Below are 56291 nucleotides of genomic sequence, written 5' to 3' on the forward strand. Positions count from 1 at the left end.
CTGATCATCCTCTCAGACCAGCTAGGGATCGTCGCCTTGGTGAGCCTTTACCTCACCAACCAGCTAATCCCACCTGGGCATATCCTGACGCGAGAGGCCCGAAGGTCCCCCTCTTTGGCCCGAAGGCATTATGCGGTATTAGCTATCGTTTCCAATAGTTATCCCCCACATCAGGGCAATTTCCCAGGCATTACTCACCCGTCCGCCGCTCGCCGCCCATAAACGCACCCGAAGGATTGTTTATGTCGCTGCCGCTCGACTTGCATGTGTTAGGCCTGCCGCCAGCGTTCAATCTGAGCCATGATCAAACTCTTCAATTTAAGATTTTGTCGGCTCAATGAATACTGAACATTACATATAGTAATGTTTGAATTGACTGTGCTGAGTCCGGAGACTCAATGGTCACTTCGTATCATTGAAACCATTTTGAAACCGAAGTTTCATATTGATTATCATCAACGAGTGCCCACACAGATTGATAGATCTATATTTTTAAAGAGCGTTGCCTTTCGGCTTGCTTTGATACTTCTCAAAGCGGAGGTGAATTCTAGCGGAACATTTCGTAGTGTCAAACACTTTTTATGTTTTATTTCGATTTATTTTCGAAACTCAACCAGTTCTGCTATTTCACCTTACTTTCTCAGCCGAGCCCTTGTGGGCCTTGCCGTGTCAGCGAGGTGGCATTATAGAGATCGCCATCACATTGGCAAGCACTTTTTTAGAAAACATGCGAAAAAAGACACCAAACGGTGACTTTATCTCCAAAGCCTTATTTATTCCAACTTTCACCCAGAAACAACACAAGTTATCCACAGAGTTACTCCGGAGAGCGCGAATTTTAAGCATAGACCATAGCAGAAAGGCTGCAAATGCAATCGCAAATGCAGCCCTCTTCTGTACTGTTGGTCAATCTGTTTGACTTCTATATGCCTGAGCCGTGTTGTTCCCCGTCATCTTCATGCAGTCCACACTCACGCTTAAGGCCAAAAAAGCGCGTGTCTTCTTCTGCCATACCCGGCTCCCACTTACGGGTGGTATGGGTATCTCCCACAGAGAGATAGCCCTGCTCCCAAAGCGGGTGATATGACAGGCCATGTTCCTCCAGGTAGTAGTGAACATCTTTATTACTCCAGTCGATAACCGGAAGAAACTTGAATACCCCATTTTGGATCGCCAGTATCGGCAGGCTGGCCCGGGAGGAAGACTGCTCTCTCCTTAAACCTGAGAACCAGGTACCGGCCCCCAAAGTATCGAGTGCACGTTTCATCGGTTCGACTTTATTCAGGCGGTTGTACTTTTCGATACCCTCTACACCCTGCTCCCACAATTTGCCATAACGGGCTTCCTGCCAGGCCGGGCTTGTTTCAGCACGAAAAATCTGAAGATTCAGATCCAGTTGTTCTGTCAGATGGTCAATGAACTGGTAGGTTTCCTCAAACAGATAACCGGTATCGGTCAGAATAACCGGAACGTCCGGCTTAACTCTGGACACCAGGTGAAGCATCAACGCCGCCTGAATACCAAAACTGGAAGAGACAACATGCTCACCCTGAAGATATTCAAATGCCCAGGCAACTCTCTGCTGAGCAGAGAGCGTTTCAAGGTAAGCGTTAATTTCTGCCAGCTCGATACTCTGCTGCGCTTTGGTCAGCGTCAGCAGTTTCTGAAGGTCTGGTTTATCAATGACACTATCAGGCATAGAAATCCCTCTTTGATACTTTTACCTCAGCAATGACACCTGCACGGATAACAAAGTCACCAAACGACTCATCCACTTCACGCTCATCTGCCCAGCGCCCTACAAGCTGATCGATCTCTTCCAGGATCTGCTTATCTGTGATGTTCTCTTTATACATCTTAGGAACCCGGGTACCGGCACGGTTACCACCAAGATGGAGGTTATAGCGGCCAGGCGCTTTACCGACCAGACCGATCTCCGCCAGCATGGCGCGACCACACCCGTTCGGACAGCCGGTCACCCGCAGGATGATATTCTCCTGCTCTGGCAAGCCATGCTTCTCCAGTATGCCTTCCACATCAGTAACAAACTTAGGCAGGAAACGTTCGGCTTCTGCCATCGCGAGCGGACAGGTAGGAAACGCCACACACGCCATGGAGTTTTTGCGCTGCTCACTGACTCCGTCATCAATCAGGCCATACTGACGGGCGATACTCTCTATCTGCTCTTTGTCTTCTTTATTTACACCAGCAACGATAAGGTTCTGGTTCGCGGTCATGCGAAAATCCCCTTTATGGATCCTGGCTATCTCTGCTACGCCGGTTTTCAGCGGTTTGCCCGGGAAGTCGAGCAAACGGCCATTCTCTATAAAGAGGGCAAGGTGATGCTTACCATCGATGCCTTCTGCCCAGCCGATACGGTCACCGCGGCCGGTAAACTCATAAGGACGGCTTTGTTCAAATGTCACTCCGGCACGTTTCTCTACTTCTGCTTTAAAGACATCGATACCCACGCGGTCCAGGGTGTATTTGGTTTTGGCGTTTTTCCGGTTAGAACGGTTACCCCAGTCACGCTGAGTCGTCACTACCGCAGCGGCGACTTCGAGGGTTTTATCCAGAGGAACAAAACCAAAGTCATCCGCCCGGCGCGGGTAAGTGGAAGTATCCCCATGAGTCATAGCCAGACCGCCACCGACCAGGACATTGAAACCCACCAGCTTTCCTTTCTCAGCAATCGCGACGAAGTTAAGATCATTGGCGTGCACGTCTACGTCGTTTTGCGGCGGGATCACCACCGTGGTTTTAAACTTACGCGGCAGGTAGTTGCTGCCGAGGATCGGCTCTTCATCGGTGGTTTCTACTTTTTCTCCATCCAGCCAGATCTCTGCGTAGGCCCGGGTTTTGGGAAGCAGATGTTCACTGATCTTCGCGGCCCACTCATACGCTTCCTGATGAAGTTCTGATTCAACCGGGTTGGTCGTACACAGCACGTTACGGTTTACATCCCCCGCAGTCGCGATGGAGTCGATACCAATACTGTTGAGCGTCTGGTGCATCAGTTTGATATTGGGCTTGAGTACGCCATGGAACTGAAAAGTCTGACGGGTGGTCAGGCGTATGCTGCCGTACAGCGAATGCTCTGTTGCAAACTTGTCGATCGCCAGCCACTGTTTGGGGGTAATAACTCCGCCAGGCATGCGGGCACGCAGCATCACGTTGTGCAGCGGCTCAAGTTTCTGTTTGGCACGCTCATTACGGATATCCCGGTCATCCTGCTGGTACATACCGTGAAAACGGATCAGCTGAAAGTTATCTGCGGTAAATCCACCGGTGATCTTATCCTGCAGGTCGGCTTCTATAGTGCCGCGCAGAAAGTTACTCTCTTTTTTCAGACGCTCGTTATCGGAAAGCGGTCCAAGCGTCTGACCTAATACTGTTTGTTGCTCACTCATTAGTACACATCCCTTTGGTAGCGCTTCGCTTTGCGTAAGTCATTAATAAAGGTGGTGGCTTCCTGCTCTGACAGTTGCCCCTGCTGAATCGCTATCTGCACAAGTGCGTCATTCACATCCTTTGCCATTCGGGTGGCATCACCACACACGTAAATGAAGGCGCCGTCCTGAATCCATTGCCATACCTGCTGCGCATGCTCAAGCAGACGATGCTGCACATAGACTTTCTCTGCCTGATCGCGGCTGAATGCCACATCCAGCTGAGTCAGCAGACCGGACTTAAGGTACTTCTGCCACTCCACCTGATAGAGAAAGTCCTGGGTAAAGGTACGGTCACCGAACAGCAGCCAGTTTTTGCCTTTCGCGCCGCGGTTATCACGCTCCTGAACAAAGGCACGGAATGGGGCAATACCTGTACCCGGACCAATCATGATCAGCGGAGTATTGTCGTCTTCCGGCAACTTGAAGTTATTGTTGTTTTCAACAAACACCTTCACTTCACCGCCCTCTTCCAGGCGATTTGCCAGAAATCCGGATGCACCGCCAAAACGGGTTTGGTCGCCTTTCTCATACTCAACCAGCCCAACGGTCAGGTGTACTTCTTCATCGACTTCACTTTGGCTGGATGCAATAGAGTAGAGACGCGGGGTCAGGCGGCGAAGCAACCCGGTCAGCTCTTCTGCACTCAGTTTGGTTTTCTTCTCTGCCAGTACATCAACCACCTGAGTATTAGCGGCGTACTCACGCAACCTGTCTTTATCCGCCACCAGCTTCTCCAGCTTTTTGCTGCCGGAAAGCTCTGCAAATTTGGTGACCAGTTGTGGATTGGAAGCGGTGATCTCATATTTGCTGAGCAGGGCGTTATGCAGTGACAGACTCTCCCCGTCGACTTCCACACTCTCAACACCAGACAGCCCCACTCTTTCTAAAATGGCATTGACCAGCTCTGCGCTGTTTTCAAACCATACTCCCAGCGCATCGCCCGGCTGATAACTGATGCCGGAACCTTCCAGGTCAATTTCGATATGACGGACATCTTTACCCGAATCCCGCCCGGTGATCTTCTGGTTGGTCAGCAGGGTCGCGGTAAACGGGTTGAGTTTGGTGTAGTGAACGGCGCTCTGGCTTTGCTGGCCAACCGGCAGTTGTACGACCTCGGCCTGCGCTCCGCCAGCCAGGGCTTCTTTTACTTTGTCCAGTGCCTGCTTACGCCACTCGGCAGCTGGCGCATCGTAATCCACATCACAGTCAATCCGGTCGATAAACGGCGTCGCACCCAGTTTTGACAGGTAGCTGTCGAAGTCTTTGCCCGTCTGGCAGAAAAACTCATAGCTTGAGTCGCCAAGACCAATCACAGCGTATTGCAGCTCAGGTAGCTTCGGCGCCTTTTTAGACTGGAGATACTCATGCAGCTCAATGGCATTATCCGGGGCTTCCCCTTCACCATTGGTTGAAGCCACGATGATCACATGGGTCTCTTTTGCCAGAGATTTGCCTTTGTAATCACCTGCATCAAACAACTGAGCTTCAATGCCCACCGCTTCCGCTTCCTGATGAAGTGCTTCCGCGACCCCTTTGGCGTTACCGGTCTGGGAGGCATAAATGATCGTCAGTTTGCCCGCGGGTTTGGCGGCGACTGCCGCGGCGGCCTGGCTGAGTGGTGCAGCAGCACCGGCTGGCTGAGTTTGACTGATTCCCCAGAAGTAACCACTGACCCAGGCCAGCTGCTGCGGGGAGAGTTCGGCAATCGCTTGTTGTAATTGACCAATCTGTTGATCGTTTAATGGACTGGCGAGTGCGGAGAGTTCCTTGAGTAACATGTCACGACATCCCTATTCATTGCGTGACGATAGATTAACCACTCCTCCTAATAATAAAAAAGAATAGAAATGTATGTTTTATAACTTTTTGGATTATAAGAGCGCTGAAGGACTCAGCGCTCTTCTATCCGGACCTGGTGGAAACCCACGGCCAGCGCTGACTTGGAAGCCGTATCGATATCCATATACTGGCACTCCTCACCATGACTGTCCGTCAGCAGAATAAATCCGCCCCGGGTGTGGCGAAACTCCACAATCCAGCCCTCTTCCTGAATGGATGGCTCGATGATAGCTTCGAGCAACTGATTCTTTTGATACAAATTTCTTAGTTCAGAGATAGTCATACCAGCCTCCGGGCAACTGTGACGATCAATTTAAGGATGGCCCATAAGCGGCAGGATGTAAAATTCTGGTTAACAGACGCCAATAAAAAACGCCCCGGCTCTGCAGTCGGGGCGTCATATAAACAGGGATAAATCAGAGCTCTATCTGACCGCCGATAAACCAGCCGTGGGTCAGGTAGAAATCATTTTCATTCATATAGTCGAAACGGTACTCCATTGCGCGGTAACCGGCACGGATTGCCATATCAGTCTCATTCAGCTTAAAGCGGTAGCGGACGCCACCGGTCAGGTCGGCGGTTTTGTTCCCACTGCGCTGGGCAAAATCAAACTCACCAATCACATCGAAGTTGGTATCCGGCACAGTCAGAGACGCATTGGCGTACCAGCTGAAGATACGCTGGGTGAAATCGCGCTCTGGCTGACCTGGTTTATGGTAGTCACCATTTGCATAGGTGGACCAGGTAGCCCCAAGGTCAAAGTGCATCAGTTCATGATCGATCACACCGTAGTACAGGGTGTAATCAAACTTATCAAACTCAATGTACTTGCCTTTTACCGGGGTATAGCGAACGCGAAAATCAGGCAGATACGGCAGGTTATGCTCTACCGCTGCTGAAAATGGCAACCGTGATGCAGACGGGTCGGTATGAATGGTCTCTTTACTCTCCTGCACCGTGGTTTTCGGTGCCCAGTAATCCGCCGTCAGGCGAAACTGAAACTCAGTATCATCCCCGGCTGCTGCCGGAGCCGCTGTAAACACAGAACCGGTTAATACCGCCAGAGCCAGCATACGTTTTGCCATTGTGTGTATCCACCTCAAATACATAATTTAAAATGGATACTAGCACAGATATTAGCAGGGGAAACATCACTGACAAAAATCTAACGCGGGCAGTAAACAAAGTTACGGAAGAACCACCAGCCCAGCGCGATCACGATAATCCACGGCAGGATCTTAAACACCAGCCCCAACATGCCCAGCAGCATCATTACCACAAAGGTGACCGCTGCCGCAGCAAAGACCGTCATCATAGTGACGCCGGTGAAGATCAGGATTCCCATAAACATCAGAACAAACAGTAACTCGAACATCTTGTGCTCCTTTTTAAGAACTTATCAGTTTGATTACTTAAGGGACTGCACAATGCAGGCCAACTTTCCACCACAACACAATGCTTTGATTTTATTGAGATAATAAAAAACCACTCTGCAAAAGAGTGGTTTTAAAGATCTGACAGTGGTGAATTTCACCACCCTGCCTGGTGAGATTTACACGTTCAGTTCAGCCGGGATCTTCGCCAGCGCGGCTTCCAGCACTTCCAGACCTGAGCCTGGCTTGTGAGCATTCTCACTGATATGACGACGCCACTGACGCGCGCCCGGCATATTCTGGAACAGACCCAGCATGTGACGGGTGATGTGCCCGAGGTAAGCACCGTTTGACAACTGCTGCTCGATATACGGGTACATGGCTTTAACCACATCGCTGCGTTTTACCACCGGCTTATCGATACCGAAGATCTGCTGGTCCACTTCCGCCAGGATGTATGGATTCTGATAAGCTTCACGGCCGATCATCACACCATCCAGGTGCTTCAGGTGCTCTTTGGTCTCTTCCAGGGTTTTCACACCACCGTTGACTGCAATAGTCAGGTGCGGGAAGTCTTTCTTGACCTGGTATGCACGCGGGTAATCCAGCGGTGGGATCTCTCGGTTCTCTTTCGGACTCAGGCCACTCAGCCACGCTTTACGGGCGTGAATGGTGAACTGATCACAGCCGCCTTTCTCGTGTACCAGAGAAACGAAGCGGGTCAGAAACTCGTACGAGTCCTGATCATCGATACCAATACGGGTTTTCACTGTTACCGGCACATCGGTTACATCGCGCATCGCGGCAACACATTCAGCCACCAGCTCAGGTTCCCCCATCAGGCAGGCACCGAAACGACCGTTCTGAACACGGTCTGACGGACAACCCACATTAAGATTGATCTCGTCATAGCCACGCTCTGTTGCCAGTTTGGCACAGGTCGCCAGATCCTGAGGGTTGGAGCCACCTAACTGCAGCGCAACCGGGTGCTCTTCTTCGTTATAAGCAAGAAAGTCCCCTTTACCATGAATAATCGCCCCGGTCGTCACCATCTCGGTGTACAGCAGCGTCTGCTGAGACAGCAGGCGATGGAAGTAACGGCAGTGACGGTCAGTCCAGTCGAGCATCGGGGCCACCGAAAGGCGCTGCATAGGGTAATTGCTGGTGTTGTCTGCCTTAGACACTGATATACCTCATATTTTGATCTTGTGAATTTGCCCTGAATCGCCTGTATTTTCCGCTAATTTCCTACTATAGTACCCCTGAGAGTACCCCTCAAGGAGTAGGACAAATGGCCTCATTCACCATCGAGAAGCGCCAGCTAAAGAGTGGCGAGCTGCGATTCAAAGCAACAATATTCGTGAAAAAAAACTCGAAGATTATACACCGAGAATCCAAAACATTCAGGAAAAAGGAACTCGCCCGAACCTATGGCCGTAACCGGGTGCAGGAGATCGAAGCTCAAGGGGTACTTAAAAACAAATCAGTCCCCCTGGGGGTACTGCTGGATAAGTACATGGGTGAGCGTGATTTGTGGGACCAGACCGGGCGCACCAAACAGTACGTTATCAGCATGCTTCGGGATTGCGATATTGCCACTGTGCGAAGTAATGAACTCAGAACCAGTGATCTGATTGAGCACTGCAAAAACCGCAAAGCAGCAGGAGCCAAGCCCGCCACGATTTACCATGATGTTGCTTACCTGCGCTCAGTGATGAAAAAGGCCAAACCTGTTTTCAATATCGACGCCAACTTTCAGATCTTTGAGGAAGCCGTTCCGGTATTAATAGATATGGAGTTGGTTGGTAAGAGTCAGAAGCGCACCCGCCGCCCTACTGGTGAAGAAATAGGGCGCCTAAAAGCAGAGCTGATTAAAAGACAAGAGAAGACCACCGCTAAGATCCCTTACACCGACATTCTGGATTTCAGTATTCTTACCTGTATGCGAATTGGGGAGATTTGTAAGCTGCGTTGGGAAGACCTGAACGAAGCACACAAAACTATCCTGGTACGCGATCGTAAAGACCCACGAAAAAAATCGGGGAACCATATGATCGTCCCACTTCTGGGAGAGTCATTTGATATAGCAGTTAAACAGCCAAAAGCCGGAGAGCTGATTTTTCCCTATAGAGCTACGAGTGTAACCGCCGGATTTCAGCGAGTGCGCAATAAATTGGAGATCAGTGACTTACGCTACCATGACTTGCGCAGGGAAGGAGCTAGTCGCTTGTTTGAAAAGGGGTACTCTATTGAAGAGGTTGCGCAGGTTACAGGACATCGAAATCTAAATATCCTGTGGCAGGTTTACACTCAATTGAATCCTCATAACCTACACGAACGCAGCAAATAACAAGATTATAAGTAATTTGATAAAGCAAGGGAAATACACTCAATTTTTACATTACTCGATCAGTATCACAGAAATCAAGTGAATACAGGGAGTACTTTGTATTGTCCAAAGTTATCGGACTTTCAATCGTACTTAATTTAAGGAGTAATAAAATGAGTACCCCTAAACCTTACTACTATTACAAAGATGGCAGCGACACCTACCATTGGGAAACTTCATGCACCAAAAACCACTACAATAAGCCTGGTTGGCATAGATCTATGGAAAAGCCTTCCAATAGGGAGCAATGCGACGAATGTAAAGCAAAGTAGCTTAGCTCTCTACATATGGCTATCTTTAACATCAGCTATGACCTTAACGCACCAGGAAAAAACTATGATGCACTCTATGAAGCAATTAAAAGCTTCAATGGATGGATTCATTTAATGGATTCAACCTGGCTTGTATCAAGCGATCTCACCGCAGAGCAGGTCTTCGATAAGCTACACCCTTTCATTGACAAAAACGATAGAGCCTTTGTTTCTAAAGTTCATGCTAATGAGTACTCAGGGTGGCTACTGCCAGACCAATGGAGCTGGCTAAGAAAGCATACTTAGAAGATGAAGCCTCACTTGGTGAGGCTTTTTTGCTCTAGAACTAGTAAACGGTGGTCCATCTTTTCCATCATAATTCGTAGCCACTTCACATCCGTTTTGAGGGTTACGCCCACCCCAATCCCGCTGAACAATGCACTGATGGCCGCAACCACCAGTGTTTGATACTCGGCCATCATTTCCACTCATTCCGAACTGTCTCATACAAACCAATCACCACAGGTGCCAGTGCACCAATCAGGCCGCCGTATTGCACACCCTCAGCAGTTACGCTGGCGGTGATAAGCTCCGGGTGTCCGGTCACCAGTGCAACACCTGCACCCAGAAGCGCTACGCCTTTCTTGGTAGATGGTTGGTTAAGGTCGATGCCGATTTTTGCCAGTAAGTCTTTCATAGTAGTTTTGCCTTTTTCAGATATTTAATGGTGTAGGCAGCGAGCACCCCGCCCGCTACCGTCAGTAGTACGTTTTTCAGGTCTTGCTTGGTCATGCCAGCGCTACCCCCTGCCGGGCATCATTCAGTGTGTAGTGGTGCCCCACTTCCATCTGTGACATGGCGTGAAGTACCCGCGCTAACAGCTCATCATCGGACAGGTCAATGGCCGCATCCGGCGTGGTGCCGACCTTACGCGCCACAAAGCCTGCGTAGTTGTGGGTCTTGTTTTCGTTTGGCGGTGCAAAGCGGTGGATGATTTCGCCAAGCGTGTAGAGGCCATAGTTGCGCTGGTAATTACGCAGCAACTTGGCCCCGGCCCGGAACCCGTATTTGTGGTGCTTGAACGTCTCAAATGAGGTGTCACGGCTGATTGCCGCTTCACCCTCCCAGTCATTGCCCTTTCGGATGTTGAGCGGGTTGTTATTGCGTATCCCGCGAACGCTTGATTGTGTCTGTGCCATATACAGCCCTATGAGAATTACCGTCAGTAGTACAAAGCGCGTTTTCATGGCTTACACCGGTAAGGGTGACTGGTAACCATAGTTCGGCGTTGCGTCGACAGGCGTCACCACTTCACCAATCACCATGATGGTGCCAGAGCCTGATGAGAGTCCGTTTGGATCCCACTGCATCGTGGTCTGGTGTTTCAGCTCTGGGTGCGGGTTGGTTTTGTCGCCGGTTGGCGTCAGTCGCACCGACATAAAGCCGGTTACCTTATGACGTGAATCGTCCTGAAAGGTTGGGGCGAACTTTGGCATTTGCGCCGCGCAGGAACCGCCATTCATACTCGGGCTGTATCCGTTAGCGTTGGCCGGGTTACCCTGCACAAATACATCAAAATCCACGTAAAGCATCATAGTGACGACTTCGCCCAGCTTGGCCTGCCGGTAAAGTTTGGAGAGCGCAGCAACGGAAATCTTGCTGTAATCGCCACGCCAGCCAAGTGAAGTGCGCTCAACTTCGCAGTCATACCCCAAGGCGTCATAGAGCTTGGATTCCATCATCAGGCCCTTATCGCCGATCTTACGGCCAAATTCCACCGGGATAACCACCGCCCCGGTCATGTTGCTGACATGGTGCGCCAGAGCCTGAACCTTGTTCTCTGTGCTGCCAGTCCCTAGTTCCACAGTCATTGGACTACCTCGATAAATTCAATGTGATCAGTTTCCCCGCCGGTCATGGCGAGTGCTGCGCAGGTATTTAAGGTCAGTGTCTCGCCTGCTTCGAGACTGAATGCGCCGACTTTCACAGCTTCGGTGTTGGCTTTGCTGGCTTTAAGCGTGACGCTCTGCCGCTGGGTGTTTTCTTCCAGCGTGTATGGCAGTGCCTCAGTGCCGGTATTGATGCCTGTTGCCACCTCAAGGCCAACCGTCTGGCCGGGCGCAATTTGAGCTTTTGGCATACTGGTAACCGAAAGCGCCTGACCCTGCTCAAGGGCCACTTTCGGCAGGCTGGTCACCGCCAGTTGCTGACCGTCTGCAATCTCTACCGCTGGCAGGTTGGTAATACCCACCATTTGCCCTTTCTTGATGCCTACCGCTGGCAGGCGCTCAACCTCAAGGCTCTGCCCGTCAGCAATACGCATGGCAGGCATAGCGATAACCGCGATTTCCTGACCATCGGCAAGGCGCACCCTTGGCAGGTCGGTAATGGCAAGCTCCTGACCGCTGGCAATCTCTACCGGGGGCTGTCGCTCAACCGTGACTTTCTGGCCGTCAGCCGGTGGTACATAACGGCCCATCCCGGTAATGACCTCAACCATGCCTGCCCCGCCAAGGTTCTCCACGGTCACCAGCCCTGACAGCTTGTCATCGAGTACCTGAGCGCCCGGCCTGAGCCGGTACTCACCGCGCTCGGTCTGAATACGCAGCTCTGACGGGCAGGACTCGATATAAATAAACTCACCGACCACCTGAAACTGTGCCCGCGCCCTTGGCTGCATCAGCTGTTTCATGCTCATGAGGTCACCGCCTTAGCCACGGCCACAATGGCCGCTGCGCCTGCGATTACCCCCACAACCTTGGTCACCGTGGCGTTGGTATCCGCGCTGCCGCCGTTGGAGTTGGTACTTGCCAGTTGCGTCATGGCTTTGAGGTTGTCTGAGTTTTGCTTGGCCTGACTGCCCGCCAGCCCCGCAATGTATTGCAGGTTCTCACTGTGGGCGTTTGCCATGACTTCGCTGTTTTCCCGGCTGAGGTTAATGGCGTCTTCGGCAAGGTTTTCCCCCATGCTGAGCGCCGATTGCGTCACCTCGGTATTACTGTCCAAAGCCGCTTCACTCATCCGGGCGGTCTTATCAATTGCCGAACTGGCAATGTCTTTGGTGTTGTTGAGCGCCAACTCGCCCATTTCCTTAGCGGCCTCAATCGCTCCGTGGTCGCTCATACTCACGTTGATTTGAGAGTCCGAAACACCGGATAGCGCCACCCCAAGGTTGTCCCCCTGAATGGCATTTTGTCCGGTGGTGTTTTTGGTGTTGGTTGTTGTGTTACTGGAACTGCTGCCACCGCCGCCCATCAGCACACCTCCATATCGAGTGACAGCACGGAGTCATGCTCACCGCTTGCCACTTGTTGAAATCCAAAGGGGCGCAGAATGCGGCGCATTCCCGGACGCACCGTGTGATACTTAATGGTGCGGTAACCCCTTGCCCGGACTTTAGCGATAATGGCCGGGGCGGCTTTCACCATCCCCGTACCCGTCATGGCTAAAATCAAATACTCGTTGTCATCAGTGACGATGCCGACAAAGCGCACATTCACGCCCTGTCCTTTGATGTGGTAGAGACTGGCGCGCCCGGCCCTGACCGACTCACAGCAGAAATCAAACTCCTGCTTAGCGCCGTAAACGCCATTAAAGGCCGGGCGCAGCAGGTGAAACTGCGCGTTAATATCGGCGCGGCCTACGCGCATTACTCCCCACTTCATTTGCGCATCACCCACCAGATAAACAGTCCGGTCACGCCCGCCACCGCGAGCGTTTTCCACGGCGTCTGACCGAAAGTCACATTGCCGTTTCGGGCACCGCCAATGGTGTTGTGAGAGCTGGCCCCACTTGGCCCGGCTGCGCCGCCTCCGGCATTAATCGGCATAGAGCCGCTGTTTGATAAACTGCCCAAATTCGGAAACATCACTTCACCCCTTTTGTCAGTACGTGGTAAGCGGCGTACGCGCCGCCCCCAATCAGGCCAAGTTTGACCGCCTTACTGGCTCCCGAACCTGTCCAAGAGCCAAGGCCAAAGCCCACGCCACCTGCGACCAGCGGCAGCAATACAATCAATGGCATGGCTTACCCCTTTTTCGCGATCAGATAGACCAGCGCGCACAAAAGCCCGGTGCCGACCAGCATGGTGGTGGTATTCAGGCGCGGCGCATATCCGGTCTGGACTGGCTGACCGTTTGGCTGACGGGCAGGCTCACTGGTTGGGCGCTGCTCTTCCGGCGCAGCCTGACGGACCCGCTCTGACTCACTGTCAAACCACGAATCCACAAAGCGCTGACTGCCTGACACCACAGAGTCAGAAAGCCCGCTCAGGGTTTCCCCCCAATCGTCAAACATGCCACCCCCTTACGCGCTGGCGGTAGGCAGTGCGTTTACCTGCTCAACGGCTTCAACAATCACCGGCACAGAGCCAATGGCCGATTTATCCAGCTCAAAGGTCAGCTGTGAGCGGGCGGCTGTGTTCAGCATGCCGTCAGCACCAAAGCCGTAGCGGATAAAGTCCAGACTGAACCAGCCCTTGTTTTGCTCTTTCTTGGCCTGCGCAAGGTCAAAGGCGTTGTCTTCCTTGGTGACGTTGATTTCTTCATAGGTATCACGCACCACGCGCACCCGGTTGATGCTGTCGTCAATGAAGTGAATACGCTTGAGGTTCAGCGCCGGACTGCGCTCAGCAAAGTCAAACGGGGTGCGGCCAGAAGCGGCAGCAAACCACGTCAGCTCATACAGGCGCGGCAGGTAGTAGCGCTGGCTTTGCGCTGGCAGCATATGACCACGAGCGCGAATGGTTGGCGCGGCTGTGCCCGGGTCTTTGGCTTTAAGCTGGATATGCACAAACCAGATTTCACCCGGCAGCGTCACAAGGTCGGTCTGACGCACACCGATTTTGGTGCGCAGAGTCGGATCGCCAAAGGCGATAATGTAACGACCATCTTCAGCGTAGTTTTTACGGTGCGCCTGCAGCGCCACCAGTGCTTCGCCCGATACGCTGTATTTGGCAGAACCATTAAGCGAGACTTCCACGCGCTCAATGTCTTTCGGGTTGGTGATGTTGGTCACCAGCTCGATAGAGTGATAAGTCGGGCCGGACACCAGACGCAAAGATGCGCGGTTACCCCAGCCAACACCCTCAAGCGGATCCAGCTCTTTAGGACGTGGCGCGAATTTGGTGTTAATGAGTTCCATGGCGCCGCCCCTTAACCAATTACGTCTTCGACTGCATCCACGTTATTGGATGCCCAAACCACTACGCCGGATACCAGCGCGGCAATGGTCGCCACAATGGCGATGTTTTTACCTGTCAGTTTCATCTGTTTTCCTTTTTGAAAATAAAAAAGCCGCTCCACGCAGAGCGGGGAACGGCTTCTATTTAAGAAAAGGATTGGGTTTCTATACCTAATGGTTTTTGGGTATCCATGCCTGATAAATGGGCTCTAAAGCCCAATTACCAGCGGATTTTACCTTTGACGACCTCTGTACCCTGCTGCATGAAGTATTCAAAGCGCGCCAGCCCGGTCTGCTCACTGACCGGGATACCGGTTAAATCTTCCAGATACTTGCGGCTTTTTGGGGTCTTGGTCAGCATGATGTAGCCATATTCGCAGTTATCAATGATGGTTTTGGATACCTCCTGACCACGCTGAAACAGGTTAATGGTGTGGATACCGTAGGAGCGCCCCAGACGCAGCAGCTTGCCATGATAGCCGGTAGCTTTACCGGCACTGGTCGAGTTCTCCGCGACCTCTTCACACACCACTTTGAGCGGCTTTTGATGCTTACCGTTGCCCATGCTCCAGATAACCCGGCAGAAGCGGTCAAAGTCTGCGGGGCTTGGCTCATCCGGGCGATAGGCGATTTTAAAGCCCTGTGTGGTCTTGCGCCCGGCCATCATGGCGCGGGCAAACTCGCGCAGGCTGCCATACACCCGGATTGCCCGGCCCCTGAGCTTGCCGTCATACTCACGTTTCGGGTCATAAATGGCGACCTGATCCGTCTCCCTGATGAGTTTCTTTTTGGCAAGTGAGGACTTGCCCGAACCGGACATGCCCACCACATAGGCGTGGAAGTTATCGAGCTTGTTATTGTTGTTGATGGGCTGCATCGGTGTTGTCCTCCTGAGCCACTTCCTTGGCCGCTTCCACGGCGGCATCTTCGGCCTTGAGCTGGCGCACCTGCTGCACAGAGCCAAAGGTCAGCGCCCCCGCAGCCATGACAAACGCCAGTTCTTCCTTGTAAGCTGCCAGCCACGGCGGCATTTCACCGCCGTATTTGACCAGCAGGGGCGCAGCAGACTTGGCAAAGTTCTCGGCCTTGTCCGGGTCAAAGGCAAACTTAGAATGACCAAACTGTTTGATGCCCTGCTCGGTCATCATCAGCACCGCCATGGCACTCTGCTCACCCGCTGCCAGTGCCAGCTTTTGTGCCTGGCTCTGCTCACTCACGGCTGTGGGGTCAAAATCCGGCTCATCCCCCTCAAACTCACTGAGAAACGCCTTTTCTTCTTCGCTGCTGTGCGCTTCGGTCAGCTCTTCCACGTCAATTTGGTTTTCTTCCAATACTTCACTCATGCTACTGCCCTCATGGTTTTGATGATGCCGCCGAAAATCAGCCCGGCGATTGCGCCAAGACCAACACAGGAAGCGGTACTGATACCGTCAGTTTTTGGTTCCGGTTTCGGTTCCGGTGCCACTGGTTTCGGCTCTGTTTTGGGTTCGGTGATGGTTGGCTCTGGTTCCACCAGCTCTGCTACAGGCTCCGATACCACCATTTGTGGTTCCGGTTGTGGTTCAGCTTTGGGGTTACTCAGGGCATCAAGCTCAGCCTGCACCTGCTCAAGCGGTTTAAACGCTTTCAGTTCGGCCTGCGCGGCCTTGCCACAACGCTGGTCAGCGCCGCACTCACAGTTACCCATCACAAAGTTTGAGCGCTTGCCCTTGCACTGCTTAATCGCTTTGGGGGTCATGCAGGTATGGCAGGCGACATACCCCAAAATATCGTTAATGTTATCCATTTATTTGGTCTCCAGTTCGGCCAGTCGCTGGTTGGTGGCTTTGACATAGCCAATCAGGGACTGAATAAGTGGTTTGAATGCTTTGCCCATCAGGCTCTGGGAAAAATCCTGACCCGCATTGATTAGGGTCTGGGTGTGCTGTTCGGCTTGTTGCTTCGCAGTCATGGTCTGGGTGTCCTCCGGTGTTGAAAAATTCAATGTGGTCCCGGTCTAACTCCATGTGGAGGAAGAAGTTCGAGATAAGTTGTTGCTGTCTGGTTGGCTTCACTGCTTGCGTACAGTTATTGCCACTAGTCCAAGGGCGCAGGCTCCCGCCTGCTTGAGAAGCCTCCGGCAAGCCGGACGGCTTTTTGATGAGTTTCCATTCGATATCACGGGTGATCACGGTCAGGCCACTACCCTGCAAACCGACAGTTTTGGTGACCGTCTCGCCGTACTTGTTTTCGGATAGCTCCACATAGGGTTTGATTGGGCGCAGAGCCTGCGGCAGGCGGTGACCGCCCATGTAATCGAAGTAGGCAGAGAAAAAGCCGCTGTCAGCCGCCCGGCGCGCTTTCTCGAACTGACAAAACTCCTGCTCGTCAGCAATACGGCGCAGCTCACGCCAGACGGTCACGCTCGGAGTTTTCTGAAACTGGAACTGGCGAAAGCCAAAGGTACGTGACCATGCTGTAACGTTGGCAATGGTTTCTTGTAACTTCACCTGCTTGGCATTGAGGTCAGACAAACCGTCCAGACCGAACCCGTCCACGTTTTTGGAAATGTACTTGGCGATATAAGAAACGGCATCGCCTTTATCCCGGTCAATAACGTCCACGCTTACCCGCGCTTTCATCGCTTTGGCGTTTGACTGTCCGTCTTCGGTGTATAGCTCGTCTTGGTCACGCTGCCACTGGTAGTGCTGCAGGAGCGAGATAAACGCGCCCACATGCTCAAGCGGCAGGAAAAACACGCCATGCCAGTGCGGGGTGCCGTCCGTGTGTGGCTCCACTACCCGCATGCCGTAGTAAGTCAATTCAGCGCGGTCTGCTGCCGCCCGAAAGCGCTGCCAAGACAGTGACAGCCACTGGTGCGCATGTTGCGGGGCTGCGCCGTTCCAGTGCGGATTTTCCACCCAATACTTACCGCGCATTTTCAGGCGGTGGTATTTGCCCGGAGCGGTCATGGTGACGAACACCGCGACATGGTTGTTTGAATCGGCGTATTCCTGACAGCCTGCAATGCGGGTCATCAACTCATGGCGGCGGTTCTCCGGGTTAGCGACAGAACTTTTGTACACGTCACCCATATCCAGCACATCGCCCTTTTCGGACTCAATCGCCATAAGCTCTAACCACTCACGCTGACGGTCTTGGCGGATTTTGAGCCACTCACAGGCAGAAAATGACGCATAAGGGGAAACGTGGGGCGATACCATGCCTACAGCGCGGCGGGCATTCTCAAACGCTGCCGCAACCTGTTTCTCAATGGCTTTTTTCCACACCGACTCATCCATCAGGCGCACCAGCATCGAGTAACACAGATCATCATCTGAACCGACTTTGCCATCCGGCACTAAATGCGGCATCCAGAGGCCGGAACCAACATGCTGATCAATCATCAACAGCGTATCTTTGACAGAAAGGCCGCTGCCGTAGCGCTCACTGGTAGCGTTTTCCAAGTGCATGCGGGCGCGCCCTGCCAATTCCGTGGCAAGACGTGCGCGCTTGAACTCGTTATCAACTTTCCACCACGGCTCTGGCAGTACCGACAACGCAGAGAACGCAGCCGGGGCGCGGGACTCGATAAAGGCCAGTGCCCGCTTAAAGCCATACTTACGCAGACGGACTGCAGAGGCTTTATCCAGATAGTTTTTAATATCGCCCGGCAGTTTGAACTGATTGGCAACCTGCGCAGCAAACGCAAACACCCGCTCGCGTGGCGCTTGACCACCAGAGCGGGAACCGGACACCATAGCCAGTGCCGGCGCTGTGGCCTGATTTTTCACAACGAACGTGGCCAGCTCCTGACGCAGGGCGTCCGGGAGCTTGGTCAGCGGGTTATTGGTAGGTTTGGTGTAGGTTTTCATGAGTCACCAGTGACTGAGGTTATAAACGCTCCAAAGAGACATACTTGCCGCTTTGGGTATCGCGTAGCGAATTGAAGCTCAGGTGACGATAATCACAGCAGGCCTGCGCCAGCAGCTTGAACTCTGCTTTGCGGTCAGCAGGTATCCACAGCGTGACTTTCTCCAAGCCCTGCTCTTTAAGCCTGGCTTCATACTTCGAGTTACGGCTCATGTGTTCCCCCTCTGGCGGAAACGGGCAGGAATATGGGATTTGCGGGCTGGCTTCTTCTGACGGCGAACGTCAGACAATAAGCGCGATACCCACTCAAGGGATTTTTGGGTTAGCTCAGGGTTGGGGTTCACCGTGCCCGCCATATCCGGGCAAGGTTTATGGATAGGGTCAAGAAAACTCATTCGAGCTACCTCAGGCATTAACTGAAAGCCATTCGGCTTTAGCTGCTGCATGACGTTTGTCGATATACGCGGCAAGGTCTTCAACCTTGATCAGGGACGGACTACGCTCAGATTCGCGTAGCTTGAAGGTAGGAACAGGGAAATCACACGCTTTAACTTTCTGCTCAGCCGTTTTCGGTGTGATACCAAAAAACTCCTGACAAACAGCTTTTAGCTCAATAGTGGGACTTTCAAAACGTGCTAATAGTGCAAATGTTGTATTCATGGGTCACCTGTGCAATTCTGGACAACTCAAAGAGGTTCAAATGTGGTTCAATTACTTCGCGAACCAATATAGAACCACTTTTAGTGACTTGCAACACCTTTGACCCACAACGACCCACAAAGGAACCAGCTATGACCACCATTAGTGAACAAATTGATGAGCTGAAACAGCTAACCAATACAGCGAAGAACACAGATTTGGCAAAGGCTCTTGGCGTTTCACCATCAACCATTCAAACCTGGAAGAAGCGTGAAAAAATTCCAGAAGACATCTTTATAAAAGCGAGACATATATCACAGAATGGCGCACTGGTGCCTCGCGGGTATATTGAGCTGAAATTCTATGATGTTGAGGTAAGTGCGGGGCATGGTGCTTTAGTGGAGAAAGAGGAAGAATCGCACGCAATGGTATTCAGCGAGCAGTTCATTCGTAATGAGCTGGGCTTCAACCCCAACAACATTTTCCTTATGCCCGTACGTGGTGACAGCATGAGCCCTACTTTGAAAAATCAAAGCATTGTAATGGTAAACAGAGTTGATGGTTTTTCGACGGACGGGATCTATGTGTTTAGGTATGATGGACGCTTAATGGTTAAGCGCCTGCAGTTCCTGCCAGATGGCATCAAGGTAGTGAGCGACAACCCAGCTTATGAGCCTTGGGCTTTGGATAAGAAAGATATTGAAAGTGAAGACTTTGAGATCATTGGTGAGGTTGTTTGGTCTGGACAAAGGATCTAAAAAAGGGAGCTTAGGCTCCCTTTCACTATAAACAAGTATTACTTGTGTCCTTGCTGCACGAAAGCATCTACTCGTCGTCTCAAGCCGGACATGAATTCTTTGTTAAACTTCTGCCCAGTTCCTTGAGCCCCAAACATATTATCATGATCAAGAATAAATCGTAGCGAAGCTACTGTAACAGCCTTGCCGTCTTCTTCACGCTCCTCAAAAAACAATACAACTAGTGGATCGTTTTTTCCATCAACTAAGCGCACATGAAACAAATTGAGATACCAAGGTACTGCACCTGGTGCTTGAGATGAGTCCTTTGCGCGACCATACTGCCTGTCTTCATCTTGCTGATAAATCTCTACAAAGCCTTGCTCTTCCCAGAGCTCGATCAAATCAGCAACATCTCCTGCATAATCTTCGGCTTCAAAGCCAAATTCCTGACTGATGTCAACAAAAAGCTCATGGACTTCAGCCCATGATATTTCCCGCCTCTGAACGTTTCCTGGCATTGGCAAAAACTCTTCTTATGTTTTCTCTGGTTTCAGCTCTCGTGTTACCACGGACTCGATGACCTTTCACACCATCACCGATCTCAACCAATTGTTTAACGATTTCTTTGTTAGTTCTCATAATATCAACCCCGCTTAACAGTGGAGTAAATGGAGCGTCACACTCTTTCGAGGATGACGTAAAAGCTGAGTGCTTTCTCTCTTGTTCGAGATCTTACTCAGCATGAGGTTTAATATGATTATATAATTCAGAGCCACTCACGGCAATTAAAAAGTAAACAAAAGCGTACATTCTGTGGCATAACCTCATAAACAAGGGAGACTGAAAAAAGGCACCACAGTCCCCCTATAGTCCCCCTTCATCACCACAAAGCCTTTTACCACTTAGAAATGAGTCCAGTCGAGCATGGGAGCCACAGACAGGCGCTGCATAGGAAAATTGTTTTGTTCCGGATTCGACACGGTAAACCTCATTTCATCTTAACTAAAGGATGGCCAGCTTCCATCGGGCCGATCGGTATGAAGAGGCAGGATTATACACGTGCAGACGAAGATGTTCAGCCCTGGCTTACCCGAACATCGGCAATAATGGTGACTTCATGTTGATTCGGTAACGGAATTTGCATACGGTAGGGAAAAAATTGACCATAGCTGCCGAATTGACAGCTTTAATGGTATATTATTAGTCATGTGCACCAAAAGGTGAGCAACTTGAAGCAGTCGTTGATTAAACGGGCAGAGGAAATTTGCCAAAGCCGTGGTGTTCGTATGACACCACAAAGAAAGCGGGTATTTGAGCTGATTTGTGAAAGCAAGTGTGCCTCAACAGCGTATGAGCTGCTGGACCGGCTGAAACAAACCGAACCTCAGGCGAAACCACCCACTGTATACCGGGCTTTGGATTTTCTTCTTGAACAAGGCTTTATCCACCGTGTAGAGTCAACGAACAGCTTTATATCCTGTTGCTCCTGTGGCGATCATGAACATTTTTCGCATCTGATAATTTGTGATAAATGTGGGGATGTGACCGAATTGCAGGATGAAGCTTTGGTAGCATTACTAGCGAAAAATGCAGAGAAACTGGGCTTTCATCTTACTAACCATGTGATTGAAACCCATGGAACTTGCCAGGCCTGTTTCTCTGAAGAGACCAATAACTAGAAAGTAAGAACGATATGCGCGCTGAGTTTGTAAACCCGTTTTTAGCCTCTCTGATGAATGTGCTGAAAACCATGGCCTCTTTGGATCTCAAACCCCAGAAGCCACGAATTAAAAAAGACGAAATCGCCCGCGGCGATGTCTCCGGCCTGATTGGTATGGTGGGCAGCCAGACCAGGGGCTCAATGTCGATCACCTTTGATGAAGGTCTGGCTCTGGAGATCATGCAGAACATGCTGGGTGAACGTCCAAACGGCCTGAACGAAGAAGTGACCGATATGGTGGGTGAGATCACCAACATGGTAACTGGTGGTGCCAAACGTATCCTGGCAGAAAGCGGCTTTGACTTCGATATGGCAACCCCTATAGTGGTATCCGGTAAAGGCCACACCATTCGTCACAAGTGTGAAGGCGCGATCATTATCATGCCATTCAGCTCTGAATGGGGTAATGCATTTATCGAAATTTGTTTCGAATAAGAGCTGGTTCGAGGTTCGAGATTCGGGAAAAAGAAGAAAAGCTGGTGATGTAAGTTACCAGCTTTTTTAGTGCCCTCAGAAAAGCAAAAAGGCCAGCGAATGCTGGCCTTTGTTATTTCTGAGCGGGTCTTAAGCTTTGAACGCCTTGAATGCGTTGATCAGACCATTGGTTGAGCTGTCGTGAGAGGTCACTTCAGAACCGTCTGCCAGCTCTGGCAGGATCTGGTTAGCCAGCTGCTTACCAAGCTCTACGCCCCACTGGTCGAAGCTGAAGATGTTCCAGATGATGCCCTGTACGAAGATCTTGTGCTCGTACATCGCGATCAGGTTACCCAGAGTGCGCGGGGTGATCTGCTTAACCAAAATGGAGTTGGTCGGACGGTTACCTTCAAATACTTTGAAAGAAACCAGAGACGCGATCTCTTCTTCGCTCTTGCCTGCTTTGGCAAACTCAGCGCGTACTGTCTCTTCAGACTTACCAAATGCCAGTGCTTCAGTCTGTGCAAAGAAGTTAGACATCAGTTTCTGATGGTGGTCGCCCGCCGGGTTGTGGCTCAGCGCAGGTGCGATAAAGTCACATGGGATCAGTTTAGTGCCCTGGTGGATCAGCTGGTAGAACGCGTGCTGACCGTTAGTGCCAGGTTCACCCCAGATGATTGGGCCAGTCTGGTAATCCACAGCTTCGCCGTTACGGTCAACGTACTTACCGTTAGACTCCATGTTGCCCTGCTGGAAGTACGCCGCAAAGCGGTGCAGGTACTGGTCGTATGGCAGGATAGCTTCTGATTCTGCACCGTGGAAGTTGTTGTACCAGATACCGATCAGCGCCAGGATCACCGGCAGGTTATCTTCAAATGGCGTTTCTGCGAAGTGCTTGTCCATCTCGTGCGCGCCCGCCAGCAGTTCAACAAAATTGTCGTAACCTACTGCAAGAGCGATAGACAGGCCGATTGCAGACCACAGAGAGTAACGGCCGCCAACCCAGTCCCAGAACTCAAACATGTTGTCAGTGTCGATACCGAACTCAGATACGGATTTCGCGTTGGTAGACAGAGCCGCGAAATGCTTGGCTACGTGCGCCTGATCGCCTGCAGCTTCCAGGAACCAGTCACGCGCAGTGTGAGCATTGGTCATGGTTTCCTGAGTGGTGAACGTCTTGGACGCGATCAGGAACAGAGTCGTTTCCGGGTTCACTTTCTTCAGCGTCTCAACCACGTGAGTACCATCAACGTTAGAAACGAAGTGCAGGTTCAGGTGGTTTTTGTATGCTGCCAGAGCTTCGGTCACCATGTAAGGACCCAGGTCAGAACCGCCGATACCGATGTTTACCACATCAGTGATCGCTTTGCCTGTGTAGCCTTTCCACTCACCAGAAATCACGCGCTCAGTGAAGCCTTTCATTTTCTCCAGTACAGCGTTTACTGCTGGCATAACGTCTTCACCGCCAACCATTACCGGGGTGTTGCTGCGGTTACGCAGTGCAGTATGCAGAACAGCACGGCCTTCAGTCTGGTTGATCGCTTCACCGCCGAACATAGCGTCGATAGCCGCTTTCAGTTCAGTGTCTTTTGCCAGAGCGAACAGGTGCTTCATGGTGTCCTGGTCGATCAGGTTCTTTGAGTAGTCGACCAGAATGTCTGAACCGAACTGAGCAGAGAACTGCTTAAAGCGCTCCGGGTTGTCTGCGAACAGCGCTTTCAGGTCCATATCCTGCGCAGATTCAAAGTGAGCGGTCAGCGCTTTCCACGCTGGTGTTTGCGTTGGGTTGATATTTTTTAACATGGTGATTATTCCAATAATCCTTTGGTGTATTCAGCAGCGACTTCCGTCGCCGGTTGAATTCCAGTTTAAGCAAAAAAGTTGGCAACTGCCTGAACCCTGCCCTTCCCGTTTTACACTCCGCAAAACAGGCCCCCAGAACAGGGCTGTTGTAATAATATTTCAGAATCTGGATTATGTCGTAATGCCCCTGCGGCGACATTGAGATACATCACGATAATGTAACTCCCTGGCAGCGCCACAAAGGTTACGCAATTACACTATTATAATTGACAATTTCCGCAACAGAGAACAAAACTATGTGGTCACAGCATACCCTGACATTACGTCCGCGATCCCGCGGGTTTCACCTTATCACTGATGAAATTGAACAACAAATTCCGCAGCTGAATAGTGTATCAACCGGATTATTACATCTGTTTATTCAGCACACTTCCGCCAGTTTAACCATCAATGAAAATGCCGATCCGACCGTGCGCCAGGATATGGAAGCGCACTTTAATAAATCGGTACCGGAACGTGCGCCTTACTACAGGCACACCTATGAAGGAGATGATGATATGCCTGCCCATATCAAAGCCTCGACACTCGGCTGCAGCATAACGATTCCGGTCACCAATGGGAGAATGGCGCTTGGGATGTGGCAGGGGATTTATCTGGGAGAGCACCGCGACCATGGTGGTGCACGCAGAGTGATTGCCACCCTGCATGGGGAATAAAACAAATAATCAGAAGGGCTGATTCACCATCACCTGGAACAACCCTTCCTCCCTGCCCACGGCCATTTCGGCGCGCACCACAATGCCTTCCACCTGGAAGCGGACACCACCGCCAAGGTTCCACTGCATGTCCGTGTGGAGGGTTTTCAGGTTGAACTCATCAGCTACACGGCCAACGTCGGCAAAAGCGACCCACTGCCACCAGGGTACATCAAACCAGTTAAACACCGGCCAGTTGCCCAAAGGCTGCCACTCCGGCATCACCCGGTACTCAGCACTGTAGTGCATAGCCGAACGGCCGTGATAACGCCCGCCGGTATAACCACGCAGGCGATACAGGCCACCAAGCGTCACACCGGCGTATTCCGGCGGGCGCTGACAGCCATCGCTGTTACAGTAGTCCCAGGTCGGCGTATCGGCCACATAGAGATCCAGTGCCAGTGTCTGATCACTGAACACGCCTTCCCACGCCCCAAGGTCCAGATAATGGCTGGCATCGGTCTCCACCATTACCCACTGGGTGCCATCGCTGTTTGCCGGAGAGTAAGTAACATCCAGATTGATTTTGGAGCCCTGAGACGGGTTACGGACATCATTGCGGTTATCCCACTCAAAACCCAGCCTGGCTCCCCAGGTGGACTCGGGAATATCTTTCGCTTCAGGGACATCAAGTTTACGGTAGTGATAGAAGGGCTCAAAAAACAGGGAAGAAACACCGCTGTCGAGTGGTGAGCTGCCGTCAATCTGACGGCGTGGATTCAGTGCGCCAAGGGCGCCACTGCCCTGCGCCGCTCCCCACGGAAGAATATACCGGGCAGTAAAACGGTAGCGATCTTCATCCGCATCGGTCTTTACGCTTTGGGAATAATCAGAGGCATTGTCACCGGCATCGCCAACATAGTACTGAAACCCGGCGTGTCTGCCCATATAAGCATCCGCCCCGAGCAGCCAGCGCTCACCCAGCATAAAGTTATTGTAGTTAATGTAGGAGATCCCGGTGCCTTTTTCGGACACCAGCCCGGAAGCGACCAGTCCGGCATTGGGCTGGATCACGCCTTTCATCAGCCCGGCGACACCGATAGTCGGGCCAAAAGTCTCGGTCGAAAACACAAACGGTACCGCTGTTGTGCCTTCAAACCAGGTGGTCCAGTCATTCCTTGACGCCTGAGCCGGCAGGGCACTGAACAGTGTCAGTACCAGCGAAGTACAACCGGCTCTTCGTATCCATTTATTCACTGTAGCTGAGCTCTACCCTTCCGGTCAGTTTGGTCACCAGTTCATAGGCAATGGTGCCGATATGAGCCGCCACTTCTTCTGCCGGCAGGGCCTCGCCCCACAGCTCCACATCATCACCCACTTTGTCTTTGGCATCCGGGCCGAGGTCCACTGTCAGCATGTCCATAGATACGCGGCCGGCTATCGGTACCCGGCGACCGTTAACCAGTACCGGGGTGCCATTTGGTGCGGTACGCGGATAACCGTCACCATAACCAATCGCAATCACACCGACTTTGGTATCCCGTTCGCTGCGCCAGATCCCACCGTAACCGACGCTGTCGCCTTTTTTCACATCCCGCACCGCAATCAGGTGCGAGGTCAGGGTCATCACCGGCTGATAGCCGAGTTCGCGGCCACTCTTATCGGCAAACGGCGATACCCCGTACATGATGATCCCCGGACGAACCCACTCAAAATGGCTGTCCTGCCAGGCCAGCAGCCCGGCTGACGCAGCCAGTGAACGCTCGCCCTGGCAGCCCTGAGTCAGGCCGCTGAACAGCTCAATCTGTTCTGCAGTTACCGGGTTATCCAGCTCATCCGCACAGCCAAAGTGGCTGATATAGCGCAGCGGTTTGGCCACATTGGCGCAGTTTTTCAGCCGCTCAATGAACAGTGGCGTCTCTTCCGGCTGAACGCCAAGGCGGTGCATACCGGTATCGATTTTGAGCCAGACTTTTACCGGCCCTTCCAGCTCCGCCTGTTCCAGCGCTTCAAGCTGTTCGTGGCAGTGCACCACGGTCTGAATATTGTTGGTCACCAGGATCGGCAGATCGTCCGGTGAATAGAAGCCTTCAAGCAACAGAACCGGCTTTACGATACCGCCGGCGCGCAGCTGCAGCGCTTCTTCAATTCGGGCCACACCAAACGCATCTGCGCCGGTCGCATGTTTGGCGATGGGCAGCAGGCCATGGCCATAACCATTCGCCTTCACCACAGCCATCAGCTTGCTCTCCGGCGCCTGCCGGTGAAGCTGAACAAAGTTGTGTTCCAGCGCGCTGAGATTAATGTGCGCGCATGCCGCTTTTTTATAGCTCACTGCCGTTCCTATTCTTCATCAAACGCAGGGCCTGCGTAGTTATCAAAGCGGGAGAACTGTCCCTGGAAGGTCAGACGTACCGAACCGATAGGACCGTTACGCTGCTTACCGATAATGATTTCAGCGATACCTTTCAGTGAACTGTCCGGGTTGTAAACCTCATCACGGTAGATGAACATGATAAGGTCGGCATCCTGCTCGATGGAGCCCGATTCACGCAGATCCGAGTTTACCGGGCGTTTGTCGGCACGTTGTTCCAGGGAGCGGTTAAGCTGCGACAGCGCCACGACCGGCACGTTCAGCTCTTTGGCCAGCGCTTTCAGGGAGCGCGAGATCTCAGCGATCTCCAGGGTACGGTTATCCGACAGCGCCGGAACCCGCATCAGCTGAAGGTAGTCGACCATGATCATGCTCAGGCCACCGTGATCCCTCGCAATACGACGGGCACGGGAGCGCACTTCGGTCGGCGTCAGGCCCGAGCTGTCATCGATATACATGTTTTTCTTCTCCATGAGGATCCCCATGGTAGAAGAGATACGCGCCCAGTCCTCGTCGTCGAGCTGGCCGGTACGGATTTTGGTCTGGTCGACGCGGGAAAGCGATGCCAGCATACGCATCATGATCTGTTCTGCGGGCATCTCCAGCGAGAAGATAAGCACCGGCTTTTCCTGCTCCATGGCGGCGTTTTCACACAGGTTCATGGCAAAGGTGGTTTTACCCATCGACGGACGGGCCGCGACGATGATCAGGTCAGAACCCTGCAGACCCGCGGTCTTCTTGTTAAGGTCATTGAAGCCGGTCGATACCCCGGTCACGCCGTCCTGCGGGGTTTTATACAGCAGTTCGATACGCTCAAGGGTCTTTTCCAGGATATTATCAACGTTCTGTGGACCTTCGTTCTCGTTGGTTCGCTCTTCTGCGATGGCAAAAACTTTACTCTCAGCCAGGTCCAGCAGGTCCTCCGAGCTGCGCCCCTGCGGGTCATAGCCCGCATCGGCAATTTCATTGGCCACGCCAATCAGGCTGCGCACCAGGGCGCGCTCTGCCACGATATCGGCATAAGCGTTAATGTTGGCCGCACTCGGGGTATTTTTGGCAAGATCCGCCAGGTAAGCAAAGCCACCCACATCATCGAGCTGCTCGCGCTGCTCAAGATATTCTGACAGGGTGATAAGGTCGAGCGGCTTGTTCTCTTCCAGAATAGTGCGAACCCCATCGAAAATCAGACGGTGAGGTCGGCTGTAGAAGTCTTTGGCCACAACACGTTCAGCCACCGAATCCCAGCGCTCGTTGTCCAGCAACAACCCACCTATAACCGACTGTTCAGCCTCTAGTGAGTGTGGAGGAACTTTGATAGCATCTACTTGCCTGTCCGCTGGTTTTTGGTTGCGATTGTCTGCCATGGTTTTCTCAGAATACGGTTAATGACCGCCCATTATAACCAGGATAAAGCGTTTGTAATCTGTTGATCGCAATTTAACAACCGCCTGACGCAGGCTTTACCGGGCATACCTACAATTTGCCCTCCAAACAGAGAAGAAGAGGTTTTGAGTGTCAAAGAATTCCTGGCTAGCGCTATGTCTGCTGAGCAGTGCCGGACTGCATGCCGCGGAAACTGAAGATACCCCTGCCCCGCTTCCATCCCCATTTCAGGCAGAAGTCGAATTCGGCTATCAGGCCCACACCGGTAACAGTGACAATGAATCAATCAACGGGCGCCTGTCCGGTACCTATACCGAGGGACGACACCGGAGCACCGGTGAGTGGAAATACTACAAGCTGAACAAAGATGGTGAAGAGGACAAGAATCAGTCCACCTACAAACTGCAGAGTGACTACAAGTTAGGCCCCAAAACCTATCTGTACGGCAACTTTAACGGCGTCGACTCCAAATACAGTGCTTATTTCCGGGATTACACTTTCTCAGCCGGTGTCGGTTATCAGTTCACCCATACAGAGAACTTCACTCTTGAGCTGGAGCTGGGTCCGGGCTACCGCCATCAGAAGCCCAATGCGGATGAGATAGACGACGAGATCATATTTAACCATGATGTCGATGAAGCGATCTTTCGTGGCAACATGAGCACCAAATGGCAAATCCTCGACAACCTGGCGTTAACTGCTGATGTCGCGGTGGTGGCCGGTAAATCAAATGCCCGCTGGGACAGCGACTTCAGTATTACCAATAACATCACTGAGGCGCTCCGGTTAAAGATCAACTACAACCGCACCTATCATGACCGGGTACCTAACCCTCAGGAACAGAACAATGCCGACAGCGTGACCTCAGTGAACCTGCTCTACGCTTTCTGAGCCGGCTCCTGACTTTTGCTGAATTACAGGCATAAAAAAACCGGCATCTTTCGATGCCGGTTTTAAAATCGCTTGATACTGAATTACTCAGCAGCAACAACCTGCAGGTTGATAGCAGCAAATACTTCAGAGTGAAGCTGGATGCTGATTTCGAACTCGCCAGTTGTACGCAGAGCGCCTTCAGGAAGACGAACTTCGCTCTTAGCAACTTCAACGCCAGCCGCAGTGATTGCGTCAGCGATGTCACGAGTACCGATAGAACCGAACAGTTTGCCTTCGTCACCAGCTTTAGAAGCAAGTACAACTGCTTCCAGAGCGTTAACTTTCTCAGCGCGAGCCTGTGCTGCAGACAGTTGCTCAGCAACTTTAGCTTCCAGCTCAGCACGACGTGCTTCGAACATTTCAACGTTAGCTTTAGTTGCCATTACTGCCTTGCCCTGAGGGATAAGGAAGTTACGAGCGTAACCAGATTTAACGTTTACTGTGTCGCCCAGACCGCCCAGGTTACCGATTTTATCAAGTAGAATAACTTGCATTGCTTAATCCTCTTTCTTAATAAACGGTGCCGATTACTGATGCTTGTCAGTGTAAGGCAGTAGAGCCAGGTAGCGAGAACGCTTGATCGCGCGAGCCAGCTGACGCTGGTACTTAGCGCTGGTACCAGTGATACGGCTTGGTACGATTTTACCAGCTTCAGTGATGTAGTTTTTCAGAGTTGCTACGTCTTTGTAATCAATCTCTTGTACGCCTTCTGCAGTGAAACGGCAGAATTTACGACGACGGAAGAAACGAGCCATGGGCTATCTCCTGATCTTAAATATGTATTATGTTGTCGGCATGCAACACTAGTTTACCGGTGCCATTCTGGCTGGTGTGGTAAGTGACAAAGCCTCTTACCTGAATGTTGCTGCCTATAACGAGTTGTTGAGTCAATGTCTGAACCTGTTCCCCGCTGACTACCACCGGCATGCGGCAATAAACCTGTCTTGGGAAACCTGCCTCGGCCATGGTAGAACGATGCTCCAGCCAAAATCGGCAATGAGGCACGCCCGCAGGGCTCTGGCTTCGAATCGGGGCTTTCGCGACAGTGCCACTCAGCTCCATTCGATTGGTCATATCATTAATTACTCAGCAGCTGCTTCTGGTTTAGCTTCGCTGCGCTCTTCACGACGAGGAGCACGCTCTGCGCGTTCTTCTTTCTGCTTCAGCATGATAGAAGGCTCAGTGATAGCAGCTTTAGTACGCATGATCATGTTACGCAGTACTGCATCGTTGAAACGGAAAGCAGTTTCCAGTTCGTCGATTACAGGCTGGTCAGCTTCAACGTTCATCAGAACGTAGTGAGCTTTGTGAAGCTTGTTGATTGGGTAAGCCAGTTGACGACGGCCCCAGTCTTCCAGACGGTGTACTTTACCGCCAGCTTCAGTGATTGAACCAGTGTAACGCTCGATCATGCCAGCAACTTGCTCGCTTTGATCAGGGTGCACCATGAATACGATTTCGTAATGACGCATTGGTTGCTCCTTACGGATTATTCAGCTTCCACAGTTGGCCCGGTCGTCCAGAGGAAGCAAGGAACTAAAGATAATTGACCGGGAATTAAGGACGACGAATAGTACAGAAAAACGGCGGATGGAGCAAGGATATTTTTTTGGGGAAAAGCGGGGCTGTGGTCCTGTGGTCCTGTGGTCCTGTGATCCTGTGATCCTGTGGTCACACCATAGAACCATAGAACCACAGAACCAATAAAAAAAAGCGCCAGCCTCACAGCCAGCGCTTCCGATACCCAGAGCCCAGGGCCTAAAGCCCAGCGCCTAATCTCTGTCTTACCGCCTCAAACAAACAAATCCCCGACGCCACAGAAACGTTCAGGCTTGATACGCTGCCTGCCATCGGGATTTTGATCAGGTCATCACAGGTTTCGCGGGTCAGACGGCGCATGCCGTCGCCTTCTGCGCCCATCACGATAGCCAGTGGACCGGTCAGTTTGGCCGCGTAGATATCGTGGGTTGCTTCGCCGGCTGTACCGACAAACCATACTCCCTGCTCCTGAAGCGCACGCATGGTGCGGGCCAGGTTGGTCACGCGTACCAGAGGCACGGTTTCTGCTGCGCCGCAGGCAACTTTGCTGACAGTCGCGTTCATCGGCGCTGACTTGTCTTTAGGTACGATAACTGCAGCTACACCGGCTGCGTCTGCGTTACGCAGGCAGGCGCCCAGGTTATGCGGGTCAGTCACACCATCGAGCACCAGCAGCAGCGGCGCTTCGTGCTGAGCCAGGATCGCGTCCAGGTCGTTTTCGTTCAGCTGACGGGCCGGTTTCACCCGGGCGATAATACCCTGGTGGTTAGCGCCGTGTGCTTTGTCATCCAGCGCTTTACGTCCCATCTGCTGGATAGAAACACCGATCATCTGCAGTTCGTTCAGGATCGGCATCAGACGATCATCCTGACGGCCTTTCAGTACAAAGGCTTCGATAAAGCGCTCTGGCTCTCTTTCCAGAACCGCTTTTACGGCGTGGATGCCGTAGAGAAATTCGTTACTCATTACTTATTCCGGTTACTTTTGGGCGCGCTTTTTCTTACTGCTGCGCGATTTTTTCTTGCGTGCTTTTTCCGCTTTGGTCTTCTTGCGGGGCTTTTTCGCTTCGTCCTCGCTGCCATCCGGGCGTTTGGTCGGCTCGACCAGCGCTTTGGCTTTCGCTCCCGGTTTGCGGGCTTTTACCGCCGCTTTTTTCTTGGTGGCGGCTTTCTTCTCTGCCTGAGCAGCACGCTTCTTGGCGGTTTTTCCTTTGCCGCGTAGCTTACGGCTTGTTTCGACCAATTCAAAGTCAATTTGTCGATCATTGAGGTTAACCGACAGGACTTTTACTTTGACCGCATCACCAAGACGGTAGATAGCACCGAAGCTCTCGCCGATAAGTCGCTGACCAATAGGGTCAAACTGATAATAGTCGTTGTCCAGGTTAGAGATATGCACCAGGCCGTCGATATGCAGCTCGCTCAGGCGAACAAAGAAGCCAAAGCCGGTGACATTGGCAATCACCCCTTCCATCTCTTCACCAACGTGATCCTGCATGTACTCACACTTCAGCCAGTCTGATACTTCGCGGGTCGCGTCATCAGCGCGGCGCTCTGTCATCGAGCACTGTTCACCGTAGAAGTCCATATCGTCAAACGAGTAATGGTAGCCCCCGGTCGGCGTCCAGCGGTCCTGGTTGCGCCCTTCCTGCTTGGCGATAAGGTACTTAATCGCACGGTGCAGCAGCAGATCCGGATAACGACGGATTGGTGAGGTAAAGTGAGCATAACGCTTGAGTGCCAGACCAAAGTGACCAGCATTATCAGCGTTGTACACCGCCTGCTTCATTGAGCGCAGCAGCATGGTCTGAATGAGCTCTTTATCCTGACGCTCGCCAATTTGCTTCACCAGGTTAGCGTAATCGGTTGGTGACGGCTCAAGGCCACCCGCCAGATTCAGGCCCAGCTCACCGAGGAACTCGCGGAAGCCCTGAAGACGCTCTTCACCCGGAGACTCGTGCACCCGGTACAGCGCCGGCTCTTTCAGTTTTTCAACCAGCGACGCCGAAGCGATATTAGCCATGATCATACACTCTTCGATGATCTTATGGGCGTCATTGCGGATAACCGGTTCAATGCGGTCAATCTTACGCTCGGCGTTAAAGATAAACTTGGTCTCTACGGTCTCAAACTCGATCGCACCGCGGTCATCACGTGCCTGTTTGAGTACCTTGTACATCTTGTGCAGCTCTTCCAGGTGCGGAACCAGTTCAGAGTAACGTTCGCGCAGCTCTTCGTTGCCATCCAGAATTTCACCAACTTTGGTGTAAGTCAGGCGGGCATGCGAGTTCATTACAGCTTCATAGTGTTTATAGCCTGAAAGCTTACCGGTGGCGGAGATGGTCATCTCACACACCATACACAGGCGGTCAACCTGAGGGTTGAGCGAACACAGGCCATTAGAGAGCACTTCCGGCAGCATAGGCACCACCTGAGACGGGAAGTAGACCGAGTTACCCCGGTTGATTGCTTCTTTATCCAGTGCGGTGTCCGGGCGAACATAATGGCTCACGTCGGCGATAGCGACCCACAGGCGCCAGCCGCCGCTCTTTTTCTTCTCACAGAAAACGGCGTCATCAAAGTCGCGCGCGTCTTCACCATCGATGGTGACCAGCGGCAGATCACGCAGATCAACACGGCCCTGCTTGGCTTTTTCCGGTACCTCTTCGCCCAGTCCTTCGATCTGCTTTTCGACCTCTTCCGGCCACTCGTTCGGGATCTGGTGGGTTCGGATAGCAATCTGGGTTTCCATGCCCGGTGCCATATTTTCACCCAGCACTTCCACCACTTTACCGGCCATACCACGTGAACGGGTACCACGGTCGGTGATCTCAATCACTACCACATTACCCATACGGGCACCGGCTTTGTGTTCATTCGGGATCAGGATGTCATGACTGATACGCGAGTCATCCGGCACCACGTAAGAGTAACCGTATTCCAGGAAAAAACGGCCGACGATCTGAGTATTCCGCTCTTCCAGAACCCGTACCAAACGCCCCTCTGTACGGCCACGCTTGCTGTTGTCTGTCGGCTGAACCAGCACATAGTCACCATGGATGATATTGCGCATCTGATGGTGTGGCAGGACGATATCCCCTTCCTTACCTGTGCTTCCTTCCGGACGCACCCAGCCATGACCATCTTTGTGACCAATTACATAGCCTTTAACCAGCTCAAGCTTTTCAGGCAGGGCGTAACACTGCTTACGGGTAAACACCAGCTGGCCATCACGCTCCATTGCGCGCAGCCTGCGGCGCAGGCCTTCGTACTGCTCTTCACCCGACAGCTCAAGGGCTTCAAACAGGTCGTTACGGTTCATCGGCACATTGGCTTTGGTGAGGTAGTCGAGGATAAACTCGCGGCTCGGAATCGGGTTGGAATAGTTTTCGGCTTCGCGATCCGCAAAAGGATCAGAGTGGCTGCGTTCAGACATAAGCATGACCTGCTAAGGAAAGGATATAGTGTAAGTATATCTAAATCTGTCAGTTAGCGACACTTTTAGGCCGGTAACGGCCACGATTTGTCGCCCCCAGTACTCATCCTGATTCACTCTTTGTGGTATCTCTGGTCCCGATAAAAGACAAAACGCCCCGTAAAGGGGCGTTTTAGTGCGACTATGAAAAAGGTTACCAGAAAGTATTTCGCCGTTTGGCGCGGGCGATAATATTCTCCGGCATCCGCTGCTCCAGACCCTGCCTGAGCATTGCAATCCGTTTGTGCTGGCGCGCATCCGGTGTGATGGAGTTATACAGCCACCGGTACGCATCTTCATAGTCGAGAGGGCTGCCATAATCACGCAGCAGCAGCTCGGCCAACTGGATTCGGGCACTAAGGTTACCCATAGCAGCAGCTTCCCGCAGGTAAGGGATCGCCCGCTCTTTGTCCTGCTGGACAAAAGTACCCCGCGAGTAATACCGCCCCAGCTGCTCAAGCGCAGCCGGCATACCCTGATGAGCGGCGTTCTCGATATAGTAAAGCCCCAGCTCTACGTCACGGTCCACGCACACGCCCCAGGCCAGCATGTCGCCATAGAGAAACTCATAGGCGGGCAGACTGATCCTTGTGGCACGGGCCACAATATCCTCCACCAGCTGACATCCGTCGGCTTTGACTCTTTCCAGGTGCTTGTTGTCTTCAATCAGTTTGATCAGTTCGGCTTCGCTGTATACGGGTACCGGCTCTCCTATCCCCTCATCAGCCTGCACCAAACTGACACGGGAACAGAGCGCCAATACCAACGAAGCCGCAACGGCTCGTAGTTTCATAGTCGCACTCTTTACTCATACCGTGCTTTCTTATCGGCAACCGCTGCTAATTCTTTAGCCATCAATTGCCGCTGTGTGGCAACAATTTGCCATCGATGTATAAAGAATAACCAACTTTCAGACATAAAAAAACCGGCTGTATAAGCCGGTTTTAAAATTCTCAATGCTGTCAGGCAATTAAGCTTCGAATGGGTGAACCTTGATGATGGTCTCAACACGGTCCGGGCCAGTAGAAATGATGTCTACCGGTACACCAGTCAGCTCTTCGATGCGCTTGATGTAGTTCAGCGCAGCCTGAGGCAGATCTTCCAGAGATTTCGCACCAAAGGTGTTCTCAGTCCAGCCTGGCATGGTTTCGTAGATTGGAGTCGCTTTTTCGAACTCATCTGCAGCCATTGGAGAAACTTCCATTACGCTGCCGTCGTCCATCTGGTAGCCAGTACAGATCTTAAGCTCTTTAAGACCGTCCAGTACGTCCAGTTTAGTCAGACAGAAACCAGTGATTGAGTTGATCTGGATTGCGCGGCGCATTGCCACTGCATCAAACCAGCCAGTACGGCGCAGACGACCAGTGGTCGCGCCAAACTCGTGGCCAACTTCGCCCAGGTGCTTACCAACAGGATCCTGCTTGTCCTGACCGTCGTACAGTTCAGTAGGGAAAGGACCAGCGCCTACGCGGGTGCAGTATGCTTTCGCGATACCCAGGATGTAACCAATGTGACGAGGACCGAAACCAGAACCCGCAGCAACGCCACCAGCGGTGGTGTTAGAAGAAGTTACGTATGGGTAAGTACCGTGGTCGATATCCAGCAGAGTGCCCTGTGCACCTTCGAACATGATCTTGTCGCCGCGCTTGCGTGCTGCATCCAGCTCGTCAGTCACGTCGATAACCATAGAGGTCAGCAGATCAGCGTAGCCCATCGCCTGCTCAAGTACTTCTTCGTAGCTTACAGCTTCAGCTTTGTAGTAGTTCACCAGCTGGAAGTTATGGAATTCCATTACTTCTTTCAGCTTCTCTGCAAACGCTTCTTTATCGAACAGGTCGCCAACGCGCAGACCGCGACGTGCAACTTTGTCTTCGTATGCAGGACCGATACCACGACCAGTAGTGCCGATTGCTTTCTTACCACGTGCGATTTCACGCGCCTGGTCCAGAGCAATGTGGTATGGCAGGATCAGCGGACAAGCTTCAGAAATGAAAAGACGCTCGGTTACTGGAATACCGCGCTCTTCAAGAGGCTTCATTTCTTTCAGAAGTGCATCTGGAGAAAGAACAACACCGTTACCGATAATGCATTTAACATTATCGCGAAGGATGCCTGATGGAATTAAGTGAAGAACGGTTTTTTCACCGTCGATGACCAGAGTGTGACCTGCGTTGTGACCGCCCTGGTAGCGAACCACGTATTTTGCATCTTCAGTTAAAAGGTCTACGATTTTACCTTTACCTTCGTCACCCCACTGGGTGCCCAGAACGACTACGTTATTACCCATCTTTCCAAGTCTGATTGCTAGTTAAAAATGGATTCTAGCATTGAATCACATTTCTTGCAGTCATTTTTTGTTCATAAAGCCGTCTTGTGTTAGGCAGACTGACAAAAACCAGCGCTAACTCTTTAAATTATATAAAAAACAGAGCGGCATAACCCGGCAAAAACGAACAAAAAAGCCGCAAAAGACAGAACAAAAAATCTAAAGAAGGGTCACTACGATCACCGCACCGGCCACCACCAGGCAACCTCCGATACGACGCAGCATATTATCCGGCTGACGACTCAGCTCCGCGACCATATTACGCCAGCCGTTTGGCGCGATCAGCGGACCGATACCTTCAGCAATAAGGACAAAACCGAGGGCAAGGAGGAGGGATTGGGTCATGAGAAAACTCTGTTTTAGGCGCTGGGCGCTACAAGACTGTTCCGCATAACGCGGTACGTCAACATAGATGTTCAGAAATTTCAGCGCTCCTGCCAAGGGCCCAGAGCCCAGTGCCGAGCGCCTGTAAAAAAGCCCCTTTCGGGGCTTTTTAGATTACTTCGCGCCTTTCGCATCATTCATGTACTGGAAGAACTCACTCTTCGGATCCAGTACCAGAATGTCGCTCTTGCTGCTGAATGATTTCTCATACGCGTTCAGAGAGCGCAGGAAGCGGAAGAACTCAGGGTCTTTGCTGAATGCATTCGAGTAGATACCCGCTGCTTTTGCGTCAGCTTCACCACGGGTTACCCGCGCGGTTTTATCGGCTTCAGCAAGCACGGTTGCCACTTCCAGTTCAGCCTGAGCGCGGATAACTTCCGCTTTCTCACGGCCCTGTGAACGGTGCTTACGGGCTACCGACTCACGCTCAGCACGCATACGGCGGTAGATAGACTCACTGATCTCATCCGGCAGGTTGATTTTCTTGATACGGAAATCAACTACGCGAACACCCAGGTCATTCAGTGCAGATACGCGGGTATCCGCCAGCACTTCTTCCATGATCTGGTCACGCTGACCGTCGATCTTCAGCGCTTCACGCGCCGCTTCAGTAGTCAGCACCTCATCAGCTTCTGCTGCATCAGGCAGTACATCGTCGTTACGCGGACCAGATACAATCTGCTTGATCTCACGCGAACCGATTTCTGAACGCAGCACGTCGGTCACTTTACGCTCAAGCAGTGCCTGAGCAGTAAGAACGTCACCGCCACCGGTTGCCAGGTAGTACTGACCGAAGTCTTCGATACGCCACTTCACGTAGGAATCGATGATCACGTCTTTTTTCTCAGAGGTCACGAAACGGTCTGAACGGCCGTCCATGGTCTGAATACGCGCATCAAGACGCTTCACACGGTCAAACATTGGCAGTTTGAAGTGCAGGCCCGGCTCGTAGATACGGGACATCTCATTGGTATCTTTCAGTACCCGGCCAAAACGGATCACAATACCGCGCTCCCCTTCCGGGATCACGAACAGTGACATCAGCATCAGTGCCAGCGCGACAACAATTACAGGGATCGCCAACTTACGCATACTTAATATCTCCCTTGACGTGAGCTAGTGGTACGAGACGACGAACTGGCTGGTGCGTCAGTACGCTCAGATTCCAGTTCAATCTTATCGTAAGCCGAAGTTGACTTGGTCTTACGCTTGGTCTGGCCCTCGTCACCCTGACCGGCCAGTTTATCGATCGGCAGGTACAGCAGGTTACCGCTTGAGTCCGAATCCACCAGCACTTTAGAAGTCGATGAGTAGACTTCCTGCATGGTATCGATGTACAGACGGTTACGCGTTACTTCCGGCGCCGCCTGGTATTCCGGCAGCAGTTTCTCGAACTGCGCTACCTGACCCAGTGCTTCGTTAACCGTGCGCTCAGAGTAACCCAGAGCTTCTTTCTTCAGACGCTCAGCACGACCGGTCGCTTTTGGCAGAATTTCGTTTTTGTACGCTTCCGCTTCACGGATGAAACGCTCTTCATCCTCTCGCGCTGCGATAGCGTCATCGAACGCATCTTTTACCTGCTCCGGCGGACGGGCAGACTGGAAGTTGACGTCAACGATCGCGATACCCATGTCGTAGTTATCAATGATCTTGTTCAGTTCTTCCTGAGTTGACTGACGGATCTGCTGACGACCACTGGTCAGAATGCTGTCCATCAGCGAGTCACCGATAACCGCACGAAGCGCAGAGTCCGTAGCCTGACGCAGACTGTCGTCAGCGTTAGTCACACGGTACAGGTACTTGTATGGGTCAGACACGCGGTACTGAACACCCATTTCCACCGTTACTACGTTCTCGTCTTTGGTCAGCATCAGACCAGACGCCCGCAGCGAACGGATCGCCTGAACATTTACCGTTTGGTAAGTATCGATAAAGCGCGGATGCCAGTTCAGGCCCGGAGCTTCAATGCGATCGAACTTACCTAAGCGCAGAACTACGCCACGCTCGGCTTCCCCAACGGTATAGAAACCGGAGAATACCCAGATAGCGATAGCCACAACGGCAATCAGCCCAACACCGATAGCGCCGCCGCCACCGAATGAAGGCGCAGATCCTCCGCCACGCTTGCCAAACTTTCCACCCAGCTTCTGACTCAGCTTATTAAATACTTCGTCCAGGTCTGGCGGTCCTTGTTCACGACCTCCAGGTCGCTGGCCATTTCCGCGATCATTGTTACCCCAGGGGTCGTTATCGCGGCCATTATTGCCGTTGTTATTACCAGGCTCATTCCACGCCATTAGAAAGCTCCATCATTTAATATGACGTTATACTGTAGCAGTCCTTTAAGTAACTATAAAGTCACCCAAAACTGCCCCTTCTCTTTTTTCCAGTCTAGACCAATCGACCTGCTGCATGCGAATGTCGATGAGTAAGTTGCCTTCCTGATCATATTCTTCACGTTGAATACACTTCATCTGGAAAAAAGTGCTGCGGAAGCGCCCCTGAAACTGTGGCGGGATCTTCAGGCTAAATTGCACCATCTGACTCGCCAGCCGTTTGGTCAGGGCCTCAAACAGCAAATCTATCCCCAGGCCTTCCATCGCGGATACCCATACCCGCTGTGGCACACCCTCATCATCGTATTCGATACGGGGTTTCTGGCCTTCAAGATTGTCGATCTTGTTCATGACGATGAGACCAGGAACTTCATGGGCGTCGATCTCTTCCAGAACTATATCAACAGCCTGAATGTTCTCACGAAAGCGCTCATCACTGGCATCAACAACATGTAACAAAATGTCAGCTTCCTGGGTTTCCTGTAACGTGGCTTTAAATGCCGCGACCAGGTCATGGGGAAGATGACGGATAAAACCTACGGTATCGGCCAGAATTGCCGGGCCAACATCGTCGAGTTCAATTTTACGCAGGGTTGGATCCAGGGTTGCAAACAGCTGATCCGCGGCATAAACCCCGGCTTCAGTGATGCGGTTAAACAGGGTCGATTTACCGGCGTTGGTATACCCTACCAGTGAGATCGTCGGGATCTCTGCCCGGTTACGGGCACGGCGGCCTTGCTCACGCTGTTTGGCGACTTTCTCCAGTCGGCGCAAGATAGCTTTGATCCTATCACGCAGCAGTCGGCGGTCCGTTTCCAACTGAGTTTCACCCGGGCCACGTAAGCCGATCCCGCCTTTTTGCCGCTCAAGGTGCGTCCAGCCACGGATCAACCGGGTAGAGATATGACGCAGCTGCGCCAGCTCGACCTGAAGTTTACCTTCGTGGGTACGTGCGCGTTGGGCAAAAATATCGAGGATCAAACCGGTGCGGTCGATAACACGACACTTAACCAGCTTTTCGAGGTTACGTTCCTGGGCAGGAGAGAGGGAGTGATTGAAAATCACCAAATCAGCACCGGTCATCTGCACCGCCTGGGCGATTTCCTGTGCTTTACCCTCTCCGACGTAGTATTTCGGGTGAGGAGACTGACGGCTGCCGGTGATCACCTGCAGCGTATCAGTCCCCGAAGAAGATACCAGCATCTCAAATTCAGCCAGATCTTCCCACTCACCTTCTTGCGTGAAGTTGATATGAACAAGTACCGCCTGTTCACCGGCTTCATAACGGTCAAACAAGCACTTAACTCCTTGTTATATTAATCTTCAGATTTATCCTGTGGACGATCTGATGGTGCGCGGTCGCTGTTGCTGTGGTGAGTGACTGCACGTGCAGGTACCACAGTAGAAATCGCGTGCTTGTACACCATCTGATTAACGGTGTTTTTCAGCAGGATCACGAACTGATCAAATGACTCAATTTGACCTTGCAGCTTAATGCCGTTCACAAGGTAGATAGAAACTGGCACACGCTCACGACGTAGCGCATTCAGAAATGGGTCTTGTAGAGACTGCCCCTTAGCCATTTTATTTTCCTTATTGATTTGTAGTTTTAGTATTATTTAGCCTTTTCCGGGAGCTGTTGTTTGCATCCGAGCTAAACGAAAAGCGCGCAAAAACGATTGCATTATACACAGGTTCCTCACTCTGATGCTATGGCATCGGAGAGAGTTTTTACAGCCTGGTCAATGTTCTCGCTATCCAACCAAGTTAAATCATCCCAGCTGCGCAACCAGGTGATTTGTCGCTTGGCTAACTGACGGGTTGCACAGATACCGCGGAAAACCGCGTCATCCAGTGTGCAATTCCCATCCAAATAGTCCCACATCTGTCGGTAACCTACGCAACGGATCGATGGCAGTTCAGGGTGAAGATCGTCTCTGGCGTATAACGCCCTGACTTCATCTTCAAACCCGGCGGCGATCATCTTGTCAAATCGCAGCTCAATCCGACGATGGAGCTCAGCCCTTTCCCTGGGAGCTATTGCAAATTGCTTAACCCGATACGGCAGAGGCTCACCCTGCTGCTGGGTTAATTCTGTTAAAGTTTTACCCGAAATCCGGAAAACTTCCAATGCCCTGGACAATCTTTGTGGATCATTCGGGTGGATTCTTTCCGCAGAGACAGGATCAATCGCTTTGAGCTGATCGTGCATCATTGCCCAGCCCTGCGTCAATGCTTCCTGTTCGATCTGCTGGCGAATTTTGGGATCTGCCGCAGGCAATGGAGATAAACCCTGCAGCAAAGCCTTGTAATAGAGCATCGTACCGCCAACCAGCAGCGGGATTTTCCCCTGAGCGGTGATCTCATCCATCTCACGCAGCGCATCACGACGGAAGTCTGCAGCCGAGTAAGATTCGGCCGGATCCAGAATGTCGATCAGGCGGTGCGGAGCCAGCGCCAGTTCGTCAGCATCGGGTTTGGCGGTACCAATATCCATGCCTTTATAGATCAGGGCAGAGTCCACACTGATGATCTCTACCGGGTACTTTTGGCGCAGTCTGATGGCTAAATCCGTTTTGCCCGATGCGGTCGGCCCCATTAAAAACAGTGCCAGAGGTTTTTGATCATTCATAATTTAAAGTTCGCAATCGTGGCAGAAAAATCTACAGGCTGAACCAGCAACCTGTCTTCCATTGGCAGCGAGCCCTGCCAGAGCTGCTCAATTTCAGCGAGCAGCTGCAGCGCTTCGGAATGAGTATAGTGGCTTTTCACCGCACTCACCCGGGCCGACAACCATTGGGAAATCTCTTCGGCAGAGGCCTGCTCTGCCTTTTGGGCCAGGTAAGATAACAGATCCGGCAGCAGATTTTGTAAATTTTGCTGGCGAAGCGGCCCTGGTACACCCATCACCATTACGGCATCCTGCCCTTTCGGACGCAACTGGATACCCAGTTGAGACCAGAGGGACTGATAAAGGTTCAGCTGTTCCAGCAGCTCAGGCTCCAGTTTCATCGACAGCGGCACCAGCAATGGCTGGGCTTTCAGCCCTCCCCGGCTGCTGTCAAGCTGCGCCAGGGTTCGATACCATTCGGCGCGGGCCAAATCCATCAGTATGTATCCGGTGCCGCTCTGCATCAGCAGGTAACGTTCACTGACCACTCCAAGGGTTTTGCCAGGCTGGGCGGCAGCCACTGGTGAAGATGGCTGAAGTGCCGCTGGCGGTACCTCCGGGGTTTTCAAAAGCTCAGCATAAGCCTGCACTTCTGCTTTGGCCGGTGAGGATGGCATTTCCCGCGCCTGTTTTGGCTTTGGTGCGGAGTCACGCCACTGCTGACGCTCCGGAACTTCACGCGCTGCCGAGCCACTGCGCACATTGCTGAAGCCATTATCAGGATGGCTGTCGCGATAACTGCCCTGGTGACTGTCTCGCGGATAAGCAGCAGGCTGCCTTTCTGCTACTCCGGAATCAAATGCTGCCCGCCCGGTATCAAACCCTGCCGGTGCAGAAGGCGCGGTATCAGCCTTATTCGGGTAAACCGGGTTATCGGCTATCGTCTGCAGGGCGCGCTGCTGAGGCTGGAACTGTGGCTGATGCTCTGACTGAGGCGGGGCATCATGATAGGCACTCTCGCGCACCTCTGCCGGGACAATATCCGCTCCCTGAGCCAGCGCATCGCTGAGCGCCTGATAGATAAAGTCGTGCACCAGTCTTGCCTGATGGAAACGCACTTCGTGCTTGGCAGGGTGTACGTTGACATCCACCTGATGCGGGTCAATCTCAATAAACAGCACATAAGTTGCGAACTGATCCGGACGCAGGCTGGATTCGTAGCTCTGACGGATGGCATGGTTGATCAGCTTGTCGCGCATCATACGGCCGTTCACGTAGCAGTACTGCAAATCGCTCTGCTGACGCGCCCCATCCGGGGTGGTGATCCAGCCGTGAAGCTTAAGCTCATGATGCTCCAGCTCGATCTTCAGCATGTGGCGGACAAACCCAGCCCCGCATACTGCGGCAATGCGGGCTTCATGCTGCCGGTCCGTTTTGGCTGCACGGTACTGGCGTATCATCTTGCCGTTATGACGCAGATTGATGGTGACATCAAAGCGGCTCAGTGCTATTCGCTTAAGCAGCTCATCAATATGCGAAAACTCGGTTTTCTCGGTACGCAGGAACTTGCGCCGGGCCGGGGTATTGAAAAACAGGTCCAGTACTTCAATCGAAGTGCCCACCGGATGGGCAGCAGGCTGGAGTTTGACTTCCATATCCCGCCCTTCTGCGTAGGCAGACCAGGCCTGATCCTGAGCAGCCGGACGTGAGGTCAGGGTAAGACGGGAAACCGAGCTGATACTCGCCAGCGCTTCCCCGCGAAAGCCGAGGCTGACGATCGCCTCAAGGTCGTCCAGTGTGTGGATCTTCGAGGTAGCATGACGGCTCAGCGCCAGGCCAAGCTCATCTTTGGCGATACCTTTACCGTTATCACGTACCCGGATCAGCTTGGCGCCACCTTTTTCGATATCGATATCAATCCGGGTCGCGCCTGCATCCAGGCTGTTTTCCACCAGCTCTTTGACTACCGATGCCGGCCGCTCAACCACTTCGCCAGCAGCAATCTGGTTAGCAAGGCGGGCGGGCAGAATTTTTATCGTCATCAGTTCCCCGGAATGATCAGTACCTGACCCACCGCAAGCTGGTCAGATTTAAGATTATTGGCTTTACGCAGTGACGCTATGGTCACATCGTAGCGGGTAGCAATTTTACCCAGGTACTCACCGCGCTGAACTTTATGCTTCACCGATACCGGCGTGTTATCTGCCACGCGGATCTTCAGCGTCTGACCGACTTTCAGGGTATCGGATTTCAGCCCGTTCTCGCGGCGAATAGCACTGACCGACACCTTATACCGGGACGCAATCTTACCCAGGTACTCCCCCGGACGAACCTTGTGACTCACCAGTTTGGTCCGGTTAGCGGCGACCTGCGGCACAGGAGAAGCTCCGCCCGGGATCATCAGTACCTGGCCAACTGCCAGACTGTCACTTTTCAGCTTGTTGGCAGAACGGATACGATCCACACTGACACCATATTTGGCCGCGATCTTACCAAGGAACTCACCGCGTTTAACGGTGTGTTTGATCTGCTTGTTGCGGTTGGCGAACAGGGTACCTTCCGGCGGGTTTTCCTCGAAATAGTCAACAATCGCTTTGCTCAGGGCATTCGCCAGCTTTTGCTGGTGAGAGCGCTGGAACAGCAGTTTTTCTTCAGTCGGGTTAGAGATGAATCCGGTTTCCACCAGTACCGATGGAATGTCCGGAGATTTCAGTACCGCCAGACTGGCGTGCACCGGCTTGCTCTTGTGCAGCCGGGTTACCTTACCCATTTCTCCGAGAATATTATGCGCGACCTTATAGCCCTCTTTCTGTGAGTGGCTGAACTTGAGATCCAGCAGGGTCTGGCTCAGGTTACGGTCACTGTTGTGCTTGGAGAGCACCTCTCCGGCACCACCGAGCAGTTCAGACTGCTCTTCGTGTTTTTCAACCCAGCGGGCAATCTCACTGTTAGCGCGACGGGTGTTAAGTACAAACACCGAACCACCACGCGGCTGAGGCGAAGTAAAGGCGTCCGCATGGACCGAAACCAACAGGTGTGCTTTGTGTTTACGGGCGATCTCAGAACGTTTATTGAGATTCACATAGTAGTCACCGGTACGGGTCAGTACGGCTTTGATCCCCGGAATACGGTTAAGATCCGCAGCCAGTTTTTGGGATACCCGCAGGGTGGTGTGCTTCTCATATTTCTTCGACGGACCGATAGATCCCGGATCCTCACCACCATGGCCCGGGTCAATCGCAATCACGATATCGGCGTTACCGACAAACTGAGACGCATCTTTACTGACCGCTGCAGGCTTTTTGGCCGGGACAAGCGGGTTATTGCCACTTTTGGCTGAATGAGGAAGATCGATCACCAGCCGGTGACCGTACTGACCACCCGGGGTCGGCGCCAGCTTAAACAGCTGTGGTACCGAGGACTTCTTCAGCTCAAACACCAGCCGGTAAGTCGACTTTTGCGGCGGCGTGCTTTTGCGCACTTTACTGAGCACCGGAGAATCAGTGACAGTGAGGGGCAGTTTGGTTTTCAGGCTGGTCTGTTTAAGATCCACCACCAGACGATCAGGGCCGCTGAGACGGAAATAGCTGTACTCTGCCTCTGACTGCAGATCAATAACTACCCTGGTCTCTTCTGGTGAAGGCCAGACCCGAATCCCCTTCAGTGCATTAGCCTGAACCTGAAAAGTGGCCAGCAACAGCAATGCCATCGCCAGCAGCCACTTATGAAGGAGTACTACTCGCTTATAACTCAACACAACTCCAGCTTCTTAAGCAAACTCAATCCATATTCCGTGTTAGCACGCAGCTGCACCGTACGCTGCTCACCCTGATAGCGCATCTCGATATCAAGATCAGGCTCAGGCAACAGGCCTGCACCTTTTTCCGGCCACTCCACCAGGCAGATAGCATCCGGGGTAAAATAGTCACGGATACCCATAAACTCCAGCTCTTCCGGATCCGCCAGGCGGTACAGGTCAAAGTGGTATACCTGCCAGTCGGCTAACTGGTAAGGCTCTACAAGAGTATAGGTCGGACTTTTGACATTTCCGCTGTGGCCCAGCGCACGGACAAAACCGCGACTGAAAGTCGTTTTACCCGCACCCAGATCACCGTGCAGATAAATCGTGGTCTGCTGGCTGCAGGCGTTCGCCAGCCGGGTGCCAAGTTCTACGGTAGCGTGTTCATCTTTCAGGGTGACAGGGTTGGAACTAACTGGCTGCATATACTCGTCGACAAATAAATCAAAAGAACAGGAATAGTAAACTGTGAGGGATCCTGGAAACAAGATCTTCTCTGTTAAAAATGGGTCACAGGCATCACTTCAGGCGTTATTCGGCCTGCTTTTCGCTGCAGATCCGGATTGTATTTCTGCCCGGATCAGTTAGAATCATCGCCCATTTTTCACTCAGTGGCCGTTATGGACTACCAGGAACTCGTCAACAAGATCGCCCTTTGGGGCCAGGAGCTCGGTTTTCAGCAGGTTGGCATCAGCGATATCGACCTCAGTAAACACGAAGCGCCCCTGCAGGCCTGGCTGGACGCCGGCTATCACGGTGAGATGGACTGGATGGCCCGCCACGGCATGATGCGTGCCCGTCCTGATGAGCTGCTGCCCGGTACCGTAAGGGTTATCAGTGCCCGGATGGACTACCTGCCACACAACGCCCGCTTCGCAGCGAACCTGAAAGACCCAAAGCTTGGCTATACCAGCCGTTACGCGCTGGGGCGCGATTACCATAAACTGGTGCGCAATCAGCTCAAGAAGCTGGGTCAAAAGATTGAAGCAGAAGCCGGTGCTCTTGGTTACCGTCCGTTTGTCGACTCCGCACCGATTCTGGAGCGACCGCTGGCCGAAAAAGCCGGCCTCGGCTGGATTGGCAAACACTCGCTGGTCATCAATCCTGCGGCTGGCTCATGGTTCTTCCTGGGGGAGCTGCTGATTGACCTGCCTTTACCTGTCTCTCAACCGGCAGAAAAACAGTGCGGTAAATGCAAAGCCTGTATCACCTCATGCCCCACCGGAGCGATTGTGGATGACGAAGTGGTCGATGCCCGACGGTGTATTTCTTATCTGACCATAGAGCTGGATGGCGAAATCCCTGAAGAGCTTCGCCCGCTTATCGGCAACCGTATCTACGGTTGTGATGACTGTCAGCTGGTCTGCCCGTGGAACCAGCACGCGCCTCTTTCTGAGCAGCAGGACTTCCAGCGACGTGAAAGCCTGAAGGAGATGTCACTGACTGCTCTGTTCCAATGGACAGAAGAAGAGTTTCTGGACCGGATGCAGGGCTCTGCTATTCGCCGTATTGGCCATCTTCAGTGGCTGCGTAATATTGCGGTTGCAATGGGCAATGCGCCTTACAGTGCAAAAATGGTATCCCTCCTGGAAGATAAGCTCGGCCTGGATGAAAATCTGGATATTCATATCAACTGGGCGCTGTCGAGACAGCAGGAGCAACTGCCACTGACAGACCGCAAAAAAGAACGGCTGATCCGCATTATCGAAAAAGGCCTGCCGAGAGACGCATAAGCAGGCATAACATCGGTTTCATATCACCGACGCAAAATATGACCTGTTCCGCAAAAACGATTGTATGTGGAAAAAACTCATTTCATCAGCACAAATTGCTAATAAAAGAAAAGTTAGACACAGCGTGTGTATATGACAAGGATCAATAAACAGATGGTTAATGATCTTTCCCTTTTTCCGGTCAAATTTACAAAATCAACCAAAAACCCTTTATTTACAAGGCTCTATGAGTTTGTAACTCATATTCTGTATCAATGGAATCAGGCAAGGATCCTTTCTCAGGCATTGCCACGCCTTGCAAAGAACAAATTATCAACCAAGTTATCCACAGAACGCCGTATGTGGATAAGTCTGTTAACGAATGAGATGAAATGACTCAGCGCCCAATATGTATCGAGCATATCAGGTGGAAAACCCTGACCGGTTCTGGTCACTGAAAACTGAGATTTTGTTGAAACAAAAAAAATCACCCGATAATGGGTGGCTTTCTGTTTTTTCAGGGATGATGCTTCACAGCATTATAAAGAGCGGTGTGTCCACTTTAAAAGAAAAGTGGAGAGACGCGGCCGTCAAACTACACGAGGTTTCTCGTATGGTACGGTCAGGTCTTGAAATTGGAGCGACACACGAGGTTCGAACTCGTGACCTCAACCTTGGCAAGGTTGCGCTCTACCAACTGAGCTAGTGTCGCATTTGGTTGCGGGAGCCGGGTTTGTACCGGACGGCGCATCCGTCGACGGCCTGAGGGTTATGATATTGAAACCACCCAAACTATCGTTTTAATTTGGTTGCGGGAGCCGGATTTGAACCGACGACCTTCGGGTTATGAGCCCGACGAGCTACCAGGCTGCTCCATCCCGCGTCCGTATTTCATCGTTGAGCACGATGACAACTATAAAATTTGGAGCGACACACGAGGTTCGAACTCGTGACCTCAACCTTGGCAAGGTTGCGCTCTACCAACTGAGCTAGTGTCGCATTTCTCATAAGAGAATTGGTTGCGGGAACCGGGTTTGTACCGGGCGGCGCATCCGTCGACGACTTGAGGGTTATGATATTTAAACCACCCAAACTATCGTTTTAATTTGGTTGCGGGAGCCGGATTTGAACCGACGACCTTCGGGTTATGAGCCCGACGAGCTACCAGGCTGCTCCATCCCGCGTCCATAATCATCACTCAAAGCATGATGAGAGCTTTCAAATTTTGGAGCGACACACGAGGTTCGAACTCGTGACCTCAACCTTGGCAAGGTTGCGCTCTACCAACTGAGCTAGTGTCGCATTTGGTTGCGGGAGCCGGATTTGAACCGACGACCTTCGGGTTATGAGCCCGACGAGCTACCAGGCTGCTCCATCCCGCGTCCATAATCATCATTCAAAGCATGATGAAAGCTTATAAAATTGGAGCGACACACGAGGTTCGAACTCGTGACCTCAACCTTGGCAAGGTTGCGCTCTACCAACTGAGCTAGTGTCGCATTTCTCATAAGAGAATTGGTTGCGGGAGCCGGATTTGAACCGACGACCTTCGGGTTATGAGCCCGACGAGCTACCAGGCTGCTCCATCCCGCGTCCATATTTCATCATTCAAAGCATGATGAAGCTTTTCAATTTGGAGCGACACACGAGGTTCGAACTCGTGACCTCAACCTTGGCAAGGTTGCGCTCTACCAACTGAGCTAGTGTCGCATGATTAAACGCCTGAGCGGCTAATCTTAATTTGGTTGCGGGAGCCGGATTTGAACCGACGACCTTCGGGTTATGAGCCCGACGAGCTACCAAGCTGCTCCATCCCGCGTCCGTATTTCATCGTTAAGTACGATGACAACTATAAAATCTGGAGCGACACACGAGGTTCGAACTCGTGACCTCAACCTTGGCAAGGTTGCGCTCTACCAACTGAGCTAGTGTCGCATTCACAACGTTTCCGTCGTTCAGGGCTGCGAATTATAAGAGCATTTTTTTGTGATGCAAGTCCTTATCTCAAAAAAAGCCAAAATTTCTTTTAATTGGATAAAAACAAATCAATCTGCTCAATGCGTTAGCAGGATAACCGCCTGAAACAAGCGGTTACCGTTCAGAAAGGGCCTGACAGGTTAAATCGTAAACACTCGCTGGCGGTAAAACTGCAGTTCAGCAATAGATTCGCGAATATCGTCCAGCGCCAGGTGAGTACCCTGCTTGGAGAACTGGGTCAGCAGTTCCGGGTTCCAGCGGCGAACCAGCTCTTTGAGGGTGCTGACATCAATCACGCGGTAGTGAAAGTACTGATCCAGCTCAGGCATGTGCTTATTCAGGAAGCGGCGGTCCTGACCTACGCTGTTACCACAGATTGGCGATGCGCCTTTCGGTACCCACTTTTCCAGAAACTCGATGGTCTGTTCTACCGCCTGCTGCTCAGTCACACTACTGCGCTGAACGCGCTCGACCAGACCGCTTGCGGTATGAGTTGTGGTGCACCATTCATCCATCTTATCCAGCTCATCCTGTGGTTGGTGGATGGCGAGAACCGGCCCTTCAGCGAGAACATTCAGTTCGCTATCGGTAACAATGGTAGCGATTTCAATGATCTTATGTGTTTCCGGGTTTAATCCGGTCATCTCCAAATCTATCCAGATAAGGTTTTTATCGCTGAATGACATAGATGAATTGCCTATTTTGCTGCTAAAAGAGGTATCATACCCTGCTGTAAACGAAATCCAACTGCATAAGTGCATTTCTTAGCAAATAAAGAAATCTTAGCAAATAAAGAAAAAAATCGTGGCGAAAAAGAAAAAACTGACCAAAGGTCAGGTACGACGCGTTCGTAGCAATCAAAACAAACGTCTGCAAAAAGACGCGGCCGTCCAGTGGGACGAAAACATGCTGGGCGAAGCGAAGAAAGGCCTGGTCATCACCCGCTTTGGTCAACACGCAGATGTCGAAGATCTGGAAACCGGTGAGATCCAGCGCTGTAACCTGCGCCGGGGTATCGAGAGCCTGGTCTCCGGAGATCGCGTAGTTTGGCGCGCCGGACTGGAGTCTATGGCCGGGATATCAGGCGTAGTGGAAGCGGTTGAGCCGCGCCACTCTATGCTGACCCGTCCTGATTACTACGACGGAATTAAGCCGGTTGCTGCGAATGTCGACCAGATGGTAATCGTCTCGTCGGTGCTGCCTGAGCTGTCACTGAACATCATTGACCGCTACCTGGTTGCTTCTGAAACGCTGAGCATCGCGCCACTTATCGTACTGAACAAGATTGACCTGCTCAGCGCGGAAGAGATCGCGACTTACAAAGAGTGGCTGAGCGAATACGAGCGCATCGGCTACAAAGTCGTACTGGTAAGTAAAGAGAGCGGTGAAGGCATTGAAGCACTGGAAGCCGAGCTTAAAGACAGAATCAATATCTTTGTCGGCCAGTCAGGTGTGGGCAAGTCCAGCCTGGTGAATGCCCTGATGCCGGAAGTCGCCGCAGAAGAAGGCGCGGTGTCTGAGAACTCAGGTCTCGGCCAGCACACTACCACTGCTGCCAGACTGTACCACTTTCCTAATGGCGGCGACCTTATCGACTCACCGGGAGTGCGCGAGTTTGGTCTGTGGCACCTGGAGGCGGATGAGGTCACCGAAGCCTTTGTTGAGTTCCGCCCTTATCTTGGCGGATGTAAGTTCCGTGACTGTAAACACGGCGACGATCCGGGCTGTATCCTGCGTGAAGCGGTAGAGAAAGGCGAGATTAGTGAAGTTCGCTTTGAGAACTATCACAAAATCATCGAAAGCATGTCCGAGAACAAGGCCAACCGCCAGTTCTCACGCAATAAGAAAGCGGATTTGTCCTGATTAGTGCGCACTTAGTCCTGTGTTGACTGTAAAACAGCTGACAAGCTAAGTGAGATTCAGTACCATTCCGCGCCGAAATGTTAAGCAAATTGGAAACCAAGGTGTTAGATAAAATTAAAGTGGGTCTGCAATACTGGATCCCCCAACATGGATTAACCCGTCTGGTCGGTAAGTTCGCCAGTGCTCAGGCAGGCAGTGTCACTACCGCTGTAATTCGTTGGTTTATCAAGCAGTACAAGGTAAACATGGATGAAGCGCTGCACAGCGATCCGGCGCACTTCAAAACCTTTAACGAGTTTTTTGTCCGTGAGCTGAAAGAAGGCGCACGCCCGGTAGCTGAAGGTGAGGAAGTGATTACTCACCCGGCTGATGCCTGCGTAAGCCAGTTCGGCCCGCTGGAAAATGGCCAGCTGATCCAGGCCAAAGGCCACACATACTCTGCTCAGGAACTGCTGGGCGGCAGCGCTGAACTGGCAGAAGAGTTTATGGGCGGCGAGTTTGCCACTCTGTACCTCTCTCCGCGCGATTACCACCGGGTACACATGCCGTGTGACGGCACCCTGCGTAAGATGATCTACGTGCCGGGCGACCTGTTCTCAGTAAACCCGCTGACCGCAGAGAATGTGCCTAACCTGTTCGCGCGCAACGAGCGCGTAGTGTGTATCTTCGATACCGAATTTGGCCCCATGGCACAGGTTCTGGTTGGCGCGACCATCGTCGGCAGCATTGAGCTTATCTGGGCTGGCACCGTCACCCCACCACGCGGCAACACCGTCTACACCTGGGATTACCCGGCAGAAGGCGCCAAGTCTGTCGTGCTGAAAAAAGGTGAAGAGATGGGCCGCTTTAAACTGGGCTCAACGGTTATCAACCTGTTCGCCAAAGACGCAGTCCGCTTCGACGACAGCATGGCACTGAACCAGCCAACGGTAATGGGCACGCCATACGCGCATAAGCAGGGCTAACCTGACCGCAATAACGGGATATGGAAGAGCAGGTATTAGTTTATCTGCTCTTTTTTTGTTTCCGGGCTCTGGGCTCTGGGCTCTGGGCTCTGGGCTCTGGGCTCTGGGCTCTGGGCTCTGGGCTCTGGGCTCTGCAAGCAAAGTGCCTTACTCAAGTCTCACAGCAAACACCAGAGTTTCGTTTTTCCACTGCACTTATCGCGCTCTCTCCCAGGGCCTCGCGCCCAGAGCCCAGCGCCTTTTACCTTTTTTGACCAAAAACAAACTCCGTAACATTAACCCACTCTTTTTAATAAAAATCTCGTTCTGATCGAAGCGCATTTCCAGCGGCTTAAGTATGCTGGTGATTCAATAAGCAATTTGCAGGATGCGTGTTTATGCCGAAACAAAATCTGGGGACCCTGATCAAACTGCTGGTCTGTTTCGGGCTGCCCATGGCGGTTCTTTTAATGCCGATTGACTGGATACCGATCGACGATCTGACCCTGATTCAGCACAGGTTACTGGCAATCTTTCTGCTTGCAGCGCTGCTGTGGGTTCTGGAACCGGTGCCGGTGTTTGCGACCTCAATACTGATCATTGCGCTCGAACTGGTGATGATCTCCAACAAAGGATTGCATCTGTTCCGCTCCCCGCCTGAAGGGCATGACATGGGGATATTGATCAACTATACCGACATTTTCAGCGCTTTCTCCTCTCCGATCATTATCCTGTTTATGGGTGGTTTCGCCCTAGCCATTGCCGCTTCCAAATACGAGCTCGACAATAACCTTGCTCGGGTGCTGCTCAAACCATTTGGCAAGCAGCCTAAGTTTATTATGCTGGGCCTGATGCTGATCACCGCGGTGTTCTCGATGTTTATGTCCAATACCGCCACCACAGTGATGATGCTGGCGCTGCTGGGACCTATCGTCGCCTCTGCACCAAGAGGCGACCTTGGGATCAAGGCGCTGGTACTGTGTATCCCAATCGCGGCCAATACCGGTGGTATCGCCACCCCAATAGGTACCCCGCCCAATGCCATCGCGCTTCAATATCTGACCGGTGAGAACAGCATCGACTTTCTGAGCTGGATGATGATGGGTCTGCCGTTTGTGATCATTCAGCTCACCATCGCCTGGTTCCTGCTGCAGAAGCTGTTTCCGTCCTCCCAGGATGAGATGACACTTAAGCTCAACGGCAAATTTAAGAAAAGCTGGCGGGCGATGGTGGTTTACGCCACCTTTGCTGCGACAATCCTGCTGTGGATGACCACCAAACTGCACGGCATGAACACTTATGTAGTCTCTATTATCCCGCTGGCGGTGTTCACCCTGACCGGGATCATGGGCAAAGAAGAGCTGAAACAGATCAACTGGGATGTGTTATGGCTGGTCGCCGGTGGTATCGCGATTGGTATCGCACTGGATAAGACCGGGCTTGCCAAAGCGCTGGCCCACGCCATCGACTATGAATCCCTCTCACCGGTCGCGGTAGTGATCGCCCTGTCTCTGGTGTGCTGGCTGATGGCCAACTTTATGTCCAACACCGCAACAGCAAACTTACTGATGCCGATTGCCGCCGCGATCGGTACCTCGATGCAGAGCCTGTCGGCTGTCGGTGGTATTCAGGGCCTGCTGGTTGTGGTCGCCTTCTCAGCTTCACTGGGTATGATCCTGCCGGTTTCCACCCCGCCAAACTCACTGGCCTACTCGACCGGACTTATCGAAAGCAAAGATATGGCGAAGACGGGGGTCATTATCGGGGTAATTGGGTTGGCCATTGTTTATTTGGCGATGATGGTTTTGACTTAGGAAAAGCGGGGCTATGGTCCTGTGGTCCTGTGGTCCTGTGGTCCTGGTGGAGCATAGAACCTGCAGGGCCAGAAGCCAGCCCCACAAACTCATAGAGTCATAGAGCCATAGAACCATAGAACCATAGAACCATAGAACCATAGAACCATAGAACCATAGAACCATAGAACCATAGAACCATAGAACCATAGAACCATTCTAAGCCCTTGGAAACGCAAATGCCGTCACCTGGTCAATATGGTCGCAGCCCAGCGACAACATTATCAGCCGGTCGATGCCAAGCGCGACACCGGCGCAGGCTGGCAGGCCATGGCGCAGGGCTTCGATCAGGTGATGATCGATCGGCATCTGCTGCAGGCCCATTTTTTCACGCTGGACGTTATCAGCTTCAAAGCGGGCCAGCTGCTCTTCGGCGTTATCCAGCTCATGGAAACCGTTGGCAAGCTCAATGCCTTTGAAGTAGACCTCAAACCGGTCTGCCACCCTCGGGTCCTGCTGATTAATCTTCGCCAGCGCCGCCTGACTGGCCGGGAAGTCATACACAAACGCCGGTACCTGCTGGCCGATTTTGACTTCCACGCCCACACTGAACAGTAACTGCAGCAGGGTATCGCGGTCTTCTTCCGGCTCTGCGATATCACTCAGGCCCAGTTTTGCCGCAGCCTGCTTCAGCTCACTCATCGGTGCTTCCAGCGGGCAAACGCCCAGCACGTCAATAAACGCCTGCTGATAGGTCATCCGCTCTGCCTGGCCACACTTCAGGGTCAGTTGCAGCAGATCATCCATCTCATCCATCAGTCTGTGATGATCAAAGCCCACCCGGTACCACTCCAGCATGGTGAACTCCGGGTTATGGTGACGGCCGTTTTCTTCGTTACGGAAAGCTTTGTTTATCTGGTAGATACAACCGCTGCCCGCAGCCAGCAGCCGCTTCATGTGAAACTCAGGGCTGGTCATCAGATGCAGGGACTGCCCTTTTGCATAGCCCGGGCCTACAAAATGGGTCTCAAACGTATGCAGATGAATATCGGTTACCGTGGCATGGCTCATGGCCGGGGTATCCACCTCCAGCACATTACGCTGCATAAAAAAGTCACGGATCTTCGCGATTAACTGAGCGCGCTCTCGCAGCTTGGCGACAGGTGCACTGGGTTGCCAGTCAGCAGTCATTGTTTGCTCCAACAGATGATGTTCATTCAGGGCGTCAGGATACAACAGATTTATAGATCTCACTTATATCCATGGCACATTAAATACACCGCAACCAGAGGCTGTTACTTAACTGTAATGTATGGTTTTTGCGGGAATCATAGTATGCCAAAAGGGTACGTGACTTTCCTCACACATAGCCAAATTTGTTATGCCTGAAAGTGCATTACCGGAGCAAAAACCTAAGTACATCAATTTTTTTGATACCCCCCTCACCTACACTAACCACAGGAATCCAAAGTTAATTATTACAATCCCAGGCACAAGGAAACGGCCACATACGCCCAACGGGTAAACCGCAGGGCGGTTATGTGTGCCGTTTTTATATTGCCTATAACACACTGGAGGATAACTGTGCAGACTATCACCACAGATATCGCAGTCATCGGCGCAGGCGGCGCCGGTCTTCGTACTGCCATCGCCGCAGCTGAGGCAAACCCGGACATGGAAATCGCACTGATTTCCAAAGTCTACCCAATGCGTTCTCACACCGTTGCGGCGGAAGGCGGCTCTGCTGCTGTGATCAAGGACGAAGACAGCCTGGATAACCACTTCAACGATACTGTTGGCGGTGGTGACTGGCTATGTGAACAGGATGTTGTTGAGTACTTTGTAGAAAACGCGACCCGTGAGATGACCCAGCTTGAACAGTGGGGCTGTCCATGGAGCCGTAAAGAGAATGGTGAAGTTAACGTTCGTCGCTTTGGCGGTATGAAAGTTGAGCGTACCTGGTTTGCCGCGGATAAAACCGGCTTCCACATGCTGCACACCCTTTTCCAGACCTCAATTAAATACGATCAAATCAAACGCTTTGACGAATACTTCGTAGTTGACCTGCTGGTTGATGACGGCGAAGTGCAGGGTCTGGTTGCGATCCACATGGCTGAAGGTGAACTGGTTACCATTAAAGCCAAGTCTGTTGTACTGGCGACCGGTGGTGCGGGCCGTGTTTACCACACCAACACCAACGGCGGTATCGTAACCGGTGATGGTATGGCGATGGCTTACCGTCACGGCGTTCCGCTGCGTGACATGGAGTTCGTTCAGTACCACCCAACCGGCCTGCCGGGCACGGGTATCCTGATGACCGAAGGTTGTCGTGGTGAGGGCGGTATTATCGTCAACAAGAACGGCTACCGTTACCTGCAGGATTACGGCATGGGCCCGGAAACTCCGGTTGGCCAGCCGAAAAACAAATACATGGAACTGGGTCCGCGTGACAAAGTTTCTCAGGCGTTCTGGCACGAGCAGCAGAAAGGCAACAC

60 protein-coding genes, 11 tRNA genes and 1 rRNA gene (1 of these 72 running past the window's edge) are annotated in these 56291 nt (G+C 52.2%); 11 read left to right on the plus strand and 61 right to left on the minus strand.

Annotated features, from left to right (window positions below):
• The 8 genes from ACVB80_RS18585 to dusA form a co-directional block, all read right to left on the minus strand.
• Positions 1–320, minus strand: a 16S ribosomal RNA gene (locus tag ACVB80_RS18585); the annotation flags it as partial.
• A gap of 602 nt (positions 321–922) precedes the next feature.
• Positions 923–1699, minus strand: coding sequence for a phosphoadenylyl-sulfate reductase (locus ACVB80_RS18590; RefSeq protein ID WP_481082791.1), 777 nt, complete (start codon positions 1697–1699; stop codon positions 923–925).
• Positions 1692–3410 carry an assimilatory sulfite reductase (NADPH) hemoprotein subunit gene (cysI, locus tag ACVB80_RS18595; RefSeq protein WP_481082792.1) on the minus strand — a complete coding sequence of 573 codons (1719 nt, stop codon included), beginning with the start codon at positions 3408–3410 and terminating at the stop codon, positions 1692–1694. Before cysI ends, ACVB80_RS18590 begins: the two co-directional genes overlap by 8 nt.
• On the minus strand, positions 3410–5230 hold the full coding sequence (locus ACVB80_RS18600; RefSeq protein WP_481082793.1) for an assimilatory sulfite reductase (NADPH) flavoprotein subunit: 1821 nt from the start codon (positions 5228–5230) through the stop codon (positions 3410–3412). Before ACVB80_RS18600 ends, cysI begins: the two co-directional genes overlap by 1 nt.
• 113 nt (positions 5231–5343) lie before the next feature.
• On the minus strand, positions 5344–5574 hold the full coding sequence (locus ACVB80_RS18605) for a hypothetical protein (protein ID WP_481082794.1): 231 nt from the start codon (positions 5572–5574) through the stop codon (positions 5344–5346).
• 133 nt (positions 5575–5707) lie between these two features.
• Positions 5708–6376 carry a TIGR04219 family outer membrane beta-barrel protein gene (locus ACVB80_RS18610; protein ID WP_481082795.1) on the minus strand — a complete coding sequence of 223 codons (669 nt, stop codon included), beginning with the start codon at positions 6374–6376 and terminating at the stop codon, positions 5708–5710.
• An 80-nt stretch (positions 6377–6456) separates the two neighbouring features.
• On the minus strand, positions 6457–6666 hold the full coding sequence (gene pspG, locus ACVB80_RS18615; RefSeq protein ID WP_481082796.1) for an envelope stress response protein PspG: 210 nt from the start codon (positions 6664–6666) through the stop codon (positions 6457–6459).
• A 177-nt stretch (positions 6667–6843) separates the two neighbouring features.
• Complete coding sequence (dusA, locus tag ACVB80_RS18620; protein ID WP_481082797.1) at positions 6844–7848, minus strand: tRNA dihydrouridine(20/20a) synthase DusA; 1005 nt, start codon at positions 7846–7848, stop codon at positions 6844–6846.
• A 107-nt stretch (positions 7849–7955) separates the two neighbouring features.
• On the opposite strand from dusA, the gene ACVB80_RS18625 reads away from it, so the two are divergent.
• The gene (locus tag ACVB80_RS18625; RefSeq protein ID WP_481082798.1) at positions 7956–9014 is read left to right on the plus strand and encodes a site-specific integrase; all 1059 of its coding nucleotides are present in this window, start codon (positions 7956–7958) and stop codon (positions 9012–9014) included.
• A 607-nt stretch (positions 9015–9621) separates the two neighbouring features.
• Here the strand turns inward: ACVB80_RS18625 and ACVB80_RS18630 are convergent.
• The 18 genes from ACVB80_RS18630 to ACVB80_RS18715 all read right to left on the minus strand — a co-directional run bounded on the left by ACVB80_RS18630 (position 9622) and on the right by ACVB80_RS18715 (position 18997).
• Positions 9622–9786 carry a hypothetical protein gene (locus ACVB80_RS18630; RefSeq protein ID WP_481082935.1) on the minus strand — a complete coding sequence of 55 codons (165 nt, stop codon included), beginning with the start codon at positions 9784–9786 and terminating at the stop codon, positions 9622–9624.
• Positions 9783–10001 (minus strand): hypothetical protein, encoded by a 219-nt coding sequence (locus ACVB80_RS18635; RefSeq protein WP_481082799.1) that lies wholly within the window; start codon positions 9999–10001, stop codon positions 9783–9785. Before ACVB80_RS18635 ends, ACVB80_RS18630 begins: the two co-directional genes overlap by 4 nt.
• A 91-nt stretch (positions 10002–10092) precedes the next feature.
• Complete coding sequence (locus ACVB80_RS18640) at positions 10093–10503, minus strand: structural protein (RefSeq protein ID WP_481082800.1); 411 nt, start codon at positions 10501–10503, stop codon at positions 10093–10095.
• 51 nt (positions 10504–10554) lie between these two features.
• Complete coding sequence (locus tag ACVB80_RS18645; RefSeq protein ID WP_481082801.1) at positions 10555–11175, minus strand: hypothetical protein; 621 nt, start codon at positions 11173–11175, stop codon at positions 10555–10557.
• Positions 11172–12002, minus strand: a complete 831-nt coding sequence (locus ACVB80_RS18650) for a hypothetical protein (RefSeq protein WP_481082802.1) — start codon at positions 12000–12002, stop codon at positions 11172–11174. The genes ACVB80_RS18645 and ACVB80_RS18650 overlap by 4 nt, the downstream gene beginning before the upstream one ends.
• Entirely contained in the window at positions 11999–12559 is a 561-nt protein-coding gene (locus ACVB80_RS18655) for a chemotaxis protein (protein ID WP_481082803.1), read from the minus strand. The genes ACVB80_RS18650 and ACVB80_RS18655 overlap by 4 nt, the downstream gene beginning before the upstream one ends.
• Positions 12559–12969 (minus strand): hypothetical protein, encoded by a 411-nt coding sequence (locus tag ACVB80_RS18660; protein WP_481082804.1) that lies wholly within the window; start codon positions 12967–12969, stop codon positions 12559–12561. The genes ACVB80_RS18655 and ACVB80_RS18660 overlap by 1 nt, the downstream gene beginning before the upstream one ends.
• Positions 12966–13172: a hypothetical protein gene (locus tag ACVB80_RS18665; protein ID WP_481082805.1), complete on the minus strand. Its 207-nt coding sequence runs from the start codon at positions 13170–13172 to the stop codon at positions 12966–12968. The genes ACVB80_RS18660 and ACVB80_RS18665 overlap by 4 nt, the downstream gene beginning before the upstream one ends.
• Positions 13172–13327, minus strand: a complete 156-nt coding sequence (locus ACVB80_RS18670) for a hypothetical protein (protein WP_481082806.1) — start codon at positions 13325–13327, stop codon at positions 13172–13174. The genes ACVB80_RS18665 and ACVB80_RS18670 overlap by 1 nt, the downstream gene beginning before the upstream one ends.
• Positions 13328–13330: 3 nt before the next feature.
• Complete coding sequence (locus ACVB80_RS18675; RefSeq protein WP_481082807.1) at positions 13331–13600, minus strand: hypothetical protein; 270 nt, start codon at positions 13598–13600, stop codon at positions 13331–13333.
• 9 nt (positions 13601–13609) lie between these two features.
• Positions 13610–14446 (minus strand): major capsid protein P2, encoded by an 837-nt coding sequence (locus ACVB80_RS18680; RefSeq protein WP_481082808.1) that lies wholly within the window; start codon positions 14444–14446, stop codon positions 13610–13612.
• Between the two features lie 259 nt (positions 14447–14705).
• On the minus strand, positions 14706–15362 hold the full coding sequence (locus ACVB80_RS18685; protein WP_481082809.1) for a type IV secretory system conjugative DNA transfer family protein: 657 nt from the start codon (positions 15360–15362) through the stop codon (positions 14706–14708).
• Entirely contained in the window at positions 15340–15828 is a 489-nt protein-coding gene (locus ACVB80_RS18690) for a hypothetical protein (protein WP_481082810.1), read from the minus strand. Before ACVB80_RS18690 ends, ACVB80_RS18685 begins: the two co-directional genes overlap by 23 nt.
• Complete coding sequence (locus ACVB80_RS18695) at positions 15825–16271, minus strand: hypothetical protein (RefSeq protein ID WP_481082811.1); 447 nt, start codon at positions 16269–16271, stop codon at positions 15825–15827. The genes ACVB80_RS18690 and ACVB80_RS18695 overlap by 4 nt, the downstream gene beginning before the upstream one ends.
• Complete coding sequence (locus tag ACVB80_RS18700) at positions 16264–18339, minus strand: replication endonuclease (RefSeq protein WP_481082812.1); 2076 nt, start codon at positions 18337–18339, stop codon at positions 16264–16266. Before ACVB80_RS18700 ends, ACVB80_RS18695 begins: the two co-directional genes overlap by 8 nt.
• A 19-nt stretch (positions 18340–18358) precedes the next feature.
• Positions 18359–18550, minus strand: a complete 192-nt coding sequence (locus ACVB80_RS18705) for a hypothetical protein (protein WP_481082813.1) — start codon at positions 18548–18550, stop codon at positions 18359–18361.
• Positions 18547–18732, minus strand: coding sequence for a hypothetical protein (locus ACVB80_RS18710; protein ID WP_481082814.1), 186 nt, complete (start codon positions 18730–18732; stop codon positions 18547–18549). The genes ACVB80_RS18705 and ACVB80_RS18710 overlap by 4 nt, the downstream gene beginning before the upstream one ends.
• Before the next feature lie 10 nt (positions 18733–18742).
• A complete protein-coding gene (locus tag ACVB80_RS18715; RefSeq protein WP_481082815.1) occupies positions 18743–18997 on the minus strand; it encodes a pyocin activator PrtN family protein in 255 nt (84 codons plus the stop codon).
• 131 nt (positions 18998–19128) lie between these two features.
• Between ACVB80_RS18715 and ACVB80_RS18720 the strand changes: the two genes are divergently transcribed.
• Positions 19129–19734, plus strand: coding sequence for a LexA family transcriptional regulator (locus ACVB80_RS18720; RefSeq protein WP_481082816.1), 606 nt, complete (start codon positions 19129–19131; stop codon positions 19732–19734).
• 38 nt (positions 19735–19772) lie between these two features.
• Here ACVB80_RS18720 and ACVB80_RS18725 read toward each other — a convergent pair whose 3' ends face one another.
• A complete protein-coding gene (locus ACVB80_RS18725; protein WP_481082817.1) occupies positions 19773–20234 on the minus strand; it encodes a hypothetical protein in 462 nt (153 codons plus the stop codon).
• Between the two features lie 702 nt (positions 20235–20936).
• Here ACVB80_RS18725 and zur point away from each other — a divergent pair.
• Together zur and ACVB80_RS18735 are read left to right on the plus strand one after the other, a co-directional pair.
• The gene (gene zur / locus ACVB80_RS18730) at positions 20937–21395 is read left to right on the plus strand and encodes a zinc uptake transcriptional repressor Zur (protein ID WP_481082818.1); all 459 of its coding nucleotides are present in this window, start codon (positions 20937–20939) and stop codon (positions 21393–21395) included.
• A 14-nt stretch (positions 21396–21409) separates the two neighbouring features.
• Positions 21410–21871, plus strand: a complete 462-nt coding sequence (locus tag ACVB80_RS18735) for a chemotaxis protein CheX (RefSeq protein ID WP_481082819.1) — start codon at positions 21410–21412, stop codon at positions 21869–21871.
• 129 nt (positions 21872–22000) lie between these two features.
• On the opposite strand, the gene pgi is transcribed toward ACVB80_RS18735, so the two are convergent.
• Complete coding sequence (gene pgi, locus ACVB80_RS18740; RefSeq protein WP_481082820.1) at positions 22001–23653, minus strand: glucose-6-phosphate isomerase; 1653 nt, start codon at positions 23651–23653, stop codon at positions 22001–22003.
• 296 nt (positions 23654–23949) lie between these two features.
• Between pgi and ACVB80_RS18745 the strand changes: the two genes are divergently transcribed.
• Positions 23950–24369, plus strand: coding sequence for a secondary thiamine-phosphate synthase enzyme YjbQ (locus ACVB80_RS18745; protein WP_481082821.1), 420 nt, complete (start codon positions 23950–23952; stop codon positions 24367–24369).
• A gap of 9 nt (positions 24370–24378) precedes the next feature.
• Here ACVB80_RS18745 and ACVB80_RS18750 read toward each other — a convergent pair whose 3' ends face one another.
• The 3 genes from ACVB80_RS18750 to ACVB80_RS18760 are packed head-to-tail and all read right to left on the minus strand — an operon-like array spanning position 24379 to position 28086.
• Positions 24379–25605 (minus strand): BamA/TamA family outer membrane protein, encoded by a 1227-nt coding sequence (locus tag ACVB80_RS18750; RefSeq protein ID WP_481082822.1) that lies wholly within the window; start codon positions 25603–25605, stop codon positions 24379–24381.
• The gene (gene alr, locus ACVB80_RS18755) at positions 25598–26683 is read right to left on the minus strand and encodes an alanine racemase (RefSeq protein ID WP_481082823.1); all 1086 of its coding nucleotides are present in this window, start codon (positions 26681–26683) and stop codon (positions 25598–25600) included. The genes ACVB80_RS18750 and alr overlap by 8 nt, the downstream gene beginning before the upstream one ends.
• Positions 26684–26691: 8 nt before the next feature.
• Positions 26692–28086 (minus strand): replicative DNA helicase, encoded by a 1395-nt coding sequence (locus ACVB80_RS18760; RefSeq protein WP_481082824.1) that lies wholly within the window; start codon positions 28084–28086, stop codon positions 26692–26694.
• A gap of 148 nt (positions 28087–28234) precedes the next feature.
• Between ACVB80_RS18760 and ACVB80_RS18765 the strand changes: the two genes are divergently transcribed.
• Positions 28235–28996 carry a DUF481 domain-containing protein gene (locus tag ACVB80_RS18765; RefSeq protein WP_481082825.1) on the plus strand — a complete coding sequence of 254 codons (762 nt, stop codon included), beginning with the start codon at positions 28235–28237 and terminating at the stop codon, positions 28994–28996.
• Between the two features lie 83 nt (positions 28997–29079).
• On the opposite strand, the gene rplI is transcribed toward ACVB80_RS18765, so the two are convergent.
• From rplI to tsaE, 17 genes are all read right to left on the minus strand, one after another.
• Positions 29080–29532, minus strand: coding sequence for a 50S ribosomal protein L9 (gene rplI, locus ACVB80_RS18770; protein ID WP_481082826.1), 453 nt, complete (start codon positions 29530–29532; stop codon positions 29080–29082).
• 33 nt (positions 29533–29565) lie between these two features.
• Positions 29566–29793 (minus strand): 30S ribosomal protein S18, encoded by a 228-nt coding sequence (gene rpsR, locus ACVB80_RS18775; RefSeq protein ID WP_000090472.1) that lies wholly within the window; start codon positions 29791–29793, stop codon positions 29566–29568.
• A 16-nt stretch (positions 29794–29809) separates the two neighbouring features.
• Positions 29810–30112, minus strand: coding sequence for a primosomal replication protein N (gene priB, locus ACVB80_RS18780; RefSeq protein WP_481082827.1), 303 nt, complete (start codon positions 30110–30112; stop codon positions 29810–29812).
• Positions 30113–30120: 8 nt separating this feature from the next.
• A complete protein-coding gene (gene rpsF / locus ACVB80_RS18785) occupies positions 30121–30510 on the minus strand; it encodes a 30S ribosomal protein S6 (protein WP_481082828.1) in 390 nt (129 codons plus the stop codon).
• Positions 30511–30796: 286 nt separating this feature from the next.
• Positions 30797–31543: a 23S rRNA (guanosine(2251)-2'-O)-methyltransferase RlmB gene (gene rlmB / locus ACVB80_RS18790; protein ID WP_481082829.1), complete on the minus strand. Its 747-nt coding sequence runs from the start codon at positions 31541–31543 to the stop codon at positions 30797–30799.
• Positions 31544–31555: 12 nt separating this feature from the next.
• On the minus strand, positions 31556–34012 hold the full coding sequence (rnr, locus tag ACVB80_RS18795) for a ribonuclease R (RefSeq protein ID WP_481082830.1): 2457 nt from the start codon (positions 34010–34012) through the stop codon (positions 31556–31558).
• A gap of 193 nt (positions 34013–34205) precedes the next feature.
• Entirely contained in the window at positions 34206–34844 is a 639-nt protein-coding gene (gene motX / locus ACVB80_RS18800; protein ID WP_481082831.1) for a flagellar protein MotX, read from the minus strand.
• A gap of 177 nt (positions 34845–35021) precedes the next feature.
• Positions 35022–36338, minus strand: a complete 1317-nt coding sequence (locus tag ACVB80_RS18805) for an adenylosuccinate synthase (protein ID WP_481082832.1) — start codon at positions 36336–36338, stop codon at positions 35022–35024.
• A 198-nt stretch (positions 36339–36536) separates the two neighbouring features.
• Entirely contained in the window at positions 36537–36722 is a 186-nt protein-coding gene (locus tag ACVB80_RS18810; protein WP_481082833.1) for a DUF2065 domain-containing protein, read from the minus strand.
• A gap of 153 nt (positions 36723–36875) precedes the next feature.
• The gene (hflC, locus tag ACVB80_RS18815; protein ID WP_481082834.1) at positions 36876–37853 is read right to left on the minus strand and encodes a protease modulator HflC; all 978 of its coding nucleotides are present in this window, start codon (positions 37851–37853) and stop codon (positions 36876–36878) included.
• A 2-nt stretch (positions 37854–37855) separates the two neighbouring features.
• Complete coding sequence (gene hflK, locus ACVB80_RS18820; protein ID WP_481082835.1) at positions 37856–39058, minus strand: FtsH protease activity modulator HflK; 1203 nt, start codon at positions 39056–39058, stop codon at positions 37856–37858.
• Positions 39059–39103: 45 nt separating this feature from the next.
• Positions 39104–40393: a ribosome rescue GTPase HflX gene (gene hflX, locus ACVB80_RS18825; RefSeq protein ID WP_481082836.1), complete on the minus strand. Its 1290-nt coding sequence runs from the start codon at positions 40391–40393 to the stop codon at positions 39104–39106.
• A gap of 20 nt (positions 40394–40413) precedes the next feature.
• Complete coding sequence (gene hfq, locus ACVB80_RS18830) at positions 40414–40680, minus strand: RNA chaperone Hfq (protein WP_481082837.1); 267 nt, start codon at positions 40678–40680, stop codon at positions 40414–40416.
• Between the two features lie 116 nt (positions 40681–40796).
• Positions 40797–41729, minus strand: coding sequence for a tRNA (adenosine(37)-N6)-dimethylallyltransferase MiaA (gene miaA, locus ACVB80_RS18835; RefSeq protein ID WP_481082838.1), 933 nt, complete (start codon positions 41727–41729; stop codon positions 40797–40799).
• The gene (gene mutL / locus ACVB80_RS18840; protein WP_481082839.1) at positions 41726–43750 is read right to left on the minus strand and encodes a DNA mismatch repair endonuclease MutL; all 2025 of its coding nucleotides are present in this window, start codon (positions 43748–43750) and stop codon (positions 41726–41728) included. The genes miaA and mutL overlap by 4 nt, the downstream gene beginning before the upstream one ends.
• Positions 43750–45417 (minus strand): LysM peptidoglycan-binding domain-containing protein, encoded by a 1668-nt coding sequence (locus tag ACVB80_RS18845; RefSeq protein WP_481082931.1) that lies wholly within the window; start codon positions 45415–45417, stop codon positions 43750–43752. The genes mutL and ACVB80_RS18845 overlap by 1 nt, the downstream gene beginning before the upstream one ends.
• 41 nt (positions 45418–45458) lie before the next feature.
• Positions 45459–45932 (minus strand): tRNA (adenosine(37)-N6)-threonylcarbamoyltransferase complex ATPase subunit type 1 TsaE, encoded by a 474-nt coding sequence (tsaE, locus tag ACVB80_RS18850; protein ID WP_481082840.1) that lies wholly within the window; start codon positions 45930–45932, stop codon positions 45459–45461.
• 195 nt (positions 45933–46127) lie between these two features.
• Here tsaE and queG point away from each other — a divergent pair, with 195 nt between their 5' ends.
• Entirely contained in the window at positions 46128–47240 is a 1113-nt protein-coding gene (gene queG / locus ACVB80_RS18855) for a tRNA epoxyqueuosine(34) reductase QueG (RefSeq protein ID WP_481082841.1), read from the plus strand.
• Positions 47241–47855: 615 nt separating this feature from the next.
• Here queG and ACVB80_RS18860 read toward each other — a convergent pair.
• From ACVB80_RS18860 to orn, 12 genes are all read right to left on the minus strand, one after another.
• Positions 47856–47931 (minus strand) — tRNA-Gly (locus ACVB80_RS18860).
• Positions 47932–48025: 94 nt separating this feature from the next.
• Positions 48026–48102, minus strand: a tRNA-Met gene (locus ACVB80_RS18865).
• A gap of 40 nt (positions 48103–48142) precedes the next feature.
• Positions 48143–48218 (minus strand) — tRNA-Gly (locus tag ACVB80_RS18870).
• A 108-nt stretch (positions 48219–48326) separates the two neighbouring features.
• A tRNA-Met gene (locus ACVB80_RS18875) sits at positions 48327–48403 on the minus strand.
• Positions 48404–48445: 42 nt separating this feature from the next.
• Positions 48446–48521, minus strand: a tRNA-Gly gene (locus ACVB80_RS18880).
• A gap of 3 nt (positions 48522–48524) precedes the next feature.
• Positions 48525–48601 (minus strand) — tRNA-Met (locus ACVB80_RS18885).
• A 41-nt stretch (positions 48602–48642) separates the two neighbouring features.
• A tRNA-Gly gene (locus ACVB80_RS18890) sits at positions 48643–48718 on the minus strand.
• Between the two features lie 17 nt (positions 48719–48735).
• Positions 48736–48812: transfer RNA gene (locus ACVB80_RS18895), tRNA-Met, on the minus strand.
• A 41-nt stretch (positions 48813–48853) separates the two neighbouring features.
• A tRNA-Gly gene (locus ACVB80_RS18900) sits at positions 48854–48929 on the minus strand.
• Positions 48930–48961: 32 nt separating this feature from the next.
• Positions 48962–49038 (minus strand) — tRNA-Met (locus ACVB80_RS18905).
• A 40-nt stretch (positions 49039–49078) separates the two neighbouring features.
• Positions 49079–49154: transfer RNA gene (locus ACVB80_RS18910), tRNA-Gly, on the minus strand.
• Between the two features lie 182 nt (positions 49155–49336).
• Positions 49337–49882 carry an oligoribonuclease gene (gene orn, locus ACVB80_RS18915; RefSeq protein ID WP_481082842.1) on the minus strand — a complete coding sequence of 182 codons (546 nt, stop codon included), beginning with the start codon at positions 49880–49882 and terminating at the stop codon, positions 49337–49339.
• Between the two features lie 118 nt (positions 49883–50000).
• Between orn and rsgA the strand changes: the two genes are divergently transcribed.
• From rsgA to ACVB80_RS18930, 3 genes are all read left to right on the plus strand, one after another.
• Positions 50001–51059 (plus strand): small ribosomal subunit biogenesis GTPase RsgA, encoded by a 1059-nt coding sequence (rsgA, locus tag ACVB80_RS18920; RefSeq protein ID WP_481082843.1) that lies wholly within the window; start codon positions 50001–50003, stop codon positions 51057–51059.
• A gap of 101 nt (positions 51060–51160) precedes the next feature.
• Entirely contained in the window at positions 51161–52024 is an 864-nt protein-coding gene (gene asd / locus ACVB80_RS18925) for an archaetidylserine decarboxylase (RefSeq protein ID WP_481082844.1), read from the plus strand.
• Positions 52025–52401: 377 nt separating this feature from the next.
• Positions 52402–53817: an SLC13 family permease gene (locus tag ACVB80_RS18930; RefSeq protein ID WP_481082845.1), complete on the plus strand. Its 1416-nt coding sequence runs from the start codon at positions 52402–52404 to the stop codon at positions 53815–53817.
• Positions 53818–54015: 198 nt separating this feature from the next.
• On the opposite strand, the gene epmA is transcribed toward ACVB80_RS18930, so the two are convergent.
• Entirely contained in the window at positions 54016–54987 is a 972-nt protein-coding gene (gene epmA / locus ACVB80_RS18935; protein ID WP_481082846.1) for an elongation factor P--(R)-beta-lysine ligase, read from the minus strand.
• Positions 54988–55380: 393 nt separating this feature from the next.
• On the opposite strand from epmA, the gene frdA reads away from it, so the two are divergent.
• Positions 55381–56291, plus strand: the 5' portion of a protein-coding gene (gene frdA, locus ACVB80_RS18940; protein WP_481082847.1) for a fumarate reductase (quinol) flavoprotein subunit. 916 nt of this gene lie beyond the right edge of the window; only the first 911 of its 1827 coding nucleotides appear in the window; the start codon lies at positions 55381–55383; the stop codon falls past the right edge of the window.

The sequence above is a fragment of the Vibrio sp. 9-16B-A1 genome (assembly GCF_056726165.1).

Coding starts and splice junctions, on each gene's coding strand:
- orn (WP_481082842.1), bottom strand. CDS start 49,882: ATGTCATTCAGCGATAAAAACCTTATCTGGATAGATTTGGAGATGACC.
- ACVB80_RS18605 (WP_481082794.1), bottom strand. CDS start 5,574: ATGACTATCTCTGAACTAAGAAATTTGTATCAAAAGAATCAGTTGCTC.
- rpsF (WP_481082828.1), bottom strand. CDS start 30,510: ATGCGTCATTACGAAATCGTATTCATGGTGCACCCTGATCAAAGCGAG.
- epmA (WP_481082846.1), bottom strand. CDS start 54,987: ATGACTGCTGACTGGCAACCCAGTGCACCTGTCGCCAAGCTGCGAGAG.
- ACVB80_RS18590 (WP_481082791.1), bottom strand. CDS start 1,699: ATGCCTGATAGTGTCATTGATAAACCAGACCTTCAGAAACTGCTGACG.
- ACVB80_RS18805 (WP_481082832.1), bottom strand. CDS start 36,338: ATGGGTAATAACGTAGTCGTTCTGGGCACCCAGTGGGGTGACGAAGGT.
- pspG (WP_481082796.1), bottom strand. CDS start 6,666: ATGTTCGAGTTACTGTTTGTTCTGATGTTTATGGGAATCCTGATCTTC.
- ACVB80_RS18705 (WP_481082813.1), bottom strand. CDS start 18,550: ATGAGCCGTAACTCGAAGTATGAAGCCAGGCTTAAAGAGCAGGGCTTG.
- queG (WP_481082841.1), top strand. CDS start 46,128: ATGGACTACCAGGAACTCGTCAACAAGATCGCCCTTTGGGGCCAGGAG.
- ACVB80_RS18745 (WP_481082821.1), top strand. CDS start 23,950: ATGTGGTCACAGCATACCCTGACATTACGTCCGCGATCCCGCGGGTTT.
- hflC (WP_481082834.1), bottom strand. CDS start 37,853: ATGCGTAAGTTGGCGATCCCTGTAATTGTTGTCGCGCTGGCACTGATG.
- tsaE (WP_481082840.1), bottom strand. CDS start 45,932: ATGCAGCCAGTTAGTTCCAACCCTGTCACCCTGAAAGATGAACACGCT.
- ACVB80_RS18690 (WP_481082810.1), bottom strand. CDS start 15,828: ATGAGTGAAGTATTGGAAGAAAACCAAATTGACGTGGAAGAGCTGACC.
- ACVB80_RS18650 (WP_481082802.1), bottom strand. CDS start 12,002: ATGAGCATGAAACAGCTGATGCAGCCAAGGGCGCGGGCACAGTTTCAG.
- ACVB80_RS18630 (WP_481082935.1), bottom strand. CDS start 9,786: ATGATGGCCGAGTATCAAACACTGGTGGTTGCGGCCATCAGTGCATTG.
- hflK (WP_481082835.1), bottom strand. CDS start 39,058: ATGGCGTGGAATGAGCCTGGTAATAACAACGGCAATAATGGCCGCGAT.
- priB (WP_481082827.1), bottom strand. CDS start 30,112: ATGACCAATCGAATGGAGCTGAGTGGCACTGTCGCGAAAGCCCCGATT.
- miaA (WP_481082838.1), bottom strand. CDS start 41,729: ATGAATGATCAAAAACCTCTGGCACTGTTTTTAATGGGGCCGACCGCA.
- ACVB80_RS18665 (WP_481082805.1), bottom strand. CDS start 13,172: ATGTTTCCGAATTTGGGCAGTTTATCAAACAGCGGCTCTATGCCGATT.
- ACVB80_RS18710 (WP_481082814.1), bottom strand. CDS start 18,732: ATGAGTTTTCTTGACCCTATCCATAAACCTTGCCCGGATATGGCGGGC.
- ACVB80_RS18645 (WP_481082801.1), bottom strand. CDS start 11,175: ATGACTGTGGAACTAGGGACTGGCAGCACAGAGAACAAGGTTCAGGCT.
- ACVB80_RS18655 (WP_481082803.1), bottom strand. CDS start 12,559: ATGGGCGGCGGTGGCAGCAGTTCCAGTAACACAACAACCAACACCAAA.
- ACVB80_RS18670 (WP_481082806.1), bottom strand. CDS start 13,327: ATGCCATTGATTGTATTGCTGCCGCTGGTCGCAGGTGGCGTGGGCTTT.
- ACVB80_RS18600 (WP_481082793.1), bottom strand. CDS start 5,230: ATGTTACTCAAGGAACTCTCCGCACTCGCCAGTCCATTAAACGATCAA.
- ACVB80_RS18725 (WP_481082817.1), bottom strand. CDS start 20,234: ATGCCAGGAAACGTTCAGAGGCGGGAAATATCATGGGCTGAAGTCCAT.
- hfq (WP_481082837.1), bottom strand. CDS start 40,680: ATGGCTAAGGGGCAGTCTCTACAAGACCCATTTCTGAATGCGCTACGT.
- motX (WP_481082831.1), bottom strand. CDS start 34,844: ATGAAACTACGAGCCGTTGCGGCTTCGTTGGTATTGGCGCTCTGTTCC.
- ACVB80_RS18625 (WP_481082798.1), top strand. CDS start 7,956: ATGGCCTCATTCACCATCGAGAAGCGCCAGCTAAAGAGTGGCGAGCTG.
- ACVB80_RS18810 (WP_481082833.1), bottom strand. CDS start 36,722: ATGACCCAATCCCTCCTCCTTGCCCTCGGTTTTGTCCTTATTGCTGAA.
- ACVB80_RS18700 (WP_481082812.1), bottom strand. CDS start 18,339: ATGAAAACCTACACCAAACCTACCAATAACCCGCTGACCAAGCTCCCG.
- ACVB80_RS18695 (WP_481082811.1), bottom strand. CDS start 16,271: ATGGATAACATTAACGATATTTTGGGGTATGTCGCCTGCCATACCTGC.
- rnr (WP_481082830.1), bottom strand. CDS start 34,012: ATGTCTGAACGCAGCCACTCTGATCCTTTTGCGGATCGCGAAGCCGAA.
- ACVB80_RS18760 (WP_481082824.1), bottom strand. CDS start 28,086: ATGGCAGACAATCGCAACCAAAAACCAGCGGACAGGCAAGTAGATGCT.
- mutL (WP_481082839.1), bottom strand. CDS start 43,750: ATGACGATAAAAATTCTGCCCGCCCGCCTTGCTAACCAGATTGCTGCT.
- ACVB80_RS18930 (WP_481082845.1), top strand. CDS start 52,402: ATGCCGAAACAAAATCTGGGGACCCTGATCAAACTGCTGGTCTGTTTC.
- ACVB80_RS18610 (WP_481082795.1), bottom strand. CDS start 6,376: ATGGCAAAACGTATGCTGGCTCTGGCGGTATTAACCGGTTCTGTGTTT.
- pgi (WP_481082820.1), bottom strand. CDS start 23,653: ATGTTAAAAAATATCAACCCAACGCAAACACCAGCGTGGAAAGCGCTG.
- ACVB80_RS18660 (WP_481082804.1), bottom strand. CDS start 12,969: ATGAAGTGGGGAGTAATGCGCGTAGGCCGCGCCGATATTAACGCGCAG.
- rpsR (WP_000090472.1), bottom strand. CDS start 29,793: ATGGCTCGTTTCTTCCGTCGTCGTAAATTCTGCCGTTTCACTGCAGAA.
- ACVB80_RS18735 (WP_481082819.1), top strand. CDS start 21,410: ATGCGCGCTGAGTTTGTAAACCCGTTTTTAGCCTCTCTGATGAATGTG.
- ACVB80_RS18640 (WP_481082800.1), bottom strand. CDS start 10,503: ATGGCACAGACACAATCAAGCGTTCGCGGGATACGCAATAACAACCCG.
- ACVB80_RS18675 (WP_481082807.1), bottom strand. CDS start 13,600: ATGTTTGACGATTGGGGGGAAACCCTGAGCGGGCTTTCTGACTCTGTG.
- ACVB80_RS18715 (WP_481082815.1), bottom strand. CDS start 18,997: ATGAATACAACATTTGCACTATTAGCACGTTTTGAAAGTCCCACTATT.
- ACVB80_RS18685 (WP_481082809.1), bottom strand. CDS start 15,362: ATGCAGCCCATCAACAACAATAACAAGCTCGATAACTTCCACGCCTAT.
- ACVB80_RS18635 (WP_481082799.1), bottom strand. CDS start 10,001: ATGAAAGACTTACTGGCAAAAATCGGCATCGACCTTAACCAACCATCT.
- rlmB (WP_481082829.1), bottom strand. CDS start 31,543: ATGAGTAACGAATTTCTCTACGGCATCCACGCCGTAAAAGCGGTTCTG.
- ACVB80_RS18845 (WP_481082931.1), bottom strand. CDS start 45,417: ATGGCATTGCTGTTGCTGGCCACTTTTCAGGTTCAGGCTAATGCACTG.
- cysI (WP_481082792.1), bottom strand. CDS start 3,410: ATGAGTGAGCAACAAACAGTATTAGGTCAGACGCTTGGACCGCTTTCC.
- ACVB80_RS18680 (WP_481082808.1), bottom strand. CDS start 14,446: ATGGAACTCATTAACACCAAATTCGCGCCACGTCCTAAAGAGCTGGAT.
- ACVB80_RS18720 (WP_481082816.1), top strand. CDS start 19,129: ATGACCACCATTAGTGAACAAATTGATGAGCTGAAACAGCTAACCAAT.
- rplI (WP_481082826.1), bottom strand. CDS start 29,532: ATGCAAGTTATTCTACTTGATAAAATCGGTAACCTGGGCGGTCTGGGC.